The 42244-nt window shown below is 72.4% G+C and carries 33 protein-coding genes; 24 read left to right on the top strand and 9 right to left on the bottom strand.

Annotated features, from left to right (window positions below; translation table 11 throughout):
- Nucleotides 1-112: 112 nt before the first annotated feature.
- The 6 genes from ACXN5W_RS23815 to ACXN5W_RS23790 all read left to right on the top strand — a co-directional run bounded on the left by ACXN5W_RS23815 (nt 113) and on the right by ACXN5W_RS23790 (nt 7213).
- The gene (locus ACXN5W_RS23815) at nt 113-1069 is read left to right on the top strand and encodes an ABC transporter ATP-binding protein (RefSeq protein ID WP_473160580.1); all 957 of its coding nucleotides are present in this window, start codon (nt 113-115) and stop codon (nt 1067-1069) included.
- Complete coding sequence (locus tag ACXN5W_RS23810) at nt 1066-1878, top strand: ABC transporter permease (RefSeq protein WP_473160579.1); 813 nt, start codon at nt 1066-1068, stop codon at nt 1876-1878. Before ACXN5W_RS23815 ends, ACXN5W_RS23810 begins: the two co-directional genes overlap by 4 nt.
- Before the next feature lie 13 nt (nt 1879-1891).
- Nucleotides 1892-3175, top strand: a complete 1284-nt coding sequence (locus ACXN5W_RS23805; protein ID WP_473160578.1) for a sensor histidine kinase — start codon at nt 1892-1894, stop codon at nt 3173-3175.
- Complete coding sequence (locus tag ACXN5W_RS23800; RefSeq protein WP_473160577.1) at nt 3172-3807, top strand: response regulator; 636 nt, start codon at nt 3172-3174, stop codon at nt 3805-3807. Before ACXN5W_RS23805 ends, ACXN5W_RS23800 begins: the two co-directional genes overlap by 4 nt.
- 113 nt (nt 3808-3920) lie before the next feature.
- Nucleotides 3921-4670, top strand: coding sequence for an ABC transporter ATP-binding protein (locus ACXN5W_RS23795; RefSeq protein WP_473160576.1), 750 nt, complete (start codon nt 3921-3923; stop codon nt 4668-4670).
- The gene (locus tag ACXN5W_RS23790) at nt 4667-7213 is read left to right on the top strand and encodes an ABC transporter permease (RefSeq protein ID WP_473160575.1); all 2547 of its coding nucleotides are present in this window, start codon (nt 4667-4669) and stop codon (nt 7211-7213) included. The genes ACXN5W_RS23795 and ACXN5W_RS23790 overlap by 4 nt, the downstream gene beginning before the upstream one ends.
- A gap of 117 nt (nt 7214-7330) precedes the next feature.
- On the opposite strand, the gene ACXN5W_RS23785 is transcribed toward ACXN5W_RS23790, so the two are convergent.
- Genes ACXN5W_RS23785 through ACXN5W_RS23775 form a run of 3 tightly spaced genes read right to left on the bottom strand, consistent with a single transcriptional unit; the run spans nt 7331 to nt 14405 of the window.
- Nucleotides 7331-8008, bottom strand: a complete 678-nt coding sequence (locus ACXN5W_RS23785) for a response regulator (protein WP_473160574.1) — start codon at nt 8006-8008, stop codon at nt 7331-7333.
- Nucleotides 8005-9744, bottom strand: a complete 1740-nt coding sequence (locus ACXN5W_RS23780) for a sensor histidine kinase (protein WP_473160573.1) — start codon at nt 9742-9744, stop codon at nt 8005-8007. Before ACXN5W_RS23780 ends, ACXN5W_RS23785 begins: the two co-directional genes overlap by 4 nt.
- A gap of 26 nt (nt 9745-9770) precedes the next feature.
- A complete protein-coding gene (locus tag ACXN5W_RS23775; protein WP_473160572.1) occupies nt 9771-14405 on the bottom strand; it encodes a cation-translocating P-type ATPase in 4635 nt (1544 codons plus the stop codon).
- A gap of 413 nt (nt 14406-14818) precedes the next feature.
- Here ACXN5W_RS23775 and ACXN5W_RS23770 point away from each other — a divergent pair, with 413 nt between their 5' ends.
- The gene (locus tag ACXN5W_RS23770) at nt 14819-15076 is read left to right on the top strand and encodes a hypothetical protein (protein ID WP_473160571.1); all 258 of its coding nucleotides are present in this window, start codon (nt 14819-14821) and stop codon (nt 15074-15076) included.
- Between the two features lie 336 nt (nt 15077-15412).
- Here the strand turns inward: ACXN5W_RS23770 and ACXN5W_RS23765 are convergent, their stop codons facing one another.
- On the bottom strand, nt 15413-15829 hold the full coding sequence (locus ACXN5W_RS23765; RefSeq protein WP_473160570.1) for a DUF6069 family protein: 417 nt from the start codon (nt 15827-15829) through the stop codon (nt 15413-15415).
- Between the two features lie 410 nt (nt 15830-16239).
- Here ACXN5W_RS23765 and ACXN5W_RS23760 point away from each other — a divergent pair, with 410 nt between their 5' ends.
- From ACXN5W_RS23760 to ACXN5W_RS23745, 4 genes are all read left to right on the top strand, one after another.
- Nucleotides 16240-17346, top strand: coding sequence for a sensor histidine kinase (locus ACXN5W_RS23760; protein ID WP_473160569.1), 1107 nt, complete (start codon nt 16240-16242; stop codon nt 17344-17346).
- Nucleotides 17343-18011, top strand: a complete 669-nt coding sequence (locus ACXN5W_RS23755) for a response regulator (RefSeq protein WP_473160568.1) — start codon at nt 17343-17345, stop codon at nt 18009-18011. Before ACXN5W_RS23760 ends, ACXN5W_RS23755 begins: the two co-directional genes overlap by 4 nt.
- A gap of 185 nt (nt 18012-18196) precedes the next feature.
- Complete coding sequence (locus ACXN5W_RS23750; protein WP_473160567.1) at nt 18197-18391, top strand: hypothetical protein; 195 nt, start codon at nt 18197-18199, stop codon at nt 18389-18391.
- A gap of 116 nt (nt 18392-18507) precedes the next feature.
- Nucleotides 18508-19056, top strand: coding sequence for a YbaK/EbsC family protein (locus ACXN5W_RS23745; RefSeq protein ID WP_473160583.1), 549 nt, complete (start codon nt 18508-18510; stop codon nt 19054-19056).
- 173 nt (nt 19057-19229) lie between these two features.
- Here the strand turns inward: ACXN5W_RS23745 and ACXN5W_RS23740 are convergent, their stop codons facing one another.
- The 3 genes from ACXN5W_RS23740 to ACXN5W_RS23730 are packed head-to-tail and all read right to left on the bottom strand — an operon-like array spanning nt 19230 to nt 21839.
- Nucleotides 19230-19652 carry a SufE family protein gene (locus ACXN5W_RS23740; protein ID WP_473160582.1) on the bottom strand — a complete coding sequence of 141 codons (423 nt, stop codon included), beginning with the start codon at nt 19650-19652 and terminating at the stop codon, nt 19230-19232.
- Nucleotides 19653-19696: 44 nt separating this feature from the next.
- Nucleotides 19697-20122 (bottom strand): CBS domain-containing protein, encoded by a 426-nt coding sequence (locus ACXN5W_RS23735; RefSeq protein ID WP_473160566.1) that lies wholly within the window; start codon nt 20120-20122, stop codon nt 19697-19699.
- A 58-nt stretch (nt 20123-20180) separates the two neighbouring features.
- Nucleotides 20181-21839 (bottom strand): His/Gly/Thr/Pro-type tRNA ligase C-terminal domain-containing protein, encoded by a 1659-nt coding sequence (locus tag ACXN5W_RS23730; RefSeq protein WP_473160565.1) that lies wholly within the window; start codon nt 21837-21839, stop codon nt 20181-20183.
- A gap of 205 nt (nt 21840-22044) precedes the next feature.
- Here ACXN5W_RS23730 and ACXN5W_RS23725 point away from each other — a divergent pair, with 205 nt between their 5' ends.
- The 6 genes from ACXN5W_RS23725 to ACXN5W_RS23700 all read left to right on the top strand — a co-directional run bounded on the left by ACXN5W_RS23725 (nt 22045) and on the right by ACXN5W_RS23700 (nt 29194).
- Nucleotides 22045-22812 (top strand): SGNH/GDSL hydrolase family protein, encoded by a 768-nt coding sequence (locus tag ACXN5W_RS23725; RefSeq protein WP_473160564.1) that lies wholly within the window; start codon nt 22045-22047, stop codon nt 22810-22812.
- A 205-nt stretch (nt 22813-23017) separates the two neighbouring features.
- Nucleotides 23018-23926 (top strand): sulfurtransferase, encoded by a 909-nt coding sequence (locus ACXN5W_RS23720; protein ID WP_473160563.1) that lies wholly within the window; start codon nt 23018-23020, stop codon nt 23924-23926.
- Between the two features lie 230 nt (nt 23927-24156).
- On the top strand, nt 24157-24951 hold the full coding sequence (locus ACXN5W_RS23715; protein WP_473160562.1) for a VanZ family protein: 795 nt from the start codon (nt 24157-24159) through the stop codon (nt 24949-24951).
- A gap of 192 nt (nt 24952-25143) precedes the next feature.
- Nucleotides 25144-26781: an alpha/beta fold hydrolase gene (locus ACXN5W_RS23710; protein ID WP_473160561.1), complete on the top strand. Its 1638-nt coding sequence runs from the start codon at nt 25144-25146 to the stop codon at nt 26779-26781.
- Between the two features lie 249 nt (nt 26782-27030).
- Nucleotides 27031-27603 (top strand): TetR/AcrR family transcriptional regulator, encoded by a 573-nt coding sequence (locus ACXN5W_RS23705; RefSeq protein WP_473160581.1) that lies wholly within the window; start codon nt 27031-27033, stop codon nt 27601-27603.
- Between the two features lie 226 nt (nt 27604-27829).
- Nucleotides 27830-29194, top strand: coding sequence for an acetyl-CoA carboxylase biotin carboxylase subunit (locus ACXN5W_RS23700; RefSeq protein ID WP_473160560.1), 1365 nt, complete (start codon nt 27830-27832; stop codon nt 29192-29194).
- Between the two features lie 189 nt (nt 29195-29383).
- On the opposite strand, the gene ACXN5W_RS23695 is transcribed toward ACXN5W_RS23700, so the two are convergent.
- Entirely contained in the window at nt 29384-29869 is a 486-nt protein-coding gene (locus tag ACXN5W_RS23695) for a hypothetical protein (protein WP_473160559.1), read from the bottom strand.
- A gap of 506 nt (nt 29870-30375) precedes the next feature.
- Here ACXN5W_RS23695 and ACXN5W_RS23690 point away from each other — a divergent pair.
- From ACXN5W_RS23690 to ACXN5W_RS23665, 6 genes are all read left to right on the top strand, one after another.
- Entirely contained in the window at nt 30376-30591 is a 216-nt protein-coding gene (locus ACXN5W_RS23690) for a hypothetical protein (RefSeq protein ID WP_473160558.1), read from the top strand.
- Nucleotides 30592-30702: 111 nt separating this feature from the next.
- Nucleotides 30703-31623, top strand: a complete 921-nt coding sequence (locus tag ACXN5W_RS23685) for a hydroxymethylglutaryl-CoA lyase (protein ID WP_473160557.1) — start codon at nt 30703-30705, stop codon at nt 31621-31623.
- Nucleotides 31624-31873: 250 nt separating this feature from the next.
- On the top strand, nt 31874-33406 hold the full coding sequence (locus ACXN5W_RS23680; RefSeq protein ID WP_473160556.1) for an acyl-CoA carboxylase subunit beta: 1533 nt from the start codon (nt 31874-31876) through the stop codon (nt 33404-33406).
- Between the two features lie 61 nt (nt 33407-33467).
- Nucleotides 33468-34616 carry an acyl-CoA dehydrogenase family protein gene (locus ACXN5W_RS23675; protein WP_473160555.1) on the top strand — a complete coding sequence of 383 codons (1149 nt, stop codon included), beginning with the start codon at nt 33468-33470 and terminating at the stop codon, nt 34614-34616.
- Between the two features lie 703 nt (nt 34617-35319).
- On the top strand, nt 35320-37632 hold the full coding sequence (locus ACXN5W_RS23670) for an MMPL family transporter (protein ID WP_473160554.1): 2313 nt from the start codon (nt 35320-35322) through the stop codon (nt 37630-37632).
- 138 nt (nt 37633-37770) lie between these two features.
- Nucleotides 37771-40602, top strand: coding sequence for an ATP-binding protein (locus ACXN5W_RS23665; RefSeq protein WP_473160553.1), 2832 nt, complete (start codon nt 37771-37773; stop codon nt 40600-40602).
- 344 nt (nt 40603-40946) lie between these two features.
- Here the strand turns inward: ACXN5W_RS23665 and ACXN5W_RS23660 are convergent, their stop codons facing one another.
- Nucleotides 40947-41444 carry a MarR family winged helix-turn-helix transcriptional regulator gene (locus ACXN5W_RS23660; RefSeq protein ID WP_473160552.1) on the bottom strand — a complete coding sequence of 166 codons (498 nt, stop codon included), beginning with the start codon at nt 41442-41444 and terminating at the stop codon, nt 40947-40949.
- Between the two features lie 101 nt (nt 41445-41545).
- Between ACXN5W_RS23660 and ACXN5W_RS23655 the strand changes: the two genes are divergently transcribed.
- Nucleotides 41546-42124, top strand: a complete 579-nt coding sequence (locus ACXN5W_RS23655; RefSeq protein ID WP_473160551.1) for a YceI family protein — start codon at nt 41546-41548, stop codon at nt 42122-42124.
- Nucleotides 42125-42244 lie beyond the last annotated feature (120 nt).

Below are 42244 nucleotides of genomic sequence, written 5' to 3'. Positions count from 1 at the left end.
GTGGGGGGAGGGGGTGGGGTGGGGGTGGGGGGGAGGGGCGCTGACATTTGTCATGGGGGGAACGTGATGGTCGGCCTCGGGGTGGTGGGCGGGTTTGGTCGACAGTAGAGGCATGACAACGACGACGCAGTACTCCCCGGACGCCGGACCGACCGGCGCCCAGGCCCCGGCCGTCGTCCTCGACGGCCTCAGCAAGAGTTTCGGGTCCGTCCGGGCCGTGGACGGCGTGAGCCTGCGGATCCAGCCCGGCGAGGTGGTGGCCTTCCTGGGGCCCAACGGGGCCGGCAAGACCACCACCATCGACATGCTGCTCGGCCTGGCCCGTCCGACCAGCGGCACGGTCACGGTGTACGGCGAGCGCCCGGCCGATGCCGTCGCGCACGGGCAGGTGGCCGCCGTCATGCAGACCGGTGGCCTGCTCAAGGACCTGACGGTGGCCGAGACGGTGAAGTTGACCGCCGGTCTGTTCGCGTACTCCCGGCCGGTGGCCGAGGTGCTGGACCGGGCCGGCATCGCCGACATCGCGGACCGCCGGGTGGGCAAGTGCTCGGGTGGACAGCAGCAGCGGCTCCGGTTCGCCATGGCGCTGCTGCCGGACCCCGATCTGATGGTGCTGGACGAGCCGACCACGGGGATGGACGTCGAGGGGCGGCGCGACTTCTGGAACGCCATCCGCCGCGACGCCCAGGGCGGCCGGACGATCCTGTTCGCCACGCACTACCTGGAGGAGGCCGACCAGTACGCCGACCGGATCGTGCTGATCAGCAAGGGCCGGATCGTCGCCGACGGCACCACCGCCGAGGTGAAGGCGCTGGCCGCCGGCCGTACCATCCGGGCCACCCTGCCCGGCGCGGATCAGGTGCGGCTCGCGGGCCTGCCGGGCGTCGAGTCGGTCGAGGTACGCGGTGACCAGGTGCTGTTGGCCACCAGCGACTCGGACGCGGCGGCCCGTTACCTGCTCACCAGCACCGACGCGCGGGACCTGGAAATCACCTCCCGCAACCTGGAGGACGCGTTCATCGCCCTCACCACCGACCAGGCCCAGACCGAGACCGGGAGCACCCGATGACCGCCGCCACCACGCCCACCGCCAGCACGTCCGGCACAGCCACGGCCCGACCGCGCCGCCGGCCGCCGATGGGCGGGTTCAGCCTCGGCCTGCTCGCGCTTGAGGTCCGCCGGGTGCTCCGCAACCGTCGTACGCTGATCTTCATCCTGATCATGCCGGCGGTGTTCTTCCTGCTGTTCGGCCTGCCGCAGCGCGGCCAGTACCTCGACAACGGCTCGCCGGTCACCGGATACATCATGATCAGCCTGGCCGTGTACGGCGCGATGGTCGCGACCACCAGCGGCGGTGGCATGGTCGCGGTGGAGCGGGCCCTGGGCTGGAGCCGGCAGCTACGGCTGACCCCGCTGCGGCCCGCCGCGTACGTCGCCACCAAGGTGCTGACCGCGATGAGCCTGGGACTGCTCGCGGTGCTTGTCGAGTTCGCGGTCGGTGCGGCCAGCGGGGTGCGGCTCGACCCGCACGTCTGGATCCTGTCCGGCCTGGCCGCCTGGATCGGCTCGCTGGTCTTCGCCGCCTTCGGGCTCTTCGTCGGCTATCTGGCGCCGGCGGAGAACGTGATGCAGTTCCTCGGCCCGATCCTGGCGATCCTGGCCCTGTTCGGCGGGCTGTTCGTCCCGCTGGAGGTGCTGCCGCACGTCATGCAGCAGATCGCCAAGTTCACCCCCGTGTACGGGGTGGGCGCCATCGCCCGCAGCCCGCTGACCGGCAGCGGCTTCACCCTCAGCGCCGTGGCGAACGTGGTGGCCTGGACCGCCCTGTTCGGCTTCGGCGCGGCCCGACTGTTCCGCCGCGACACCGCCCGGGTCTGACCGGGACGTTACGGTGAGCACCGTGACCCAGTCCACACCCCCGGCCGGACGGCGCCGCCTGTTCGGCCGGGGGATGGCCGCCGTGGTCGCCGGTGTCTGGCTGTTCTGGCTGGCCAACCCGGCGAGCGACATCTGGCACCGCTCGACCGGGGTGGTCCGCTGGCTGTCCCTGGCGGCCCTCGCCGGCTTCGGTGTGGTGTACATCTACTGCTTCACCTCCGGTCGGCGGGCCCGCCGCGAACTGAGCCCGGTGCCCGGGCGCCGGGCCTGGGGACTGCTCGGTCTGCTGCTCGTCCTGGGCCTGCTGGTCGTCCCGGGGGCCGGTCCGTCGACGATGACCTGCGCGGTCTACGTCGCCGCAGCCGCGATCTTCCTGTTGCCGTTGCGGACGGCCGCCGCGGTGGCCGGGGGCATGTTCGGGCTGTCGGTGGTGGTCCCACTCACGGTGCCGGGGTGGGAGTCCCAGGAGGCCGTCTCGTTCGCGGTGGTGATGGCCTCGTTCGCGATCTACGGCGTCACCCGGATGGCCGATCGGAACGCCGAACTGCTCGCGGCGCACACCGAGATCCGCCGGCTGGCCGTCGCCGAGGAACGGGCCCGAGCCGCCCGGGACCTGCACGACATCCTCGGCCATTCGCTTACGGTGATCACCGTGAAGGCGGAGTTGGCCGGTCGGCTGCTCGAGGTGGATCCGGCGCGGGCCGCCGGTGAGGTTGGCGACCTGGAGCGGCTGGCCCGGGAGGCGTTGGCCGACGTCCGGCGCACCGTCGGGGCGTACCGCGAGGTTTCCCTCGCCGAGGAACTCGCCAGCGCGCGGTCGGCGCTGACCGCCGCGGGCGTCGCGGCGGAACTGCCCACGGCCCTCGTCGACCTGCCGCCGCGCCGGAACGAACTGTTCGGTTGGGTGGTCCGGGAGGGGGTCACCAACGTGGTACGGCACAGCGGGGCCCGCCGGTGCGTGATCCGGATCGAGTCCGACCGGGTCGAGGTGCGCGACGACGGACGGGGCCCGGCCGGCCCGACCACCACAACTGACCGGGCCGACGCCGATCGGATCGGGGCCGACCGACCCGACACCGGCCGGGCCGGGACCGGCCCGGGATCCGGCCTCGGCGGGCACGGCCTGCGTGGTCTGCGCGAGCGGGTCGCCGCGCTGGACGGCCAGCTCAGCGTGGGCCGGGCCGGGCCGTCGGGCGGGTTCGTACTGCGGGTCACCGTGCCGACCGACCGCGACGACGCCGGCGGCCCGCGCGACCTGGACGAGGTCGGCGACGCCACCCGGGAGGCGATCGGATGAGCACACCGATCCGGCTGCTGCTCGCCGACGACCAGGCGCTGGTGCGGGGCGCGCTGGCCGCGCTGCTGTCACTGGAACCGGATCTCACCGTGGTCGCCGAGGTGGGCCGGGGCGACGAGGTGTCCGAGGCGGCGCTGCGGACCCGACCGGACGTGGCGCTGCTCGATGTGGAGATGCCCGGCCTGGACGGCATCGCCGCGACGGCGGCGCTCCGGGAGGCCGTGCCGGAGTGCCGGGTGCTGGTGGTCACCACCTTCGGCCGGCCCGGCTATCTGCGCCGGGCCATGGAGGCCGGGGCGAGCGGGTTCGTCGTCAAGGACACCCCGGCCCGGCAACTCGCCGACGCCGTACGCCGGGTCCACGACGGACTCCGGGTGGTCGACCCGACCCTGGCGGCCGAGACGCTGGCCACCGGCCGTAGCCCGCTCACCGAGCGGGAGACCGAGGTGTTGCGGGCGGCCCGGGACGGCGGCACGGCGGCCGAGCTGGCCCGCAAGCTGCACCTTTCGGAGGGTACGGTCCGCAATCACCTCTCGGCGGCGATCGGCAAGACCGGCGCGCGGACCCGGGCCGGCGCGGTGCGGATCGCCGAGGAACACGGCTGGCTGCTCGGCGACCGCGACCGACCCTGAGAGACCCCTCCTCCGCGCGGCGGGTGCGGCCGGGGGTCGTCCTACCTCCGGAGTACCCGAGCCGGGCACCGCGGGCCGACGCCGTGGACCCGTGCCGAAAATAGCGTCGGGGGATGACCACGAACCTGACCGTCGAGACCCGCGAGGCGGTGTCGATAAGCGAGCTGACCAAGGTGTACGGCAGCGGCGACACCCGGGTCACCGCCCTGGACAACGTCTCCGTCGACTTCGCCAGCGGACGGTTCACCGCCATCATGGGCCCATCCGGCTCGGGCAAGTCGACGCTGATGCACTGCGCGGCCGGCCTTGACACGGCAACCTCGGGCAGCATCCGGCTCGGCGGCACCGAGCTGACCCGGCTCGGCGACGCCGCCCTCACCCGGCTGCGCCGGGACCGGATCGGCTTCATCTTCCAGGCGTTCAACCTGCTGCCCACGCTGAGCGCCGCCGAGAACATCCGGCTGCCCATGGAGCTGGCCGGGCGTCGCCCCGACCCCGACTGGTACGACCAGATCGTGGGCGTGCTCGGCGTCGCGGACCGGCTGCACCACCGTCCCGCGCAGCTGTCGGGCGGGCAGCAGCAGCGGGTCGCCTGCGCCCGTGCGCTGCTCGGACGACCAGACGTGATCTTCGCGGACGAACCGACCGGCAACCTCGACTCCGGCTCGTCGGCCGAGGTGCTGTCCTTCCTGCGGCGCAGCGTCCGGGAACTGGGTCAGACCATCGTCATGATCACCCACGACCCGGTGGCCGCCGGGTACGCCGACCGGGTGGTGCTGCTCTCCGACGGCCACCTGGCGGGTGAGCTCTCCGAGCCGACCGCCGACGCCGTCCTCGCCGCGCTCCGCCACCTGGGGAAATGATGCTGCGTACCATCCTGCGCGGGTTGCTGGCCCGCAAGCTCCGGTTGGTCGCCACCGCCCTCGCGGTGGTGCTCGGGGTCGGGTTCGTCACCGGCACGCTGATCTTCGGGGACACGGTCAAGGCCGCCATGTACGACCGGTTCGCGCGGGCCGCCGCGAACGTCGACGTCTCGGTCCGGCCGGCCGAGTCCCGGGCGGCGGATCCGGCCGCGCTGCCGCAGAGCACCGTGGACGCCGTCCGATCGGTGCCGGGCGTGGCGGTGGCCGAGGGCCGGATCGAGCGGTACCTGCCGTTGCTCGACCGGCGCGGCAAGCTGGTCGGGAACGGCGACGGCCCCGGCCTGACCATCTCGGCGGGCACCGATCCACGGCTGCGCCCGTACGATCTGGCGGCCGGACGGGTGCCCACGGCACCGGGCGAGGCGGCGCTGGACGTCGAGACGCTGGCCCGGACGGGATACCGGATCGGCGACCGGATCACCGTGCTCGACCGGCGGCAGGGCCGACATCAGTTGACCCTGGTGGGTGCCGCCGACTTCGGAGCGTCCAAACGGTACGCCGGGCAGGCCGTGGTGGTGCTGCTTCCGGCCGAGATCACCGCGCTGACCGGCGCGACCGGCGTCCAGCAGGTGGTGGCGATCGCGGTCGACGGGGTGGCCCAGGCCGACCTGGCGACCCGGGTGACCGCGGCGCTGCCCGACGGGGCCAACGCCCGGGTGCAGACCGGCGCCGACTACCGGTACGCGATGGCCGACGACGCCACCGGACAGCTCGGTCCGTTCCTGACCATCCTGCTCATCTTCGCGGGGATCGCCTGCGTGGTCGCCGCCTTCGTCATCTACAACACGTTCAACATCCTGGTGGCGCAGCGGGTCCGGGAGCTGGCCCTGCTGCGCTGCGTCGGCGCCGCCCGGGGCCAGGTCTTCGGAGCGGTGCTGCTGGAATCGGCGGTGGTCGGACTGCTCGGCTCGGTGCTCGGCCTGGGTCTCGGGCTGGCCGTCGGATCCGGCCTGTTCAGCGGCGCGGACGCGCTCGGCGCGGACCTGCCCCGGCACGGGCTGGTGCTCACCGGTATCCCGGTGGTGGCGGGCCTGCTGGTCGGCCTGCTCGTCACCGTGGTCTCCGCACTGGTGCCGGCGGTCCGGTCCACCCGGGTGGCGCCGCTCGCCGCGCTGCGCGGCGGGTCGGCCGGCGGCGGGCCGGTCCGGCGACGGACACCGCTGATCGTCGCCGCCGTACTGGTCGCGGCGCTCGGCACGGCGGTCACGGTCTTCGGCTCGGTACGCTCCGGCAACCCGGAACTGGCCACGACGATCGTGGTGGCGGGTGGGCTGCTCAACTTCCTCGCCGTACTGATCCTGTCGCCGCTGTTCGTCGGGCCGTTGACCGCCGCGCTCGGTTGGCTACCCGGCCGGATCTTCGGCGTACCCGCGCGGTTGGCCTCGGCCAACGCCCGGCGCAACCCGGGACGGGCGGCGACCACCACCGCCGCACTGATGATCGGGATCGGGTTGATGTCGGCGGCCACGGTGGCGATCGACACCGTCCGGCACACCACTGACCGTCAACTGGCCGCGAACTATCCCGTCGACTACCTGATCCGAACGGTGGACGGGCGTGGCGGCGTACCGGTCGAGGTGGCCGCCCGGCTGCGCCAGCAGGGCCGGTTGTCGGTGGTGGCCCAGGTACGTACCCGGGACGGGCGGTTGGCCGACGCCGCCACCTCGGTGGGCGCCCTGGACGACGGTTCCGTGGCGGCCCTGCTCGGGCCGCGACTGGGCGCGGGGCCGGTGGCCGACCTCGGACCCGGTGACGCCGTGCTGTTCACGGGTGGTCCCGGCGGCGCCGGGCACCGGATCGGCGACACCGTGACCGTCACCGGCGCGGGCGGCCGGAAGTTGACGGTGACCGTGGCCGGACTGCTGGATGGCACCTCGGACACCGGGGACGTCCTGCTGCGCTGGTCGGACTTCGCGGCGCTGTATCCGAAGGTGGACCAGGACGACACCGTGTTGACGCGGGCCGCCGACGGGGTCCCGCCGGTCGACTCGCGAGCCGCCGTCGAGGCGGTGACCGACGACTATCCGCTGGTCACCGTGCTCAGCACCGCGGACTGGCGGGCGATGGTCACCAGCGCGGTCAACCAGTTGATCACCGTCATCGCGGCCCTGCTCGGGGTGGCCATCGTCATCGCGCTGATCGGCATCATGAACACGCTGTCGCTGTCGGTGCTGGAACGTACCCGCGAGTCGGCGCTGGTCCGTGCCCTGGGGCTGACCCGGGTCCAACTCCGGCTCACCCTGCTGGTCGAGGCGCTGCTGATGGGCGTGGTCGGCGCGATCGTGGGGATCGGCTTCGGCGTCCTCTACGGTCTGCTCACCTCGCGGGTGATCTTCGTCGGCATCGAACCCGTGGTCTCGGTGCCGGTCGCCTCGCTCGCCGGCTACGCGGCGCTGGCCGCCGCAGCGGCCGTGCTGGCGGCCCTCCCACCAGCCCGCCGAGCCACCAAAGCATCCATAGTGTCCGCCCTCGCGGACACCTAACCCCCACCCCCACCCCCACCCCCCACCCCCACCCCCGTCGGGTTGATCATGAAGTTAGCGGCCTGTTCGATCTCCAGAACGCCGGTTAACTTCATGATCAACCCCGAAAGGGGCGGGTCAGGCGCCGGGGGTGGGGCGGATCAGGCCCCGCTCGTACGCGAGCACCACGATCTGGACCCGGTCCCGCAGCTCAAGCTTGGTGAGGATCCGTCCCACATGCGTCTTCACGGTGGTCTCCGCGACATGGATGCTCCGGGCGATCTCGGCGTTGGACAGCCCCTGGGCGACCAGGAGCAGCACCTCACGTTCCCGCTCGGTGAGGCTGTCCAACCCGTCACCCGAGTCGACCACCCCGGTCGGCGGCACCAGTTGGTCGGCGAACCGGTCCAGCAGCCGGCGGGTGACCCGGGGCGCCACCACCGACTCCCCGGCGGCCACCACCTTGATGGCGTTCAGCAGCTCCTCCGGCGGTACGTTCTTGAGCAGGAAGCCGCTGGCGCCGGCCTGCAACGCCGCGAACGCGTCCGCGTCGGTGTCGAACGTGGTCAGCACCAGCACCTTCGGCGCGTCCGGTCCGGTGGCGCGCAGCCGCCGGGTCGCCTCCACCCCGTCCAGCACCGGCATCCGGATGTCCATCACCACCACGTCGACCGGGGTGCGGGCGAGCAGCCGTAGCGCCTCGGCACCGTCACCGGCCTCGCCGGCCACCTCGATGTCCGGCTGGGAGCCCAGGACCATCCGGAAGCCGGCGCGGACCAGCGGCTGGTCATCCACGATCGCGACCCGGATCGTCATCCGGTCACCTCGACCCGCGTCCGGTCGATGACGGCTGGCTCGGGCTCCGTCCCGGTGCGCAAGCTCGGCTCGGTGCCGGTGCGCAAGCTCGGCTCGGTGCCGGTGTGTCGGCTCGGAACGGCGCCGGTCCGTCGGCTCGGGTCGGCGTAATCGGAGCCGGCTCGGTCGGGGCCGGCCTGGTCGGCGTCGGTGCCGGTGCGCAGGTCGGGCCGCCCGGTCGCGGTCGGTCCGGTGGTGCCACCGGACCAGGGCAGGGCCGCGGTCACCCGCCAGCCACCACCCAGGACCGGCCCGGCCGTACAGGTGCCACCGTGTACGGCCACCCGCTCGCGCATGCCGACCAGACCGTGTCCGCCGGGTCGGCGCGGCGGTCCGGCCAACCGGCCGGCACCATCGTCGGTCAGCTCCATGGTGATGAGTCCGTCCCCTCGGGCGATCTGCAGGTTGACCCGGGCGGCCGGACCGGCGTGCCGCAGTACGTTGGTCAGCCCTTCCTGGATGAGCCGGTAGAGGGTCAGATCGAGAGCCGGCGACAGCTCGGCTCCGGTCGTATCCAGGCTGGCCTCGACCCGCAGACCGGCGGACCTGGCCCGGTCGAAGAGCGCGGGCAACTCCGCGAGCCCCACCCGGCGGCGGTCCGGGCCGGTCGGTTGGATCGCGGCGGCGCCGATGCCGCCGGTACCAGTCGTGTCGCCGGCGCCGTTCGTGTCGCCGGCACCGTTCGTGTCGCCGGCGCCGTTCGTGTCGCCGGCGCCGGTCGAGTCGCCGGCACCGGCCGCGCGGTGGACGCCGGTTGATCCGCCAGCCCCGGTACCGTCCGGATCCGGGCCGGCGGCCGCTACCCCACCCGGGTCAGCCGTACCGGTGCCGCGCAGCACCTCCACCAGCCGCCGCATGTCGTCCAGCGCCTCCCGGCCGGTGGCGGCCACCTGCCGGATGGCGCTGCCGGCCAGCTCCGGGTCCCGGGCCAGCGCGAAGCTCGCGCCGTCGGCCTGCACGATCATCACCGACAGGCTGTGCGCCACGATGTCGTGCAGTTCCCGGGCGATCGCCGCCCGCTCGTCCGCGACCGCTAGTCGGGCCAACTGGTCCCGTTCCCGCTCGGCGGTGAGTGCCCGCTCCTGGAGGCTGGCCGTGAACAGCCTGCGGGTCCGTACGGTGTACGCGACGAGCCACACCCCGGTGCTGACGGCGGTGAGGAACACCGCCGACGACAACACCTGGGCGGTGCCGCGGGCGTGCCGGACCACCTCGATCACCACGCCGATCGCCACCGGACCGGCGGCCAGGTAGCCGTGCCAGCGCTGCTCGGCGTACTTGACCACGGAGTACATCGCGATCAGCACGGCGATGTCGAACGGCATCGGGTCGTTCCTCGGCGGAAAGAGCACCACCTGGAGCAGCGCCAACGCGCTCACCACGGCCATCACGGCCAGTGGCCAGCGCCGCCGGACCAGTATCGCCAGCGTCATCCCGAAGCCGATGGTCAACAGGTCCCACCGCTGGGCGACGCTGGAGGAGATCAGCGTGAACAGCACGACCAGGGCCGAGACCGAGAGATCGAACAGCGCCGAACGCCAGGACCCGCCGGGGTCGCCGAGCAGCCGCCACGCCGACCGGACCGGCCGCCGCCACGTCCAACCGGTCCGGGCAGCCCCGCTCAGCGCGGCCCTGCTTGACGCGGTCCGGCTGTGCACGGCCCCGGTCTCCACGGCCCCGGTCTGCTCGGAGGACATCCGCCAAGGGTAGACCGCGTGTCCGCTCACCCCGCCGGGGTCGGCGAGCCCTTCTCCCGGGCCGGCCGCTCCGAAGCGAGAGCCGGCGAGCCCTTCTCCCGGACCGGTCGCTCCGAACCGGGGGGCGGCGAGCCCGCCCCGGGGGCAGGTGAGTCCGCCTCGGGGGTCGAAGAGTCCGTTCCGGGGGTCGAAGAGTCCGCCTCGGGGGTCGGCGAATCCTCCCCGGCGGCCGATGAGCCGTCGCCGGGGGTCAGATCGATGATCCGGCGGGCGAGCGTGGTGTTCGCCAGCGTGGCGCCCACCGCGCTGCCCGCGGCGATCGACCAGCCGACCGGGCCGAGCGGGGTGCAACCGAAGAACTGGCTCAGCCCCGGCGTCTGCACGATGGCCGCGAGGGCGACGACCGAGGCGGCCGTGGCCAGCAGCACCGGTGGACTCGCGCCGCCGGCCAGCACGGTCTGGCCGAGTTGGCTGCCGACCAGCGATGCCAGGGCGATGGTGCCGGCCCGCTGTCGCCGTCCGGTGTAGCGGGCGATCGTCCAACCGGTGGTGGCGCCGAGCGTGGTGGCGGCGGCCCGCAGCGCCACCTCGTGGTTGAGGGTGCTGCCCAGCGAGGTGTCCGGGCCCTCGGCCAGCAGGTCGTCCCCGTTCCCCGTGGGTGGCCGGATCGCGATCGCCATCGCCGGCGCCAGATCGGTGAGCAGGTTCACCAGCAGCAGTTGCCGCCCGTTCAACGCCGACCGGCCGGACACGGCCGCGGACAGCACGCTGAACGCGATCTCCCCCAGGTTGCCGCCGACCAGGATGCTCAGCGCGTGGCGTACCGAGGACCACATGGCGCGGCCCTCGATCAGCGTGGCGATGATCGTCTCCAGCCGGTCATCGGTCACCACCAGGTCGGCGGCGGCCCGCGCGGCCGGGGTGCCCCGTTGACCGAGGGCGATGCCGACGTCGGCCAGCCGGATCGCCGGAGCGTCGTTCGCGCCGTCACCGGTCATCGCCACCGTCCGGCCGCAACCACGCAACGCCTGGATGATCCGCACCTTGTGGGTTGGCGTGCACCGGGCCACCACGTCGATGTGCATCAGGCGCTCGCCCAGCGCGTCGTCGTCCAGCGTGTCCAGTTCGCCGCCCGTACTGACCCGCTGCCGGTCGCCGTCGGTACCGATGATCGAGGCGATCGCCTCGGCGGTGGCCGGGTGATCTCCGGTGATCATGATGGTGTGTACGCCGGCGGCACGAATCCGGCGCACCGCGGGGGCCGCGCTGGCCCGGATCCCGTCCGCGATGGCCAGGAAGCCCAGGAACGTCAGCCCGTCCACCTCCTCGTCCGTCACCCGGGCGTCCGGTACGGACCGCTGGGCGACCGCGAGCACCCGGTGCCCGCCACCGGCGAGCTGGTCCAGGGCCCGGTCCAGGGCGTGCCGGTCCGCCTCGCCGAGCGCCTCGACCCGCCGACCGATCCGGCGGTCCCGGCAGCGTGGCAGGATCCGCTCCGGCGCGCCCTTCACGGTCAGCAGGAAGCCGTCGGCACAGGCCCCGACCGTCGCGTGGTAACCCCGGGACGGCTCGAACGGCAGCGAGTCCGCCGGCCGCCAGCCCGGACACCCAATCTCCGTCCCGAGTCCGGCTTCGCGGGCCCCGGCCACCACCGCCCGGTCGGTCTGCTGCGGCAACTCCTCCTCGGCACCGGCCGCCGGGGTGGCGCGCAGGGCCGCCGACAGGACGTCCCGCAGGTCGTCGTCCAAGGCGTCGGTCGGGGCGTATCGGTGGCCGTCGCCCACGCCGGCCAGCCGCAGCCGGCCCTCGGTGAGGGTGCCGGTCTTGTCGAAGCAGAGCACGTCCACCCGGCCCAGCGCCTCGATCGTGCGGGGATTGCGGACCAGGGCGCCGTGCTCGGCCAGCCGCCGGGCCGCCGACAACTGGGCCACGCCAACCAGGAACGGCAACCCCTCCGGCACGGACGCCACCGCCAGGTTCGCGGCGGTCGCCGCCGACTCGGACAGTGGTACGCCCCGCAGCAGTCCCGCCCCGGCCACCGAGACCGCCGCGCCGGCCGCCAGCGGGAGGACGGTCCGGGTCAGCCGGCCGAGCCGCTGCTCCACCCCGGTGGACGGGGGCGCCTCGCGGACCAACGCCATCCCCCGGCCGACCTCGGTGTCCAGTCCGGTGGCCACCACGACGGCGACGGCTCGGCCGGCCGCGATCGTGGTGCCGTCGTAGAGCATCGAATGCCGCTCGGCGACCGCGGCGGCGACCACCGGGCGGGGCGACTTGGCGACCGGCAGGGATTCTCCGGTCAGTGACGACTCGTCAGCCTCCAACCCGTCCGCCTCGATGAGCCGGCAGTCGGCCGGAACCGCGTCACCCGGAGTCAGCAGCACGACGTCGCCGGGCACCAGTTCGGCCGCCGAGACCACCCGCTCGGTGCCGTCCCGCCGGACCGTGGCGGTCACCGCCGACCGGGACAGCAGCTCGGCCAGCGACCGTTCGGTGCGGACCCGCTGCACGGCGCCGACCAGCGCGGACAGCCCGATCACCCCGCCCACCAGGCCGGCGTCCACCGGCGAGCCGACGACGGCCGACAGCGCCGCGCCACCGGCCAGCACCGGCGTGAGCGGGTTCGCCAGCTCCTCGACGAACGCCCGGCGCAGACCCAGCGGGCCCGGCGTCCCGGTCGAGTCCCCCCGTCCCCGTCGTTCGGCCTCCGCCGAGCCGAGACCAACGGGGTCGGTGCCCAACCGGGCCAGCACGGTCGGCACGGGCATCAGGTGCCACGGCACCGCCGGCCCGGGGGTCTTGACCGGTTGTCCGGGAAGCTGGCGGGCCCGCCACGCACCGTTCACCAGAGCCACGGCGGCGGCGCCGTTGACCGCGTCCATGGTCAGCTGCGGCAGCCGGGCGGGGGCGGCGGTCAGCGCGGCCAGCGCGCCGACCCCGGTGCCCACGGCGGCGAGCCGGACGTTCTGCCGGGACACCCGCCGGGCCAACCCGGCGGCGTCGACCACCAGCGCGGCCGTCTCCAGGTCCGGACCGACCAGCAGGTGCGCGCCCCACGGCGGGTCGTCACCGGGTTGCCACACCCCGAGCCCGCAGTCGGCCGCGCCCAGCGCCCGGCCGTCCCGGGACACCAGCATCACCATGGCGCCCTCGGCCTGCAGCCCGCGCACCGAGGAGAACAACCGGTCGCCACCCGGGATCCGGCCGTCGGCGTAGCCGTACCGCTGGTCCTCCGGACCGGCGACGAGGATTCGCAATTCGGATCGTCTGGCGGCCGCCGGCAGCGCGTCGGCTCCGGGCGCCGGTTCCGGGTCCACCCGCACCACCGCGGCCAACCGGTCCCGCTCGGCCAGTCCCAGCACGGTGCCGCCGTCGGCACCGAGTCGGCGGGCCTCCCGTACGCCGGTCCGGCCGCGCAACGCCAGACCGGTCAGCGGGCCCAGCCGCCAGCCGTCGTCCTCGCGTACCCGGTGTGGATCGTCCGGGTCGAACAGCGCGAACGTGCGTACGGCCACGTCCTCGGCGTCGGTCCCCGGCAGCGGCACCAGGTCGGTCAGGGTGCCGCGCGGGGAGCGCAACACCTGCTCGTCCAGCACGAGCGTGTCGATCCGGTCCAGCTCGCGCAGCACTCCCCGGTCCATCGCGATCACACCGCGCCGGGCCAGCGTGCGACCGAGGTACGCGGCGTAGCCCTCCCGACCCGACGCCCCCGCCTTGGGCAGCGTGGACAGCCCCAGGGCGGTGGCCCGCTTGCCGCCCAACAGTGGCAACGCCCCGAGGGCGGCCAGTCCACCGGTGGCCAGGACCCGGTTCGCGTACCGCTCGACGGGTCCGTCCGGTTTCCGCCGGGGCCGGTCGGCCGGGCACGGCGGCGCGGCGGCCCGCTCGGGGGTGCCGGCGAGCTGTGGTTCGGCCCGGTTCCACGCCGCGAGCTGGGCGCGGGCCTCGCTCCATTGCAGGATCCGCTGCGCGCCGTCCAGCGCGGTGCCCGCCCAACCGCCGGCCAGACCCTGAAGCAGGGCCTCGACCAGCGGAAACGCCGAGTTGGCCCGGTCCGGTCGCAGGCCCCGGCCGGCGAGGTCGTGCAGCCGGGGGTGCAGGTCGACGACGTTGATCAGGTTGGCCAGTTCGCCGGGCAGCGGGGTGAACGGCAGCACTCGGGTAGCGGCGGCCAGGCTCAGCCCGAGCGCGTCGGCGGCGATCGTGGACAGCGCCCGCCGGGTCCGGGGCCCCTCCTCGGGCGGGTGCGGCGGGACGCAGTCGGTCTCCGGCGCCAGGCCGTCCCGGCGCTCCACCGCCCCTATCGTGGCCATCAGATCCCGGAGCCGGGGTTCCGGCGGAGTCACCGCGACCACCACCCGGCCGGACGGCCCGTTGACCCGGGCCCACGCCACGCCCGGCAGCGCGGACAGGGCCTGCTCCACCTGCCGGGCGAGGCGTTCGCCGCCGGGCTGGGAGACGCCGTGTACCTCGATGTGGTGCCGTCCGGGCCGGGACCAGACGCCGCGACCGTTGACCCCGGCCGCGGCGGCCAACCTGGACGCGGTCGCTGTGGCGCCCCGGGACATCCCGGTGAGGGTCTCCTTCGAGAGCCCGGCCAACAGGCCGGGCAACCGGATGGGCACGGTCAGCCGGCCGGGAATCCAACCCTGCGCGGTCATCGGTACGCCATACCGCCTCCCGGGTCCTGACTGATCGGGTTGCCCCGGTTTCCCGGTGATCGACCAGACATGCCCGGTCGAGCCGGCCAATTTCCCGATCGCCGCCGGGTTGCCGCTGGCCCGTCCCCGGGTTGCCGGCGATGCGTTCTCGGGTTGCCTGCGATGCGTTCCCGGGTTGCTGGTGGTGGTTCTCGGGTTGCCGGCGGTGCGTTCCCGGGTTGCCGGCCGCGTGTCCCCGGGTGGTGGCGGTGCGTTCCCGGGTTGCCGGCGGTGCGGTCCCGGTTGGTGGCGGTGCGGTCTCAGGCATCGGCCGCGTGTCCCCGGTGGCCGATGACAGGTTTCCCGTGCCGGGCGGTATGGACCGGGCGTGAGGTGGAATACGGCCGGGGTCGCGCAGACCCTGGGGAGGAACGATGACCGCACTGCTGGACCGACCCGACGCGGTGGCCGTGCTACGCCGGTACGCCCATCGGGTCAACCTGCCACTGATCGGTTCCATGGCGGTACCACCGCCGGACAAGCTCGCCTACTACGCCGGGATGGGCGCGCTCGCGTTGCTCCAGGTGATCGAGTGGCCGTTGGCCCTGGTGATCACCGCCGGACACCTGCTCGCGGACCAGCACATGTCCGGGCTGGCCCGCGGCCTGGGCGAGGCAGCGGAAGCCACCTGACCCCGAACCCCACGATCGGTCGCCTGCTCCGACCGCCCACCAGCCGGTCCCGGTCCCCGTCCCCGGTCCCCGGTCCCCGTCCCCGTCCCCGTCCCCGTCCCCGTCCCCGTCCCCGGTCCCGGTCCCCGGTCCCGGTCCCCGGTCCCCGGTAAGCGGCTCCGAGATCTTGGAGTCCTCGTACCCCGGTAGGGGCTACCGGATTCCAAGATCTGGTGGAACGGCGAGTGCCGGCGGAGTCCGTCGGGTTGGGGCGGAGTCCGTGGGGTTGTAGTGGAGTCCGTGGGGTTGGGGCGGGGGTCAGCGGGTTGGGATGGGGTCAGCGGGTTGGGGTGGGGGTCAGCGGGTTGGGGAGGATTGGCGGAACAGCGGGATGATCACGGCCGCCGCCACGAGATGCAGGGCGGCAAGCGACAGCTTCGCTCCGGTGCCTACGCCACCGCTGAGCGGTCCGGCCAGTGAGAGCAGCGCGACCACCACGGCGATCCCGGTCCACCAGGTCCGGGCCCGCCGGGTGAGGCGCTCGAGCAGGGCGAGCAGGGCCCAGCCAGCCAACCCGGCCAGCACGGTGGTCACGGCCACCGCCACCGGACGGACCGGCTGGTCGATCCCACCGGTGCGGGCCAGCAGATCGACCCCGACGAGCGGATCCACGATCACCCAGACGATGAGGGTGGCAAGCGTCGCGAACAGGATCGTCGATGCGCGGGTGCGCCAGGTGGTGGTCGGGGTTGCGGCGGTGCTGACGGTGGACATGGCTGGACCTTTCGGTTGGGCGCGATGGGTATGCCGGGCGCACGCGCTGGGCGTGCCGAGTGGACCGGAAGGACGGGGAGGACCGGAAGGACGGGGAGGACCGGAAGGACGGGAGGACCGGGAGGACCGGAAGGGCCCGAAGGACGGGATGGACCGGATGGACCGGATGGACCGGATGGACGCGAAGGACGGGATGTACCGGGCGTGCTCGGCGTGGTGAGCGGGGCGGGCGCGATCGGTGCCGGACCGGCCCCCGACCGGTCCGACCCGGACAACGCTAGGGGCGACCACGCCCGCTCCGGTATCGCCAGCTGGACCGGTTCCGGCCTCCGTCACCGGGCCGAGGACCGGGCCATTTCTCCGTCTCGCGGCCGATGAACTGCCGCTCGTCGGCCACCTAACATGCGAACATGTCATGCCGCAGACCCAGGACGAGGACGTATTGGATCATCGATGGCGGGTTGGCCGCCGTCGTCTTCGCCGGCTTGGTCGTCGGCCTGGCCGGCACGACCACCGGGCCGCGTACCCCCGGCGGAATCGCCTTCGGGTGCGCACTCGCCGCCGGGCAGGCCAGTTCGCTGCTGTGGATCCGCCGGCGACCGGAGTACGCGCTGGCAGTGGCCGCCGTGGCGGGGGTCGGCCTGGAGGCGCTGGCCCCCGAGATCGGCTGGCTCGGCCTGGTGGCCGCCCCACTGAGCTACCTCGCCCGGCTGCGACCGCCGCGCGTCTCCCTGATCGCCCTGGCCGTGCTCGTCCTGCCCGTGCCGTGGAAACTGGCCACCGGTGGGTGGCGGGATCTGCTGCTCGCCGCGATCGGCCTCGGTTTCGGCTGGGCCGTCGGCGAACTGCAACGCGGCCATGCTCAGCGGCGGGCCGCCGAACGGGTACGGATAGTGGAACGGGAACGGGAACGGATCTCCCGGGAACTGCACGACGTGGTGGCCCACCACGTGTCGGTCATCGCCGTGCAGGCCGGCGCCGCCGAGGACGTGTTCGACCTGCGACCCGAGCGGGCCCGGGCGGCGCTCGGCACCATCCGGCACGCCGCGAGCGCGGCCCTGACCGAGCTGCGCACCATGTTGAACACCCTCGCCCCGGAGGACGGCGCGGACGGGACCGCCCCGCAACCCGGCCTCGCCCAGCTGGACACCCTGGCCGACACGGTACGGGCGGCCGGGCTCGACGTACGGCTGCGCCGGACCGGGCTCGGACCCGACCGGCTGCCCGGCGGGATCGAGCTGTCGGCGTACCGGATCGTGCAGGAGTCACTGACCAACACCCTGCGGCACGGCCGGGCCACCCGGGCCGACGTACGGATCGGCTACCAGGATTCGGAGCTGGAACTGGAGGTGGTGGACGACGGCGCGGTCTCCGTCGGCTGGCAGTCGTCCGGCGGGGGGCACGGGATCGTGGGCATGCGGGAGCGGGCCAGGTCGTTCGGCGGCACCCTGGACGCCGGCCCGCGACCCGGCGGCGGGTTCCGGGTCCGCGCCATCCTGCCGGTGGAGGCGCGGTGACAACGAAGGTGCTGCTCGCCGACGACCAGGATCTGGTCCGGGCCGGCCTGGAGATGATCGTGGACGCGCGGGACGACCTCACCGTGGTCGGCACCGCCGCCGACGGCGTCGAGGCGGTGGCCCTGGCCGAACGGACGCGGCCGGACGTGTTGCTGATGGACATCCGGATGCCCCGGATGGACGGCATCGAGGCGACCCGGCGGCTCGTCCGGGCCGGCAATCCGGCCCGGATCGTCATGCTCACCACGTTCGACCTGGACGAGCTGGTCTACTCGGCGCTGCGCGCGGGAGCCAGCGGGTTCCTGCTCAAGGACACCCGGCCGGCTGCGCTGGTCGAGGCGATCCGGGTGGTGGCCCGGGGCGAGGCACTGCTCGCGCCGACGGTGACCCGCCGGCTGCTGGACCGGTTCGCCGACCGCCTGCCGGGACCCGCCGAGCCGCCGCCCGCGCTGACCGGGCTCACCCCGCGCGAGGTCGAAGTACTGACCCTGGTCGCCGAGGCACTGTCCAACGCGGAGATCGCCGGGCGGCTGTTCGTGAGCCAGGCCACCGTGAAGACCCACCTCTCGGCGATCCTGGCCAAGCTCGGCCTGCGGGACCGGGTGCAGGCCGTGGTGTACGCCTATCAGGTCGGTCTGGTCCGGCCGCCGGCACCACCCCACTGAACGACATCCGACCACGCGGTATCGCGTCGCGGCTGGGTGGCGTCGGGTCGCGCGGACCGGCCGGCTGGGTGGCGTCGGGTCGCCGCGACCGCCGGCGTCGGGTCGGACGCTGTCCTGTCACCCGGTCGGGGGACGCCGCGCCGAAGTGAGTCGGATTCGTCTTTGTGGCCTTCTACGGTGACGTCATGATCGCACTGGTGACAGCGCTGCTGCTCTACTGCGCGGGCTTCGTTTTCCTGTACGGGGTGGTCCGGATGTCCATCCGGCACGCTCTCCAGGACATCCATCGGCTTCACGAGGAAACGCTGCTCGCCGATCGGCGAGCGGCACTCGAGGAGCGCACCTTCGACCGGGAGAACGCCTACCTGGCCGGCGGTTGACCCGTCCCGGGCACTTCCACCCGGCCCGCCTCTGATCGTCGCGTCGGTGCCGACGCCGGAACGTCAGCGCGTCCCGGCCAGCGGGTTCACCGGCCGGATGCGAGGATCGCGGCATGTTGGGCACCCTGAAGACCGAACCGGCTCTGACCCGTACCGACCTGTTGGCTCCGGCCGTCGCCGAAGCGGTCGCGGGGTGGCCGCCCGACGCTCCGGTGCGGGCCGACGACGTGCTGGTCGCGCCGATCGACGCCACGCTGGCCGACACCGCCGCGTTCTGCTCGGCGTACGAGGTTGGCCTGGACGTCTCGGCGAACTGCGTGGTGGTGGCCGGGAAGCGGGAAGGGCAGATCCGCTACGCCGCCTGCGTGGTGCTGGCCACCACCCGAGCCGACGTCAACGGTACGGTCCGGCGGCTGCTGGACGTGCGGAAGGCGAGTTTCGCCCCGATGGACGACGCGGTGCGGCTGACCGGTATGGAGTACGGCGGGATCACCCCGATCGGTCTGCCGGACGACTGGCCGCTGCTGGTCGATGCCCGGGTCGTTGCCGTGCCACACGTCGTCATCGGATCCGGGGTCCGGCACAGCAAAATCGTGCTTCCCGGACCGGCGCTCGGGGTACTGGCGAACGCGCGGGTCGTGGACGGGTTGGCACGACCAGCTTGATCTTTGCGGTCTTGTCGGTCCGGTTGGTCCTGGTGGTTCTGCCGGGACCAACCTGGACTGTCGGTCCGGGTGGGCTGGCTTTATCTGCGGCCATCAATACTGTTGCACGTGAAACAATGACTCGCGTCAGCGATGGTCCCCGGGCTGTGCGTCCGGCTCGGCTCCGGGTGCGTTCAGGCGGTGATCTGGTCGCGTACCTGGCGCTTGAGTCGGCCCAGGATGGCGGTGCCGCCGCGTACCCGCAGTGGGCTGATCGCCTGGGCCAGGCCCATCCGTTGGTAGAGGTCGTCCGGTACCGCGAGCACCTCCTCGGCGCTGGCCCCGGCCAGACCCTCGGCCAGGATGCCGGCGAACGCCCGGGTGGTCGGCGCCTCGGGCGGGCAGTCGAACCAGGTGGTCACGGTCCGGTCCGGGTTCACCTCGGCACGCAGGAAGAACGCGGTCTGGCACTCCGGCACCTGCTCCATGCCGGTCCGGTCGGCCAGCGACTCGGGCAGCGGCGGGACGGCGTCGGAGTATTCGAGCAGCATCTCCAGGACGACGTCCCGTGGCGCCGAGGCGAACTCCTCGACGATCTCGCCGAGCTTCGCCGGCATGGCCTTGGGTGACGACATGCCGAAAAGGCTACTGCGCAGGCAGGTCAGTCGTTTGCCGCCTGCCCGCTGATCTCTCCGAGCGCCGATTCCGGATCCATCCGGACGGCCAGATCGCCCAGGGAGACGATGCCCACCAGTTGTCGGTCCGCGTCGCAGACCAGCACCCGGCGTACGCCACGGTCCCGCATCAGGGCGGCCGCCTCCGACGCCGTCGAACTCTGGTCGATCATCACCACCTCGCGCTTGGTGATCGAACCGATCGAGGTGCTGGCCGGGTCTTTCCGTTCGGCGACCGCCCGCACCACGATGTCGCGGTCGGTCACCATGCCCATGATCGACGCGCCGTCGGTCACCACCACGTCGCCGATGTCGGCATCCTGCATCGCCTTGGCCGCCTCGTCCAACGGGGTGTCCGCGGACAGGTAGACCACCTGCTTCGTCATCACGTCGCTGACCCGGTACTGAGTCATGGGGGAGCCTCCACCTTCGAAAGCGCTTGGCCGTGGTCGCCGCCTCGGCCACGGCTACTCATACCCGCCACGGCACCGGGTTCAACCGTGGTACGTCGGTCACCGGTACGTCCGTTCGTTCACCGGTGGCCCGGTTCCGGACCTCGACGTACCCCTCGGTCAGTCGGCGCCCGACCACGACGGTGCGAGGGATGCCGATCAGCTCGGCGTCGGCGAACGCGACCCCCGGTGACATCCCGCGGTCGTCCAGCAGGACCCGGTGCCCGGCCGCGACGAGCTGCTCCGCCAGGTCCGCCGCCGCCGCCGGCTGCGGGCCCTTGCCGGCTGCCACAACGTGTACGTCGCACGGCGCGACCGCCGGCGGCCAGGCCAGCCCCCGATCGTCGTGGTGCTGTTCGGCGACGGCCGCGACCAGGCGGGACACCTCGATGCCGTACCCGCCCATCACCGGCCGGACCGGTCGACCCTGCGGCCCGGCCACCTCCACGGCGAGCGCGTCGGTGACCCGGCGGCCGAGTTCGGAGAGACTGCCCAGCTCGATGCCCCGGCGGAGGGTGAGGATGCCGCCCCGGCACGCCGGGCACGGGTCCCCGGCCCGCACCTCGGCGGCCTCGATCGTGCCGTCCGGCACGAAGTCACGACCGCACACCACATCCATGGCATGCCGCCCCGGCTCGTTCGCGCCGGTCAGCCAGGCGGACCCGGCCACGACCCGGGGGTCGACCAGATAACGGATGCCGAGCTTGGCCAGCGCCTGCGGGCCGAGGTATCCGCGTACCAGGTCGGGCCGGGAGGCGAAGTCGTCGAACAGGGCCACCGACACCGGGTACAGGGCTGCGGCGACCCGGCGCAGGTCCACCTCCCGGTCGCCCGGCACACCCACCACCAGCAGCTCCGACTCCGTCGAGCCCGGCCGGCGCGCGGTGAGGACGACGTTCTTGAGCGTGTCCGCCGGTTTCCAGTCGGCCCGGCCGCCCAGCCGGCGCGCGTTGGCCACCGTCACCAACGCCGCGATGGTCGGGGTGTCCGGCGTGTCGTGTGTGCTGAGCGCGGGATGCGTCCCCGGGTCGGCGGGCGCCGAGGGCGGGGTGGTGACCGCCACCGTGGTGGCCGCGTAGTGGCACTGGGTGCAGCGTACGAAGGTGTCCTCGCCCGCTTCGGCGGGCGCCAGGAACTCCTCGGCGCTCGACCCGCCGGGGGCTGCGGCAACACACTCGTACGCCACGTCCAGCCGCTCGAAGATGCGCTGGTACGCCGACCGCACCCGGTGGTACGCCGTCGACGAGGTGGCCGGATCGAGATCGAAGGAGTAGGCGTCGGCGGCCAGGAACTCGCGCGACCGCAGCAGGCCGCCCCGGGGACGGGCGTCGTCCCGGAACCCGGTGCGCAGCCCGAACAGCAGCAGCGGCAGGTTCCGGTGCGACGGGCCCACGTCCCGGACCAGCGCGGCGGCCAGCTCCACGGGCTCCGGGGCGTACCGGGGTTCCGGGGTCGGGAACAGCACCTCCTGGCCGCCGACCGCGGCCAGTTCGGTTCGGATGACCTCGGTGACCCGGTCCAGGACCAGCCGGCCCAGCGGCAGCCAACCGAAGCCGCCGCCCGGACCGATCCGCCGGATGAACCCGGCGCGGACCAGCAGCCGATGGCTCGGTGCCGCCGCGTCGGCCGGATCCTCGCGCAGCGTCCGGATCAGCAGGCTCGACATGCGAAGCAGCATTGCCGAAGTTTACGTACCCAACCTGGGTTGATCATGAAGTTAGCGGCCTTTTTGATCTCCAAATCGGAGGTAACTTCATGATCAACGAGGGATGGGGTGGGGGGTGGGGGGCGCCACAGGGTGGGTGTGGGTGGGGAGGGGGTGGGAGGTGGGGTGCCAGACTGAGCGGCGCGAAAGATTGGAAGCTGCGGGTCGGAGGTCGGGCGTGCGCTGGCGCAGTTTCGTTGCCGTCGGGGACAGCTTCACCGAGGGCATGGACGATCCGTACCCCGACGGCACCTACCGGGGTTGGGCGGATCTGGTGGCGGTCCGGCTGGCCGCCGAGGCCGGGCCCGACTTCGGGTACGCCAACCTGGCGATCCGCGGCCGGGTCTTCCCGAACGTGGTGGCCGAGCAGGTGCCGGCGGCGCTGGCGATGAAGCCGGACCTGATCAGCTTCGCGGCCGGCGGAAACGACGTGCTGCGCCGCTCCTTCGACGGGGAGACCCTGGCGGCCCGGTTCGACCGGGTGATCGGGGAACTGCGGGCGACCGGCGCCGACGTGATCGTCTTCCGATTCGCCGACGTGATGGCCCGGTTGCCGGGGCAGCGGCTGGTCGCCCCTCGGGTGGCGATCCTCAACCAGGCGGTGGGCGAGACCGCCGAGCGGCACGGCGCGATCATGGTCGACCTGTTCGCCGACGACGAGTTCCTGAACCCGGCGCTGTGGGGGCCGGACCGGCTGCACCTGTCCCCGGCTGGGCACCGCCGGGTGGCCGGACACGTGCTCACCGCGCTGGGCGTCGAGTGCGAACCCGACTGGTTGCTGGTGCCGCCCCGACCGGCCCCCACGCCGTGGCTGGCCGCCCGGGGCGCCGACCTTCGCTGGGCCGGTCAACACCTGGCGCCGTGGATCCGGCGGCGCCTCACCGGCCGGTCCTCCGGGGACACCGTCTCGGCCAAACGCCCGCTGCTCGGACCGCTCACCGACTGAAAGGAAGGGCACCCTGTTATCGCTTTTTGTATAGCAGGGGCCCCCTGTTAACGACTCGCTCTGCCGGTGCCTTCCCGGCGCGGTCGCTGGCCGGTGCAGCCGCGCAGGGTTGACCGGGTGCAGCGGCGCAGGGCTGATCGGTGCGTCGGGACAGGGCTGACCGGTCCGTCCGCCGGGTCCGGACCGATCGGCGTACGTTGGGCTCATGCCAGTGCCGAACGATCCCAGTCCCGAACTCCAGTCGTACGCCGATCCGAGCCGCCTGGTGACCACCGAATGGCTCGCCGACAACCTCGGCGCGCCCGGCCTCGTGGTGGTCGAGTCCGATGAGGATGTCCTGCTCTACGAGTCCGGCCACATCCCCGGCGCGGTCAAGGTCGACTGGCACACCGAGCTGAACGACCAGACCACCCGCGACTACCTGGACGCGGAGTCTTTCGCCGAACTGTGCGCCCGCAAGGGGATCGGCCGCGACGACACGGTCGTCTTCTACGGCGACAATTTCAACTGGTGGGCCGCGTACGCCCTCTGGGTGTTCTCGCTTTTCGGCCACCCCGACGTACGGCTGCTGAACGGTGGCCGGCAGAAGTGGGTCGCCGAGGGGCGCGAGTTGACCCGGGAGAAGACCGACCGACCGGGCGCCGACTACCCGGTGCCGAGCCGGAACGACGCGCCGATCCGGGCGTACCGCGATCAGGTGCTGGCGCACATCGCCGCCGGCCGGCCGCTGGTGGACGTCCGGTCTCCGGGCGAGTACACCGGCGAGATGCTGCACATGCCGGACTACCCGCAGGAGGGGGCGCTGCGCGGCGGCCACATCCCGGGTGCGGTCAGCAAGCCGTGGAAGTCGGCGGCCAATGACGACGGTACGTTCAAGAGCGCGGACGAACTGCGGGCCATCTACGCCGACCAGCTCGGGCTGTCCGAGGCGGACGACGTGATCGCGTACTGCCGGATCGGCGAACGGTCGAGCCACACCTGGTTCGTACTGCACCACCTGCTCGGCTATCCGCAGGTCCGCAACTACGACGGATCCTGGACCGAGTGGGGCAACCTGGTCCGGTCCCCGATCGTGCGGGGTGACCAGCCCGGTGGCGTGATCCCGCCGCGCTGACGTACGTACACCGCGCGGTGATCTGGCGCGGTGCGCTGGCGTGACGCCGGCGCCGGCGCCGGCGGTGACCTGGTGCCGCGTGGTGCGACCGACGGCGCGCGGTGGTGTGCCACCGAGAGTGGCGCGCCACCGCGGCTGTGGGCTCGCACACAGTACCGGCTTCCGGTGACCGAGGGTCCGTGCTCGGCGGAGCCGGTCCGGGGCGGGCCGTCGCCCGATAACCTGCCGGAGTGGATTGGGTCTGGGCGGGGACGCTTGTCGTCACGGTGCTCGGGTTGGTCTGCGCCGGCGCGGTGGCGGTCATCCGCTACCGGTGGTGCCGCCGGTGCGGTCTCCCCGGCCGCACCGCCGGGCGGCGCTGTCTGGCCGAGGCCGGCATGCTGGCCGGCACACTGCCGTGGCTGTGGCTGACCCTCACTCCGCGTTCACACGCGCGGCTGGTCCACCTCATCCCCTTCAGCGACCTGATCGATCAGGTCCGCACCATGCCGGCGGGCTGGGTGGCCGGCCAGACCGTGGGTAACCTGCTGGTCTTCGCCGCGCTGGGCTTCTTCGCCCCGATCCGGTACGCCGCGCTGGCCCGGCTCGGGCGGCTCGTCCTGCTCGGCGCCGTCGCCTCCACCACCGTGGAGGTCCTCCAGTACGTCCTGAACATCGGGCGGGTCAGCTCGGTCGACGACATCCTGCTGAACGCCGTCGGAGCAGGTCTCGCCGGGTGGGCGTCGCGGCGCTGGTGGGCGGCGGGGACCGAGCCGGTCGGCACGCCGCGGCGGCCACGAGTCGCCGCCCCTCGCCTGGGCGGCGACCGGCCAGACGTGCCGGGAACAGCCGGCGGAACGTCGGGCGTGCCGGGAACAGCCGGCGGAACGTCGGGCGTGCCGGGGACACCCGGTGCTCAGCCGGGTCCGTCGGGCGGGTTCGGGATGGCAGGCGACCGGCCGGGTGCCTCGGACCTGCCCGGGATGAACGGTGGTCAGCCGGGTGTGCCCCGGCTCGGTGGCTGGGCCGACCCACCGGGACGGTGAGCGGCACGGCGAACCCCGATGAGCCGGGACGCGCCGGTCCGCCAGCCCAACCTGGGCTTCGCCGCCAGCTCAGCCCCGGCTTCGCCGGCAGCTCAACCTGGGCGTCGCCGGCAGTGTGGTCCCGGCTTCGCCGGCAGGTGGTCCCGGCTTCGGTGTGCGTCGCCGCGAAAGCGATCAGGAGGGCTGATCAGGGTGCTGTCGAGGCGGGGCCGGCTCGTCGGTCTGCTCGGGATCGCCGCGGCGATCCCGGTGCTGGAGACGGCACTGCTCGCCGCCTTCGAGTTTCCCAGCGCCGAAGGACTCGCGCCGCAGGGGTCGGCGCTGTGGCCGTACGACAGTTATCACGACCTGCGCTGGTTGCTCGTGTACCACGATTCCTGGCTGGTCTTCCTGCTCGGGCTGGTCGGCGCCGTCGTGTTCCGCGGACTGATCTCGGCGTCCCTGGTCGCACTCGCCTGGCCGGCGTCGGTGCGACGGCCGCCGGTCACCCGGCTGGTGCTGCGGAATCTGGTGGTGGCCGTCGTCTCCGCCGCCCTGATCTCCCCGCTCGCCGCCCTCGCCGTCGCGGCCTCGGTGGTGTCACTGTCCTGGTTCGTGTTCGCCTCGGTCGCACCGTTGCTGCTGCTCTCCCCGTTCCTGCAGCGGATCGGCGTCGGCCGCGAGTGGTCGCACGGGTTGCCGACCGCCCCGCTGGTCGGTTGGTCCCTGCTCGACTTCGTGGTGCTCACCGTCGCCGGAGCGGTGGTCTGGCGGGCCCCCGGCCTGTGGGGGGTGGTCGTGGCGGCGGCCTGCGGGGTGGTCAACGGCCTGCTCTGGCATCAGACGGTCCGGGCCGCGACGCAACCCACCCACGTACGGTGGTCCCGGGTGCCGGTGACACCGCTGGTAATCATCGTCGCGCTGCTCATCCCGCTGATGATGCAGGGGCGCAGCATGATGACCCCGGCCCGGGCGAACAACTTCCGGCCGCCGGTGCTGACCCGACCCCTCCCGGCCTCGATCCCGTACGCGATCATCGTGCTGGGCGGCCACGACTCCGCCTACGACGGCCGGCCGGCGGTGGATCCGGCGGTGCGGCAGTTCTCCTACGCCGGACTGGACGCAGGAGCCCAGCCGTTGCCGTACGAGATCCGGGACACCCATCGGTCCCTGGAGTCGAGCGCGGGGCTGCTGGCGGCCCAGGTCGAGGACCTGCACCGGCGTACCGGTCGGCCGGTGGCGCTGCTCGGCGAGAGCGAGGGTGCGATGGTGGCCCGGACCTACCTGCGGGACCGGGTGGATTCCCCGGTCAAGGCGTTGTTGATGTTCAGCCCGTTGGTGCGGACCGGACGCGCCTACTATCCGCCGCCGTCCGCGAGCCGTGGTTGGGGGCTGGTCGCCGGCTGGGAACTGCGCGGGATCTTCGGCCTACTCAGGATGGTCACTGGCTCCGACGACAGGCCGGACGAGCCATTCGTCCGATCCCTGCTCCAGGAGGCTCCGTTCTACCGGTTCCAGACGCTGTGCCCGGTTCCCGGGGTCCGGGTGGTCGCCTTCCTGCCCACCGTCAGCGCGGCCGAGACCCCGCCCGGCCCGTACGCCGGTATTCCGGTCTTCGAGACCCCTGGCCTGCACGGCGGTCTGCTCGGCCGACCGGTCATCCAGGACCGGCTGATCGACTTCCTGTCCGGGGCGTTCCTGGAGGAATCGCGTGGGGAGTACGGGGTCATCCAGGTGGTCAGCGCGGCCTGGCAGGCGCCGACCCTGGCGATCACGCTCAACCCGGTGTGGCGGTCGCAGGTCCCGCCCGGCCCGGTGTCCGGCCGGGAACGCGCCTGCGAGATCCGGTAGCTCCCGGAGCGGCCGAGGCCCCGCCAGCGGCCGGGCCGGGCCGGCGGGATACCGATCGGCGGGTCGCCGGCCGGGCCCGGATCGGACATAGGTCCAGGCCAGGTGGGAGATAAACCGACTTGTCCGGCGGCCGGCGGCCGCCGCGTTGACGAGTGTCGGCTGCCGGTCACCCGCCGATGGAAACCGGTTGATCGACGTGTGGTTAGGCTTGCGGTCGTGACGGTGGACCAACAGGCGGACAGCGCGGCCGTGACCGCGCCCCGGCGCCGCTCGCGGCGCGACGAGATCCTGGAAATCGCGGTCGGTCTGTTCGCGGCCCGTGGCTATCACGGTGTCTCGATGGACGACATCGGGTCGGCGGCCGGGGTGACCGGCCCGGCTCTCTACCACCATTTCGCCGGCAAGGAGGCGATGCTGGCCGCCGCGCTCGCCCCGGTCAGCGAGGGCCTGCTCGCCGGCGGTCGGGAGCGGGTCGCCGCCCACCCGGGGAATGCCCGGGCGGCGCTGGAGTCGCTCATCTACTTCCATGTCGAGTTCGCGTTGGCCAATCCCGCTGTCATCGCCCTGCACCTGCATGAGCTCGACCGCCTGCCGGAGGAGCCACGTCGGCAGATCCGCCGGTTGCAGCGGATGTACGTCGAGGAGTGGGTGGGCGTGCTGACGGTGCTCCGGCCCACCATGCCGGGAAGTGAGGCGCGGGTCCTGGCGCACGCGGCGTTCGGTCTGATGAACTCCACCCCGTTCCTCGGCGGTGAGGTCGACCGGGCCCGCCGGGCCGCCCTGCTGCGGGACGCCACCCTCGCCGCTCTGCTCGGTCCGTAGCGCCCGGCTCACCGGCCGGCGGTCCGGCACGAGGCAGGTTGGACCCCGCCAGCCCCGCCCGGGTAGGGCTGGCGGCCTCGGTCGGGGTGGGCCCGGCCTCGGTCGGGGTGGGGTGCCCACCTCGCTGAGGGTGGGGCGGCAGTCTCGGTCGGGGCGACCCGGGTTTCCGCCCCGAGGTTCGACGTGGTGTCCTGAACACTCGTTAAGTCGGACCGGGAGGGTGAAAATGATCGAGTCGTTGCTCGTCGCGAACCGGGGTGAGATCGCGCGTCGGATCATCCGTACCGCGCGACGGCTCGGTGTCCGTACCGTGGCGGTCCATTCGGAGGCGGACGCCGGGTTGCCGTTCGTGGTCGAGGCCGACGAGGCGGTGTGCATCGGCCCGGCGAACCCGGCCCTGAGCTATCGCAACGTCGAGGCGATCCTCTCCGCCGCCAGGTCCACCGGCGCGCAGGCGATCCACCCCGGTTACGGATTCCTGTCCGAGAACGCCGACTTCGCCCGGGCGGTCGAGGCCGCCGGCCTGCTCTGGATCGGTCCGTCGGCCGAGGCGATCGAGGCCATGGGCGACAAGATCAACGCACGGAACCTGATGGCCGCCGCGGGCGTACCGGTGGCACCCGGCACCATCGAACCGGCCGCCGACGTGGCGGCGGCGGTGGCCGCCGCCACCGAGATCGGCTACCCGGTGATGGTGAAGGCCGCCGCCGGGGGCGGTGGCATGGGAATGGGCGTCGCGTCCGACGAGGCGGGCCTGCGCACGGAGTACGACAAGGTGCGCGCCTTCGCCGAGCGGATGTTCGGGGACGGTTCCGTACTCATCGAGCGGTACTTCCCCCGGGTCCGGCACGTCGAGGTGCAGATCCTCGGCCTCGCCGACGGTCGGGTGGTGGCGCTCGGCGAGCGGGAGTGCTCGGTGCAGCGCCGCAACCAGAAACTGGTCGAGGAGTCGCCCTCCCCGGCGGTCTCGCCGGAGCTTCGGGACCGGTTCCTCGCGGCGGCGGTCCGGGCCGGCGAGGCGGTCGGCTACCGCAACGCCGGCACCGTGGAATGCCTGCTGGTACCGGCCGAGCGGGGCTCGACGGGCTCAGCCGGCGGCGAGGAATTCTTCTTCCTGGAGATGAACACCCGGTTGCAGGTGGAGCACCCGGTGACCGAGCTGGTTTACGGCGTCGACCTGGTCGAGGAGCAGTTGCGGGTCGCGGCCGGACTGGCGCCGACCTTCGATCCGGACGCCCTGGCACCGCGCGGGCACGCCATCGAGCTGCGGATCAACGCCGAGGATCCGAGGCGGTTCCTGCCGGGCCCCGGCGCCGTCACGACCTGGGTCGAGCCGGCCGGCGAGGGCGTACGGGTCGATTCCGGCTACGGCCCGGGTACGACCGTGACGCCGTTCTACGACTCGTTGCTGGCCAAACTGATCGTCTCGGGTGCCGACCGCGCCGAGGCGATCGAGCGGGCCCGGACGGCGGTGGCCGGATTCGAGGTGGCGGGTCCGAAGTGCAACCTGCCGTTCTTCGCCGAGCTGCTGGAGAACCCGGAGTTCGTCTCCGGCGACTACGACACCGGAATCGTCTCCCGGATGCGCTGACCAGCCCGGCCCGACCAACCCGGCCTGCCCGGAGACAGCCTGCCCGGGGACAGCCCGGCTTGGGCAGCCCGGGTCAGCCCGACCGGGACAGTCCGGCCGGGCTGACCCGGGCCCACCTGGAGTCCACCGGGCCGGGGCGGTACGTCCGGCGGTCGTCCGCGCCGACCCGCAGCCGGCTGCTCTCCGTCGTCAGCCGGCGGTGTTGTCGGACCGCATCTGATCGAGTTCTGCGGTCAACCGGTCGTTCTCCACCACCAGCTGGTCCTTCTCCGTCTCGCTCGCCGCGACCCGGCGTTCCAGTATCGCGATGCGGCGGTGCAGCGTCGCGGTCCGTTCATCCGGCTGGGTCTGCGCCGGCCGACCATCGTGCCGCCGGTCGCGGTCGGTCGCATCCCCGTCGCCGGTCGGTGGTGGCTCGCCTCGGGCCGCCTCGTACAGCCGCGCGAGGCGTTCCCGGGTGGCCCTCCGGTCTGCGTCCGGAACGACGGATTCCACCACCCGGACAACGGTCTGCCACGGCGGGCCCTTGCTCTCGGCCGTGAAGTGTCGGGAGAAGCGCTTTCGCCAGGCTGCGGTCTGGCCACGGAGGGGTTTGTTCCGGAACATCCGTTCGGCAAGTTTGTGCCAGGTGTCGACGGGTCCAATCTCCGGATGGTTCTCGACGATGTCACGCACCGCCAGCCCGTATTCGGATACCGTGGCGGAACCCCAGCGCTCCTCGTATGCGGCGGCGAGTTTCTCCCGAGGCACAAGTCGGTGCCGTGGCGTTCCCCCCTGACCGGCTGACGGTACTCCGAAGTCGGCGGGCATGTCGGTTCCTCCCCCAAGAATCTAATTCGTTCAACCCGTAGTTGTACCGCCTCGAACTGAACTGTGACGGCTGGTGACTGTGCTGTCAGTCAAATCTTGGCCGGGTAGGTGTCCGGGTTGATCCTGGGCCCTGGCGAAGAATCCGACCAGTTCTGGCCGGGTTGTCGTTGGGCCGGCCAAACGTTTTCGGGTTGGCCGGGTAACGCTGCGGCGACCCGGACACAAGATCGTCAACTGTTCTTCGGGGCCGTCGTTGGGTATGCGATGGCGAATTTTTTCGGCCAGGTATTCGATGCCGTTTTCGACCGATCGGTCGTGGGGTTTTCGTGGTGCGTCGAGACCACCAGATGTGTGATTGCCGAAGGAGAAAGATGAACCGCAATGGCGTCCGTCGACGCAGGCCCGAGTGGGCGCCGGAGAAGATCCGGCGGAATGTCATCCTGGTGCTGCGGAGGGTGGTCATCTGCGCGGATGGCGCGATCCTGATGGCGCTGGTGGTGGGGTGGCGAGACGTGATCGGCTACGCGGGCGTGCTCTCCACCACCCTCCGGTGCGTGGCGGACCTACTGGACGTACCGCACCAGTAATGATCCGCAGGGGACGGTCTGGACAGGGGTGGTTCGGGCCGCGCCGGTGGGTGGGATGGCTGGCATTCTTGGCGGGGACACACCCGGACGATGTCACAGCGAGGTGACCAGATGAGCCAACTGCCGGACTCGGTGTCGATCCGCGAGGTCGGCCCGCGCGACGGGTTGCAGAACGAGGACCCGGTACCCGTCGACGCCAAGGTGCGGTTGCTGGACGCGCTGTCCAGCACCGGGGTACGGCGGATCGAGGCGGTCTCCTTCGTCCACCCGAAGGCCATCCCGCAGATGGCCGACGCCGACGAGGTCTGGCGGCGCGCGGCGCGGAACCCGGCCGTCCGGTACTCCGCGCTGGTGCCGAACACCCGGGGCGCCCAGCGGGCCCTGGCGGCCGGTTTCACCGAGATCGAGGTGGTGGTCTCGGCCAGTGACACGCACAACCGGCGCAACGTGAACCGATCCACCGACGAGTCCCTGGACGACATCGCCGAGCTGATCGGCCTGCTGCACGACGCCGGCGCCACGGCGGAGGTCATCATCGCGACGAGCTTCGGCTGCCCGTACGAGGGTGACATCGACCCGAAGCGGGTGGCCGCCGTCGTGGACCGGGTGGTCGCGGACGGCGCCGACCGGGTCGCCTTCGGGGACACCACCGGGATGGGTACGCCCCGGCGGGTCCGTGACCTGCTGACGGCGGTCCGGGACCGGCACGCGGACGTACCGATGCTGCTGCACTTCCACAACACCCGCGGTACGGCGCTGGCCAACCTGTTGACCGCCCTGGAGTTGGGGGTGACCGAGTTCGACGCCAGCGTCGGCGGCCTGGGTGGCTGCCCGTACGCGCCCGGAGCGAGCGGCAACGTCGCCACCGAGGAGGTGGTGCACATGTTGCACGACATGGGCGTCGACACCGGCATCGACCTGGACGCGCTGCTGGAGGCGGCGGCGCTGGCCGAACGGATCGTCGGGCGGGAACTGCCATCCGGAGTCCTGCGCGCCGGCCCCCGCACCCGCCTCACCCCCCCACCAACCTGACCCACCCCACCCCACCCCGAACGCCAACGGCGCGTTGATCATGAAGTTAGCGGAAATTTTGATCTCCAAATCGTCCGCTAACTTCATGATCAACCCGCCGTTGGGTCGGGGGTGGGGGTGGGGTGGGGGTGTGGGTGGGTCGCGGTGTGCTGCTTTGATGGGATACCCTAACGATCGTTCAGGCTGGGTGGGTCGCTCGTGTTCGGGTGGGTGGTCCCGGCGCTGGTCGATCTTCGGGGAGGGAGCTGGCGTGACGCTCGACGGTGAGGCCCTGGAGCAGCTACGGAAGCGCGTCCGGGCCGGGGGGGCGGAAAAGTACCATGCGGCCAACGCGGCCAAGGGCAAGCTCTTCGCCCGGGAACGCATCGCGCTGCTGGTCGACGAGGGCTCGTTCGTCGAGGACTCGCTGTACGCCAACGCGCTCGCCGACGGGTTGCCCGCCGACGGCGTGGTGACCGGTCAGGCCACCATCGACGGCCGTCCGGTCTGCCTGATGGCCAACGACTCCACGGTCAAGGCCGGAAGCTGGGGCGCCCGTACGGTCGAGAAGATCATTCGGATCATCGAGCGGGCGTACGGCGCCGGCCAGCCGATGGTCTACCTGGTCGACTCGGCCGGAGCCCGGATCACCGATCAGGTCGACCTGTTCCCCGGGCGGCGGGGTGCCGGGAAGATCTTCTGGAACCAGGTCCGCGCCTCCGGGTCGATCCCGCAGGTCTGCGCGCTCTTCGGTCCGAGCGCTGCCGGCGGGGCGTACATCCCGGCGTTCTGCGACGTGGTGGCCATGGTGGACGGCAACGCCAGCATGTACCTCGGTTCGGACCGGATGGTCGAGATGGTCACCGGCGAGAAGACCACGCTGGAGGCCATGGGCGGTGCCCGGATGCACTGCGCCGAGTCCGGCGTCGGGCACTTCCTGTGCAAGACCGAGGCCGACGCGCTGGACGTGGTGAAGCGCTACCTGTCGTACCTGCCGGCCAACTGGACGCAGTCCCCGCCGGCCGCTCGCGCCGTCGACGCCCCGGCCCGGGTCGATCTGGCCGCGTTGGTTCCGGCGAGCGAACGACAGGCCTTCGACATGCGCCGGTACGTCAAGGGCCTGCTCGACGAGGACAGCTTCTTCGAGATCCAGGCGCTGTGGGCCAAGGAGCTGACCATCGGCTTCGGCCGGCTGAACGGCGAGGTCGTCGGGGTGGTCGGCAACAACTCGATGTTCAAGGGCGGCGTGCTGTTCGTCGACTCGGCGGACAAGGCCACCCGGTTCGTCCAGCTCTGCGACGCGTTCAACGTGCCGCTGCTGTTCCTGTCCGACGTACCGGGATTCATGGTCGGCACGGCGGTGGAACGGCAGGGCATCATCCGGCACGGCGCAAAGATGATCACCGCGATCTCCGAGGCCACCGTCCCGAAGATCTGCGTGGTGGTCCGCAAGGCGTACGGGGCCGGGCTGTACGCGATGGCCGGTCCGGGCTTCGAGCCGGACGCCACGATCGCGCTGCCCACCGCCAAGATCGCGGTGATGGGCGCCGAGGCGGCGGTGAACGCGGTCTACGCCAACAAGATCGCCGCGATCGCCGACGAGGCCGAGCGGGCGGCCTTCGTGGCCGAGAAGCGCGAGGCGTACGAACAGGACATCGACATCGTCCGGTTGGCCAGCGAACTGGTGATCGACGCGATCGTCGAGCCGGCCGAACTGCGTACCGAACTGATCCGACGGTTCGCCACGGCCCGCGGCAAGGATCGGCAGTTCTCCCGGCGCCGGCACGGCGTCACCCCCGTCTAGGCGCGACACCCGTGCCGGTCCGCCACGAACGGTCCGGAACGGCCATTCCCAGGAGGAACCCATGGACTTCCGGTTGACCGAGGAGCAGGAGGCGCTGCGCTCCAGCGTGCGCGAGTTCGCCCGCGAGGTCGTCGCGCCGGTGATCGCCGAGCACTACGAGCGGCACACCTTCCCGTACGACATCGTCCGGCAGATGGGCAAGATGGGGCTGTTCGGCCTGCCCTTCCCGGAGGAACACGGCGGGATGGGCGGTGACTACTTCGCGCTCTGCCTGGCCCTGGAGGAACTTGCCCGGGTCGACTCCAGCGTCGCCATCACCCTGGAGGCGGCCGTCTCGCTGGGGGCCATGCCGATCTACCGGTTCGGCTCGGCCGAACAGAAGGCGCAGTGGTTGCCGAAGCTGACCAGCGGCGAGGCGGTGGCCGGGTTCGGGCTCACCGAACCGGGATTCGGCTCGGACGCCGGCGGCACGGCCACCCGGGCCGTACTGGACGGCGACGAGTGGGTGATCAACGGGTCCAAGGCGTTCATCACCAACTCCGGCACCGACATCACCGCGCTGGTCACGGTCACCGCGGTCACCGGCACCCGGCCGGACGGGTCCAAGGAACTGTCCACCATCATCGTGCCGTCCGGCACGCCCGGCTTCACCGTGGCGCCCGGGTACTCCAAGGTCGGCTGGAACGCCTCGGACACCCACGAGCTGAGCTTCGACGACTGCCGGGTACCGGCCGAGAACCTGCTCGGTGAGCGCGGCCGGGGCTTCGCCCAGTTTCTGCGGATCCTCGACGAGGGCCGGATCGCCATCGCCGCGCTGGCCGTCGGGCTCGCGCAGGGCTGTGTGGACGAGTCGGTGCGGTACGCGGGGCAGCGGCAGGCGTTCGGCCAGCCGATCGGCAACTACCAGGCCATCCAGTTCAAGATCGCCGACATGGAGCTGAAGGCGCACACCGCCCGGCTGGCCTACTACGATGCCGCCGCCCGGATGCTCGCGGGCGAGGACTTCAAGCGGCAGGCGGCGATCGCCAAGCTGCACGCCAGCACGATCGCGGTGGACAACGCCCGCGACGCCACCCAGATCCACGGCGGGTACGGCTTCATGAACGAGTACCCGGTGGCCCGCTTCTGGCGCGACGCCAAGATCCTGGAGATCGGCGAGGGCACCTCCGAGGTCCAGCGAATGATCATCGCCCGCGACCTCGGCCTTTAGCTGAAAGGAAGGGCCCCCTGTTATCGCTTTCGGTATAGCAGGGGCCCCTTCTTAACATCCTGGCCGTGCGCTTCCGGCAGGGCATCCTGGCTGGGCGCTTCCGGTACGGCATCCTGGCCGGGCGCCTCCGGTACGGCATCCGACCGGTGCTGACGCCTCGCCCGGGCGTAGCCGATCAACAACGGCCTCCTCCCGGCTACAATGCGCCGGGCCGGGCCGGGCCGGGCCGGACCGGACCGGGCCGGACCGCGCCGGGCCGCAACGCATCGGCCGCAACGCGCCGGGCCGGGTTGGGCCGCAACGCGCCGGGCCGCGCCGGGTTGGGTTTGGGCACTTGATGAGGCGCCGCAGCGCCGCTGAGTGGACGGTTGCCCGTCGACCGCTGGGCAGTGGAAGGGCGTCAGCCGTTGTCGGAGCCGGCGGGGACAAGGGTGTGACGGAACGCTGACAGTCGGTCTGCCCATAAGCCGGATCCACCGCTCTGACCAGCATGTTTGGCTGTACGGGCACAAGCGGCATGCCGCAGGTCTCCCGCACTCGCTGGAGCAAACCGCATCGCCTCAACCACACCAAACCCAGTACACATCCGCGCCGCACCCACCAAACCCACCGCACCGTATCCACCACACCAAACCCACCCACATCCGCGGCGCACAAATCCGGTGCTGGTCGTACTCCGGCCCGGCTCGCGGTGGAGGTCGCCATGCTTGTCTCGCTGGGCCGGCTGTCGTGCCGGTACCGCTGGGCCGTGTTGGCCGGGTGGGCGACAGTGGTGCTGGCCGGCGTCATCGCCGGGGGCCGGGTGTTCGACCGGGCCGGTGACCAGAGCGGACGCGCCGACGCGCAGTCGCAGGTGGTGGCTCGCCGGCTCGGGGAGTTGCTGCCCGAGGGACCCATCGTCGTCGCCGTGGTGCGGGACCGTGATCCGTACGATCCGCCGCTGGTGGCGAGCGTTCAACAGGCTGCGGCGCAGTTGCGCGCCACGACCGGTGTCGCCGAGGTCGATGACCTGTACGAAGGGGCGGGTGGCCGGATCGGCGCCGACAATCGCAGCACCCTGGTTCGGGTCGAGTTGAACACCGGAATGTCCGATGCGGACCGGCACCGGGTCGAGGACCTGGTGGTCGCCCGACTGCACCGGATCGACGCCCCGCAGGTGCTGGTGGGCGGCGAGACGCTGGCCGAGCGGGCCTTCACCGAGCAGGCCGTCCGGGACGCGGCGCTCGGCGAGTCCGTCGCGCTCGGCGTACTCCTGCTGGTGTTGATCCTGGTTCTCGGCCCGGCGGTCGGGCTGCTGCCGTTGGCGGCGGCGGTCGGTACGGTGGCCGGCGCGCTGCTCGCGCTGTCCGCCGTCGGGCCGGGCGGCGGTGCCGGGGCCAACGGCGGACCCGGCGGCGGTGTCGGGGTCGACCAGTTCACCGTCAACGTGGTGACGTTGCTCGGCACGGGTCTCGCCGTCGACTACGCGCTGCTGCTGGTCGCCGGGTTCCGGCGGGAGCGGGCGGCTCGGCCGGCAGCCCCGGTGGTCGAACTGCTCGCCCGGACCACCGCCACCGCCGGCCGGACCGTACTGGCCTCCGGGTTCGCGGTCGCGGCGGCGATGGCCGGGCTCACCCTGTTCGGTCAGCCGTTGCTGGCCGGCATGGCCCTGGGTGGGGCCGTGGTGGCTCTGAGCGCGACGCTGGCCGCGCTGACCCTGGTACCGGCGCTGCTCGCGCTGGCGAACCGCCACGTCCGACCATCGGCCCGGCGGCGTCCGAGGGTCACGGTCGGTCCGAGGGTCACGGTCCGCGCGCTGGCCACGCTCGGTCCGTCGCTGTGGGTCCGGCTGGCGGCCGGGAAGAATGCCGCGGTACGGCTCGGCCGGCTGGCCGCGGTCCGGCGAGGACCGGCGGGTGTCGGGCTGCTGGGCCGGCTGGCCCGGTTCGCCCAGCGCCGTCCGTGGCCGGTGGCCGGTGCGGTCGCCGGGGTTCTGCTCCTGCTCGCCGTACCGTTCCTGTTCGGGGCCAGGCTGGCCGACTCCGATGTCCGGGCGCTGCCGGCGAACGTCGAGGCCCGCCGGGCGTACGAGGTCGTCCAGCGCGACTTCGACGCGAACCGGCCCCCGGCGGTGGTCGTGCTGCTGGCCGGTGACCCGGCGGACGACGCGGTCCGGGAGCTGATGAACCAGCTGGGCCGACTGCCGCAGGTCGCGCGGATGCAACCCCGTCCGGACGTGCCAGCCGGTACGACGGTGCTTGACGTGATCCCGTACGGCGAGCCGGGGGGCGCGCCGTCACGGGAGCTGGTCAGCGCCGTGCGGCGGCTGCCCACCCCGCTGCCCGTCCTGGTCGGTGGCCCGGCGGCCGAACTGGTCGACTACCAGCGCTCCGTCACCGACCGGCTGCCGCTGGCCCTGCTGGTGCTGGCGTTGTCCGTGGCCGTTCCGTTGTTCCTGCTCACCGGTTCCGTGGTGATCCCGGTCAAGGCGGTGCTGATGACCGCGTTGACCCTGCTGGCCACGCTCGGTGCGCTCGTGCTGGTCTTCCAACGGGGCTTCGCGGCGGCGCTGTTCGGGGTGCATCCGTGGGGCGCTGTCGACGTGACCACGCCGATTCTGCTGCTGGTTTTCGTCGTCGGGCTCTCCACGGACTACCAGGTCTTCCTGTTGGACGGGATAACCCGGGAGTGGCGTCGGGCCGGCGGACGGCGCGGCGTGGCCGCGACCGACCGTGCGGTGCTGGCCGGCCTGCGCCACACCGGGCCGGTGGTGACCCTGGCCGCCGCCTGCGTCACCGTCGTCTTCCTGGGCTTCCTGACCGGTCGGTTGACGGCGGTCAAGGAGGTCGGTTTCGGCATGGCCGTCGCGGTGCTGATCGACGTGACCCTGGTACGCGGACTGCTGATGCCGGCGCTCATGCACCTGCTCGGTGATCGCAACTGGTGGATGCCCGCCGGCCCGCGTCGGTCGTCGCGTCGTTCGTGCCGAGGGCGGCTGGCCCGCTCCCGCGCCACGTCGATCGGAGCGCCGTCCTGATTCCGGTGGCCCGGTTGTCCTGATTCTTGACTCAATGGTCAGTCGGTTCCGACCAACTGTCGGGTATCCGGTCGGCCTCGGTCGGCACATCGACGGAGCACTGCCCCGGGTTGCCCCCGCTGCGTACGCTTCGACCCCATGGCAGAGGATCATGGGACCGCCCGGGGACCGGTGACCCTCGACGAGTTGCTCCGGAGCCGGCGCCGGGCCGTCGGGCTGACCCAGCTGGAACTCGCGCAGCTGGCCGGGATCGGGGTACGGACGGTTCGCGACCTTGAGCGCGGCCGGGCGACCCGGCCGCAGCGCACCACCGTCGAGCTGCTGGCCACGGCACTCGGCCTGACGGGCGCGGATCGGGCGCTGTTCCTGTCCGCCGCCCGAGGGTTGGCGTCGGGGCCGGACGCCGGCCCGACTCCACCGGATCGACCGCGTCTGTCGCCCAGTCGCGGCCTGCCGGCTCCGGCCGACCTGACCGGGCGCGACCAGGATGTGGCGGAGTTGAGCGGCATTCTCGGCGGTCCGGACGGCGCCGCGCCCCCCGTGGTGAGCCTGGTCGGTCTTGCCGGGGTCGGGAAGACCGGGCTCGCCCTGGCGGTCGCGGCCCGGGTGTCGGCCCGGCACCCGGGTGGGCTGGCCGGGATCGTGATCACGGAGGGTTCCTCGGACAACGACATCCGGTCGGCGGCGGCCACCGTGTTCGGGGTGGCGAGACCCGACGACCTGCCGGGCCGGTTGGCGGAGGAACCGGCCCTGCTGCTGGTGGACGCCATCGAACGGCAGCCCAATGCGGTGGCCGAAGCGCTGCACTGGTTGACCGAGCGGGCACCGACGCTCCGGGTCCTGGCGACCGGCCGGCACCCGGTGGGTCTGCCCGGCGAACGGGTCTGGCCGGTGAGCCCGCTGGAGGTCCCGCCCGCCGACACCCCGGCCGACCTCGACATGCTCGCCCGGTATCCCGCGGTGGCGCTTTTCCTGCACCGGCTGAAGCAGGCTCGTCCCGAGCCGCTGGAGCCGGACGAACTGCCCGCGCTGGCCGAACTGGTCCGTCGACTCGGCGGGCTGCCGCTGGCGATCGAACTGGCGGCGGCCCGGGGCCGGATCCTCGACCTCAACGAGATGCTGCTCCGCTACGGCGACCGGGTGCTGGACCTGTCCGGACCACGCACGATCCGGCAGGCCGTCGCGGTCACCCTCCGGGACGCCGTCGCCGCCAGCTACCGGTTGCTCGAACCGCACGAGCGGGCCGCGTTGCGCCGGTTGGCGGCGTTCCGCAACCGGTGGTCGGTGGAGCTCGCCGAGGCCATGTTCGACGATCCGAGCTGGGACAGTTCGACCGGCGCGAGTGGTCCGATCGCGGACCACCCCACCGATCTCGCCGATCCGGCCGGCGCCATCGACCCGGCCAACCCTGTCGAGGTCACGGATCCGGCCGGTGCCGGTGAGGCCGGGCGACCAGAGGTCGGGTTCGAGATCGTGGCCGAGCGTGGGCCGGACGCCGGGTTCGAGGTCGGGTCGGTGGCGCCGGCCTCGCCGGCCGCCGTCGGCGCGGCGGGCCGGGCGATCGATCCTGTGCCGCTGCTGGACCGGCTGCTGGGACTGGGACTGCTCAGCGCGCGAGGAACCGGCCCGTTCCGGTTCCGACTGATCGACGTCGTCCGGGACTTCGCGGTCGAGCGGGCAGCGGCGAACGGTGAACTGACCGCGATCCGCCGGCGGCACGCGGTCGTACTGGCGAACGTGGCCGGTCGGATCGCGCCGGAACTCGTCGGTGCCAACCTGGTCCGGGCGGTCGTCGGCCTCGACGAGGTGACCGCCGACATTCTGGCCGCGCTGGCGCACGCGGCGATCGACGACCCGCACACCGCGCTGCGGCTCGCCGCCGCGTTGCCGCGCTGGTGGCGGTTCCGGGGGCGGGATGTGGCCGGTCGGCAGTGGCTACGTCGGCTGCTGGACGATCCCCGTACCGCCGACGCCAGCCCGGTGTTGCGGGCCTGGGCCCAGGTCGGAATCGCCCAACTAGCGCAGGAACATGGGGAGGGACCCCAGGAACTGACCACGGTCCAGCAGGCGTTGTGGCAGTTTCAGCAGGCGGGGGACGTGTCGGGGGAACTCGCCGCGCGAAGTGTCCTGTGTGGCCTTTACACCGCCGTCGGCGGGTACGACGAGGCCCGCCGGCACGGGGAGGCCGTGCTCGCGTTGGCCAGCCGGACCGGGCGGATCCGGGACATGGCGGTGGCGCAGAACAATCTGACCTGGCATGAGATCCGGACCGGTGATCTCGTCGCGGCTCGGCGGCGGTTGGCGGCGGTCGACCGGCTCGCGGCGCAGTGCGGCGAGGAACGGTTGCGGGTGCTGGCCCGGGCGAACCTGGCCGACGTGGCCAGACTCGACGGCCGCTATGCCGACGCCGTGCGGCAGGGCCGGCGGGTCGCGCGGGCGCTGGCTGATCTCGGTGACCCGGGCCACCAGCGGCGGGTCCTCGGCACGGTCGGCCTGGCCCTGGTCCACGACGGCCACCTCGGCGAAGCCGAGGCGGTGCTGGCGGAGCTGCGGGCCGGTGGACCGGTCCAGCTCGGCGAGACCGATCCGACAGCGTCCACCGAGAGCCCCGACCCGGCGGCGGCGTTCCGCGAGGACGGGATGGTCGCGCTGATCGAGGGCTATCTGGCGTTACGCCGGGGCGACCGTGAGTGGGCGGCGGAGTGGTTCGCGGCCGCGGCGCGGGCCAGCACCACCCACGCCCGGGATGCCCGGGAGGTGGTGGAGGCACTGGTCGGACTGGTGGCCAGCATCGACGACCCGGCCGGGAAGGCGAGCGCCCGGGAGCAGTTGGACGAGGCGTGCCGGGAGGCGGCCATCAGCCTGCTGCCGCAGGAGCGCCGCCTGATCGGGGCCGAGGACGTGGCACCGGTTGAACCTTCCACACCTGGCCAGGACCCGGCGCCCGGTCATAACCGGCCGTCGGTCTAGGACCCCGCGCCCCGGTCGGAACCGGCCGTCGGTCCGGACCTGGCCAAGACCCGGTGCCCGGTCGAAACCGGCCGTCGGTCCGGAACCCGGAGTCTGGTCAGAGCTGACCCGGAAATGGAAGCCGGCCGGCGTTGGCCCGTCAATATTGACGAACCAACGCCGGCCGGTTCGGCCCCGGAGGTGGCGCGGACAGATCGGCCCCCGACAGCCCCTCGCTCGCGTCCGTCCACGCCACGCCCCTAGCCCCCCGCCGAAGACAGTAGCCAGTGCGGTCGACCGCTTTGGGCCAGTATTTGGCACCTGTCGCACTCCGGGGGCGACTTCTGCCGGTCTTTCTGCCGGTGTCACGACTCCGGCGTGACCTCGGCGATTGCGGAACTGCCGGCGGTGGCACCAGGGTGTACCGCGTCACGAACCCTGCGTAACAAGTGGAGCAGTTGGTCGAGTTCGGCGGGGGTGAACTGGCCGGTGAACCACTGCTCGATGATCCGTAGATGGTCGGGCAGTGTCTCGTTCAGCCGGTTCCGACCCGCCTCGGTCACCACCGCGTACGAGCTGCGCCGGTCGGACGGGCAGGCCCGGCGGCGGAGCAGCCCGTCCCGTTCCATCCGGTCGACGACCCGGGTGACGCCGCTGGTCGACAGCGATGTCTGGGCGGCCAGGTCGCTCATCCGCAGTTGCCGTCCCGGTGACCGGGCCAGCCTCATCAGGACCTCGAACTCCACCGCGGAGAGGCCGTGCTCCTCCAGTTGCTCGGCGAACCGGGCGGCCAGCCCGGAGTACGCCTCGACGAGCAGACCTAACGCGGTGATGCGGGGGTCATCGAAGAGCTCTTCGGTCACCCGTTGATCCTAGCAGTACTTGACACGGGGAATATTGCACGCTCTATAGTTGCTCGAACAGCCGTTGAGTAAGTCAACGATTTCCCCCAGGAGGAGCGATCATGAGCACCGCCACCGGAGTGACCCGTGACTGGCAGGGTCTCACCATCCCGACCGCCGGTACGTACCAGCTCGACCCGGCGCACCGGCGGGTCGGATTCGTCGCGCGGCACATGATGGTGAGCAAGGTGCGCGGGCAGTTCGCCGACGTCACGGGCACCATCACCATCGCCGAGGAGCCGCTCCAGTCCTCGGTCCAGGCCACCATCCAGGCCGCCAGCATCGACACCGGACAGGCCGACCGTGACGGGCACCTGCGCAGCGGAGACTTTCTCGATGTCGAGACGTACCCGACCCTGGAGTTCCGCAGCACCGGCGTGACCTCGCACAGCGGTGCGGAGTTCGTCCTCGCCGGCGAGCTGACCATTCGTGGGGTCACCCGCCCGGTCGAGCTGAAGGTCGAGTTCGAGGGCGCGGGTCGCAGCCCGTTCGGTCAGGACATCTTCGGCTTCACCGCGAGCACCGAGATCGACCGCGAGGACTTCGGCCTGACCTGGAATGTCGCTCTGGAGACCGGCGGCGTACTGGTCGGCAAGAAGGTCAAGATCGAGATCGAGGGTGAGGCCATCCGGCAGGGCTGAACCCCGCCCGGCCCGGGTCCGAGCCCGGTCCCTGGGCTCGTCCCGGGCTCTGGGGTTTCTTCTTCTCCCGAAGAGGGAACAACTCCAACACAGAGCCCAACCGAGCTGGGGTCCGCCTGA

This window comes from Plantactinospora sp. A48, from assembly GCF_055793945.1.
The sequence above is the reverse complement of the archived record's forward strand: the minus strand, read 5'-3'. Positions and strand labels throughout refer to the sequence as shown.

Coding starts and splice junctions, on each gene's coding strand:
- ACXN5W_RS23775 (WP_473160572.1), bottom strand. CDS start 14,405: ATGACCGCGCAGGGTTGGATTCCCGGCCGGCTGACCGTGCCCATCCGG.
- ACXN5W_RS23790 (WP_473160575.1), top strand. CDS start 4,667: ATGATGCTGCGTACCATCCTGCGCGGGTTGCTGGCCCGCAAGCTCCGG.
- ACXN5W_RS23720 (WP_473160563.1), top strand. CDS start 23,018: ATGCCAGTGCCGAACGATCCCAGTCCCGAACTCCAGTCGTACGCCGAT.
- ACXN5W_RS23750 (WP_473160567.1), top strand. CDS start 18,197: ATGATCGCACTGGTGACAGCGCTGCTGCTCTACTGCGCGGGCTTCGTT.
- ACXN5W_RS23800 (WP_473160577.1), top strand. CDS start 3,172: ATGAGCACACCGATCCGGCTGCTGCTCGCCGACGACCAGGCGCTGGTG.
- ACXN5W_RS23675 (WP_473160555.1), top strand. CDS start 33,468: ATGGACTTCCGGTTGACCGAGGAGCAGGAGGCGCTGCGCTCCAGCGTG.
- ACXN5W_RS23740 (WP_473160582.1), bottom strand. CDS start 19,652: ATGCCGGCGAAGCTCGGCGAGATCGTCGAGGAGTTCGCCTCGGCGCCA.
- ACXN5W_RS23770 (WP_473160571.1), top strand. CDS start 14,819: ATGACCGCACTGCTGGACCGACCCGACGCGGTGGCCGTGCTACGCCGG.
- ACXN5W_RS23665 (WP_473160553.1), top strand. CDS start 37,771: ATGGCAGAGGATCATGGGACCGCCCGGGGACCGGTGACCCTCGACGAG.
- ACXN5W_RS23735 (WP_473160566.1), bottom strand. CDS start 20,122: ATGACTCAGTACCGGGTCAGCGACGTGATGACGAAGCAGGTGGTCTAC.
- ACXN5W_RS23760 (WP_473160569.1), top strand. CDS start 16,240: ATGTCATGCCGCAGACCCAGGACGAGGACGTATTGGATCATCGATGGC.
- ACXN5W_RS23810 (WP_473160579.1), top strand. CDS start 1,066: ATGACCGCCGCCACCACGCCCACCGCCAGCACGTCCGGCACAGCCACG.
- ACXN5W_RS23765 (WP_473160570.1), bottom strand. CDS start 15,829: ATGTCCACCGTCAGCACCGCCGCAACCCCGACCACCACCTGGCGCACC.
- ACXN5W_RS23670 (WP_473160554.1), top strand. CDS start 35,320: ATGCTTGTCTCGCTGGGCCGGCTGTCGTGCCGGTACCGCTGGGCCGTG.
- ACXN5W_RS23795 (WP_473160576.1), top strand. CDS start 3,921: ATGACCACGAACCTGACCGTCGAGACCCGCGAGGCGGTGTCGATAAGC.
- ACXN5W_RS23785 (WP_473160574.1), bottom strand. CDS start 8,008: ATGACGATCCGGGTCGCGATCGTGGATGACCAGCCGCTGGTCCGCGCC.
- ACXN5W_RS23700 (WP_473160560.1), top strand. CDS start 27,830: ATGATCGAGTCGTTGCTCGTCGCGAACCGGGGTGAGATCGCGCGTCGG.
- ACXN5W_RS23780 (WP_473160573.1), bottom strand. CDS start 9,744: ATGTCCTCCGAGCAGACCGGGGCCGTGGAGACCGGGGCCGTGCACAGC.
- ACXN5W_RS23655 (WP_473160551.1), top strand. CDS start 41,546: ATGAGCACCGCCACCGGAGTGACCCGTGACTGGCAGGGTCTCACCATC.
- ACXN5W_RS23690 (WP_473160558.1), top strand. CDS start 30,376: ATGAACCGCAATGGCGTCCGTCGACGCAGGCCCGAGTGGGCGCCGGAG.
- ACXN5W_RS23730 (WP_473160565.1), bottom strand. CDS start 21,839: ATGCTGCTTCGCATGTCGAGCCTGCTGATCCGGACGCTGCGCGAGGAT.
- ACXN5W_RS23685 (WP_473160557.1), top strand. CDS start 30,703: ATGAGCCAACTGCCGGACTCGGTGTCGATCCGCGAGGTCGGCCCGCGC.
- ACXN5W_RS23815 (WP_473160580.1), top strand. CDS start 113: ATGACAACGACGACGCAGTACTCCCCGGACGCCGGACCGACCGGCGCC.